Source organism: Pseudomonas sp. 10-1B, assembly GCF_000935045.1.
Classification (GTDB): domain Bacteria; phylum Pseudomonadota; class Gammaproteobacteria; order Pseudomonadales; family Pseudomonadaceae; genus Aquipseudomonas.
The window spans coordinates 170309-227979 of the sequence record NZ_JYKS01000011.1 but is presented as its reverse complement, the minus strand read 5'-3'; the positions used below and the strand labels follow the sequence as shown (position 1 = coordinate 227979).

Annotated in this window: 44 protein-coding genes and 4 pseudogenes (2 of these 48 running past the window's edge); 21 read left to right on the top strand and 27 right to left on the bottom strand. The window is 62.0% G+C overall.

Going from position 1 to position 57671, the window contains the following annotated elements; genetic code table 11:
• The 3 genes from TZ03_RS08845 to TZ03_RS08835 form a co-directional block, all read left to right on the top strand.
• Window positions 1-135: the 3' end of a sigma-70 family RNA polymerase sigma factor gene (locus TZ03_RS08845; RefSeq protein WP_051097120.1), read on the top strand. It extends 366 nt beyond the left edge of the window; the window shows 135 of its 501 coding nt (coding positions 367-501); its start codon lies off the left edge, out of view; it ends in the stop codon at window positions 133-135.
• A 4-nt stretch (window positions 136-139) separates the two neighbouring features.
• Window positions 140-1078 carry a FecR domain-containing protein gene (locus TZ03_RS08840; RefSeq protein WP_051097094.1) on the top strand — a complete coding sequence of 313 codons (939 nt, stop codon included), beginning with the start codon at window positions 140-142 and terminating at the stop codon, window positions 1076-1078.
• A gap of 102 nt (window positions 1079-1180) precedes the next feature.
• Window positions 1181-3616 carry a TonB-dependent siderophore receptor gene (locus TZ03_RS08835; RefSeq protein ID WP_051097093.1) on the top strand — a complete coding sequence of 812 codons (2436 nt, stop codon included), beginning with the start codon at window positions 1181-1183 and terminating at the stop codon, window positions 3614-3616.
• Here the strand turns inward: TZ03_RS08835 and TZ03_RS08830 are convergent.
• From TZ03_RS08830 to pyk, 4 genes are read right to left on the bottom strand one after another with little or no spacing between them, the layout of a single operon-like run.
• Window positions 3604-3792, bottom strand: coding sequence for a hypothetical protein (locus TZ03_RS08830; protein ID WP_051097092.1), 189 nt, complete (start codon window positions 3790-3792; stop codon window positions 3604-3606). The two genes, TZ03_RS08835 and TZ03_RS08830, sit on opposite strands and share 13 nt — an antisense overlap.
• A 10-nt stretch (window positions 3793-3802) precedes the next feature.
• The gene (locus TZ03_RS08825) at window positions 3803-5428 is read right to left on the bottom strand and encodes an NADP-dependent glyceraldehyde-3-phosphate dehydrogenase (RefSeq protein ID WP_051097091.1); all 1626 of its coding nucleotides are present in this window, start codon (window positions 5426-5428) and stop codon (window positions 3803-3805) included.
• A gap of 35 nt (window positions 5429-5463) precedes the next feature.
• Complete coding sequence (gene tpiA / locus TZ03_RS08820) at window positions 5464-6219, bottom strand: triose-phosphate isomerase (protein ID WP_051097090.1); 756 nt, start codon at window positions 6217-6219, stop codon at window positions 5464-5466.
• An 18-nt stretch (window positions 6220-6237) separates the two neighbouring features.
• Entirely contained in the window at window positions 6238-7686 is a 1449-nt protein-coding gene (gene pyk / locus TZ03_RS08815; protein ID WP_051097089.1) for a pyruvate kinase, read from the bottom strand.
• A 215-nt stretch (window positions 7687-7901) separates the two neighbouring features.
• Here pyk and TZ03_RS08810 point away from each other — a divergent pair, with 215 nt between their 5' ends.
• On the top strand, window positions 7902-9200 hold the full coding sequence (locus tag TZ03_RS08810; RefSeq protein ID WP_051097088.1) for an OprD family porin: 1299 nt from the start codon (window positions 7902-7904) through the stop codon (window positions 9198-9200).
• A 192-nt stretch (window positions 9201-9392) separates the two neighbouring features.
• A complete protein-coding gene (locus TZ03_RS08805; RefSeq protein WP_051097087.1) occupies window positions 9393-10298 on the top strand; it encodes a GntR family transcriptional regulator in 906 nt (301 codons plus the stop codon).
• A gap of 400 nt (window positions 10299-10698) precedes the next feature.
• Here TZ03_RS08805 and TZ03_RS08800 read toward each other — a convergent pair whose 3' ends face one another.
• The 4 genes from TZ03_RS08800 to TZ03_RS08785 form a co-directional block, all read right to left on the bottom strand.
• Window positions 10699-11745 (bottom strand): AbrB family transcriptional regulator, encoded by a 1047-nt coding sequence (locus TZ03_RS08800; protein WP_051097086.1) that lies wholly within the window; start codon window positions 11743-11745, stop codon window positions 10699-10701.
• A 30-nt stretch (window positions 11746-11775) separates the two neighbouring features.
• Complete coding sequence (gene otnC, locus TZ03_RS08795) at window positions 11776-12408, bottom strand: 3-oxo-tetronate 4-phosphate decarboxylase (RefSeq protein WP_051097085.1); 633 nt, start codon at window positions 12406-12408, stop codon at window positions 11776-11778.
• The gene (gene otnK / locus TZ03_RS08790; RefSeq protein WP_051097084.1) at window positions 12405-13676 is read right to left on the bottom strand and encodes a 3-oxo-tetronate kinase; all 1272 of its coding nucleotides are present in this window, start codon (window positions 13674-13676) and stop codon (window positions 12405-12407) included. The genes otnC and otnK overlap by 4 nt, the downstream gene beginning before the upstream one ends.
• 62 nt (window positions 13677-13738) lie before the next feature.
• Window positions 13739-14809 (bottom strand): isocitrate/isopropylmalate dehydrogenase family protein, encoded by a 1071-nt coding sequence (locus TZ03_RS08785; protein ID WP_051097083.1) that lies wholly within the window; start codon window positions 14807-14809, stop codon window positions 13739-13741.
• 237 nt (window positions 14810-15046) lie between these two features.
• Between TZ03_RS08785 and rraA the strand changes: the two genes are divergently transcribed.
• Window positions 15047-15523: a ribonuclease E activity regulator RraA gene (gene rraA, locus TZ03_RS08780; RefSeq protein WP_082056585.1), complete on the top strand. Its 477-nt coding sequence runs from the start codon at window positions 15047-15049 to the stop codon at window positions 15521-15523.
• On the opposite strand, the gene TZ03_RS08775 is transcribed toward rraA, so the two are convergent.
• Entirely contained in the window at window positions 15520-16458 is a 939-nt protein-coding gene (locus tag TZ03_RS08775; protein ID WP_051097081.1) for a GntR family transcriptional regulator, read from the bottom strand. The two genes, rraA and TZ03_RS08775, sit on opposite strands and share 4 nt — an antisense overlap.
• A 67-nt stretch (window positions 16459-16525) precedes the next feature.
• On the opposite strand from TZ03_RS08775, the gene TZ03_RS08770 reads away from it, so the two are divergent.
• From TZ03_RS08770 to TZ03_RS08730, 9 genes are all read left to right on the top strand, one after another.
• Window positions 16526-17185: an aspartate/glutamate racemase family protein gene (locus TZ03_RS08770; protein ID WP_051097079.1), complete on the top strand. Its 660-nt coding sequence runs from the start codon at window positions 16526-16528 to the stop codon at window positions 17183-17185.
• Window positions 17186-17361: 176 nt separating this feature from the next.
• Window positions 17362-18105, top strand: coding sequence for an acetoacetyl-CoA reductase (gene phbB / locus TZ03_RS08765; protein WP_051097077.1), 744 nt, complete (start codon window positions 17362-17364; stop codon window positions 18103-18105).
• A gap of 84 nt (window positions 18106-18189) precedes the next feature.
• Complete coding sequence (locus TZ03_RS08760) at window positions 18190-19521, top strand: CitMHS family transporter (RefSeq protein WP_051097076.1); 1332 nt, start codon at window positions 18190-18192, stop codon at window positions 19519-19521.
• Window positions 19522-19579: 58 nt separating this feature from the next.
• Entirely contained in the window at window positions 19580-20467 is an 888-nt protein-coding gene (locus TZ03_RS08755; RefSeq protein ID WP_051097074.1) for a LysR substrate-binding domain-containing protein, read from the top strand.
• Between the two features lie 150 nt (window positions 20468-20617).
• Complete coding sequence (gene acnA / locus TZ03_RS08750) at window positions 20618-23290, top strand: aconitate hydratase AcnA (protein WP_051097072.1); 2673 nt, start codon at window positions 20618-20620, stop codon at window positions 23288-23290.
• 43 nt (window positions 23291-23333) lie between these two features.
• Window positions 23334-24386 carry a lactonase family protein gene (locus TZ03_RS08745; protein ID WP_051097070.1) on the top strand — a complete coding sequence of 351 codons (1053 nt, stop codon included), beginning with the start codon at window positions 23334-23336 and terminating at the stop codon, window positions 24384-24386.
• Between the two features lie 63 nt (window positions 24387-24449).
• On the top strand, window positions 24450-25766 hold the full coding sequence (locus TZ03_RS08740) for an MFS transporter (protein WP_051097068.1): 1317 nt from the start codon (window positions 24450-24452) through the stop codon (window positions 25764-25766).
• An 83-nt stretch (window positions 25767-25849) separates the two neighbouring features.
• On the top strand, window positions 25850-27103 hold the full coding sequence (locus TZ03_RS08735) for an OprD family porin (protein WP_051097066.1): 1254 nt from the start codon (window positions 25850-25852) through the stop codon (window positions 27101-27103).
• Window positions 27104-27145: 42 nt separating this feature from the next.
• Window positions 27146-27898, top strand: a complete 753-nt coding sequence (locus tag TZ03_RS08730; protein WP_051097064.1) for a transporter substrate-binding domain-containing protein — start codon at window positions 27146-27148, stop codon at window positions 27896-27898.
• A gap of 11 nt (window positions 27899-27909) precedes the next feature.
• Here the strand turns inward: TZ03_RS08730 and TZ03_RS29970 are convergent.
• The 5 genes and pseudogenes from TZ03_RS29970 to TZ03_RS08705 form a co-directional block, all read right to left on the bottom strand.
• Window positions 27910-28050 (bottom strand): annotated as a pseudogene (locus TZ03_RS29970) (toxin YhaV); the annotation flags it as partial.
• Window positions 28051-28433: 383 nt separating this feature from the next.
• Window positions 28434-29957, bottom strand: coding sequence for a histidine ammonia-lyase (gene hutH / locus TZ03_RS08720; protein ID WP_051097061.1), 1524 nt, complete (start codon window positions 29955-29957; stop codon window positions 28434-28436).
• A 12-nt stretch (window positions 29958-29969) separates the two neighbouring features.
• Window positions 29970-30803, bottom strand: a complete 834-nt coding sequence (locus tag TZ03_RS08715; RefSeq protein ID WP_053388419.1) for a quaternary amine ABC transporter ATP-binding protein — start codon at window positions 30801-30803, stop codon at window positions 29970-29972.
• Complete coding sequence (locus tag TZ03_RS08710; protein WP_051097060.1) at window positions 30800-31651, bottom strand: ABC transporter permease; 852 nt, start codon at window positions 31649-31651, stop codon at window positions 30800-30802. Before TZ03_RS08710 ends, TZ03_RS08715 begins: the two co-directional genes overlap by 4 nt.
• A gap of 74 nt (window positions 31652-31725) precedes the next feature.
• Window positions 31726-32694, bottom strand: coding sequence for an ABC transporter substrate-binding protein (locus TZ03_RS08705; RefSeq protein WP_051097058.1), 969 nt, complete (start codon window positions 32692-32694; stop codon window positions 31726-31728).
• Window positions 32695-32796: 102 nt separating this feature from the next.
• Between TZ03_RS08705 and TZ03_RS08700 the strand changes: the two genes are divergently transcribed.
• Window positions 32797-33711, top strand: a complete 915-nt coding sequence (locus TZ03_RS08700; protein ID WP_051097056.1) for a LysR family transcriptional regulator — start codon at window positions 32797-32799, stop codon at window positions 33709-33711.
• Between the two features lie 543 nt (window positions 33712-34254).
• Here TZ03_RS08700 and TZ03_RS29960 read toward each other — a convergent pair.
• The 8 genes from TZ03_RS29960 to TZ03_RS08665 form a co-directional block, all read right to left on the bottom strand.
• On the bottom strand, window positions 34255-34530 hold the full coding sequence (locus tag TZ03_RS29960) for a DUF6966 domain-containing protein (RefSeq protein ID WP_152645402.1): 276 nt from the start codon (window positions 34528-34530) through the stop codon (window positions 34255-34257).
• A gap of 123 nt (window positions 34531-34653) precedes the next feature.
• Window positions 34654-35436 carry a peptidylprolyl isomerase gene (locus TZ03_RS08695; protein WP_051097054.1) on the bottom strand — a complete coding sequence of 261 codons (783 nt, stop codon included), beginning with the start codon at window positions 35434-35436 and terminating at the stop codon, window positions 34654-34656.
• An 11-nt stretch (window positions 35437-35447) separates the two neighbouring features.
• On the bottom strand, window positions 35448-36131 hold the full coding sequence (narI, locus tag TZ03_RS08690; RefSeq protein ID WP_051097052.1) for a respiratory nitrate reductase subunit gamma: 684 nt from the start codon (window positions 36129-36131) through the stop codon (window positions 35448-35450).
• 13 nt (window positions 36132-36144) lie between these two features.
• The gene (narJ, locus tag TZ03_RS08685; RefSeq protein WP_051097050.1) at window positions 36145-36885 is read right to left on the bottom strand and encodes a nitrate reductase molybdenum cofactor assembly chaperone; all 741 of its coding nucleotides are present in this window, start codon (window positions 36883-36885) and stop codon (window positions 36145-36147) included.
• Window positions 36878-38434, bottom strand: coding sequence for a nitrate reductase subunit beta (gene narH, locus TZ03_RS08680; RefSeq protein ID WP_051097049.1), 1557 nt, complete (start codon window positions 38432-38434; stop codon window positions 36878-36880). The genes narJ and narH overlap by 8 nt, the downstream gene beginning before the upstream one ends.
• Entirely contained in the window at window positions 38431-42195 is a 3765-nt protein-coding gene (locus tag TZ03_RS08675) for a nitrate reductase subunit alpha (protein ID WP_051097047.1), read from the bottom strand. Before TZ03_RS08675 ends, narH begins: the two co-directional genes overlap by 4 nt.
• Before the next feature lie 30 nt (window positions 42196-42225).
• The gene (locus TZ03_RS08670) at window positions 42226-44862 is read right to left on the bottom strand and encodes a nitrate/nitrite transporter (protein ID WP_051097045.1); all 2637 of its coding nucleotides are present in this window, start codon (window positions 44860-44862) and stop codon (window positions 42226-42228) included.
• A 244-nt stretch (window positions 44863-45106) separates the two neighbouring features.
• Window positions 45107-45763: an SOS response-associated peptidase family protein gene (locus TZ03_RS08665; protein WP_051097044.1), complete on the bottom strand. Its 657-nt coding sequence runs from the start codon at window positions 45761-45763 to the stop codon at window positions 45107-45109.
• A 139-nt stretch (window positions 45764-45902) separates the two neighbouring features.
• Here TZ03_RS08665 and TZ03_RS29950 point away from each other — a divergent pair.
• From TZ03_RS29950 to TZ03_RS08650, 3 pseudogenes are all read left to right on the top strand, one after another.
• A pseudogene (locus TZ03_RS29950) lies at window positions 45903-46103 on the top strand (polymorphic toxin type 15 domain-containing protein); the annotation flags it as partial.
• Between the two features lie 47 nt (window positions 46104-46150).
• A pseudogene (locus tag TZ03_RS08655) lies at window positions 46151-46672 on the top strand (GAD-like domain-containing protein); the annotation flags it as partial.
• Window positions 46673-46999: 327 nt separating this feature from the next.
• Window positions 47000-47173, top strand: a pseudogene (locus tag TZ03_RS08650) (ATP-binding protein); the annotation flags it as partial.
• 61 nt (window positions 47174-47234) lie between these two features.
• Here the strand turns inward: TZ03_RS08650 and TZ03_RS08645 are convergent.
• The 5 genes from TZ03_RS08645 to TZ03_RS08625 form a co-directional block, all read right to left on the bottom strand.
• Window positions 47235-49619, bottom strand: coding sequence for an efflux RND transporter permease subunit (locus TZ03_RS08645; protein ID WP_051097042.1), 2385 nt, complete (start codon window positions 49617-49619; stop codon window positions 47235-47237).
• Window positions 49616-50716 (bottom strand): WD40/YVTN/BNR-like repeat-containing protein, encoded by a 1101-nt coding sequence (locus TZ03_RS08640; protein ID WP_051097040.1) that lies wholly within the window; start codon window positions 50714-50716, stop codon window positions 49616-49618. Before TZ03_RS08640 ends, TZ03_RS08645 begins: the two co-directional genes overlap by 4 nt.
• A 63-nt stretch (window positions 50717-50779) precedes the next feature.
• Window positions 50780-52129, bottom strand: a complete 1350-nt coding sequence (locus tag TZ03_RS08635) for a DUF1329 domain-containing protein (protein ID WP_051097038.1) — start codon at window positions 52127-52129, stop codon at window positions 50780-50782.
• Between the two features lie 14 nt (window positions 52130-52143).
• Window positions 52144-54009, bottom strand: coding sequence for a DUF1302 domain-containing protein (locus TZ03_RS08630; RefSeq protein WP_051097037.1), 1866 nt, complete (start codon window positions 54007-54009; stop codon window positions 52144-52146).
• 121 nt (window positions 54010-54130) lie between these two features.
• The gene (locus TZ03_RS08625; protein ID WP_053388417.1) at window positions 54131-55471 is read right to left on the bottom strand and encodes a serine hydrolase domain-containing protein; all 1341 of its coding nucleotides are present in this window, start codon (window positions 55469-55471) and stop codon (window positions 54131-54133) included.
• A 151-nt stretch (window positions 55472-55622) separates the two neighbouring features.
• Between TZ03_RS08625 and TZ03_RS08620 the strand changes: the two genes are divergently transcribed.
• Window positions 55623-56534, top strand: coding sequence for a LysR family transcriptional regulator (locus TZ03_RS08620; protein ID WP_051097036.1), 912 nt, complete (start codon window positions 55623-55625; stop codon window positions 56532-56534).
• Between the two features lie 109 nt (window positions 56535-56643).
• Window positions 56644-57671, top strand: the 5' portion of a protein-coding gene (locus TZ03_RS08615; RefSeq protein WP_051097035.1) for an AMP-binding protein. Its footprint extends 520 nt past the window's final position; only the first 1028 of its 1548 coding nucleotides appear in the window; the start codon lies at window positions 56644-56646; the stop codon falls past the right edge of the window.

Below are 57671 nucleotides of genomic sequence, written 5' to 3'. Positions count from 1 at the left end.
ATGATCTTCCTTGCCGTGCAATTGGAAGGCCTGAGTTACGTAGCGGCGGGTGAGCGCTTTGGCGTGTCGGTGACCACCGTGAAAAAACACATGATTCGTGCCATCACCAACTGCCTGTTGTTGGCTCAAGGTTGATGCTGTGCTAGATCGAGACGTTCTTGAAGCAGCGGCCACCTGGTATGTGCAACTCAGCGCAGCGCCTGGTGACCAGCACGAACGGGTGGCCTGGCAGGCTTGGTTGGCGAAGGATGCCCGGCATGCCGAGGCATGGCGACAAGTGGAAAAGCTGCAGCGCCAGTTCGCGGTACTTTCACCAGAGGTGGCCTTGCCTGCATTGGCGGGTGTTCGCGCCCGGCGCCGGGCGGTTTCGAAGGTGCTCGCCGTACTTCTTGCCGCAGGGGGGGCGGGTGTCGGTTTTTATGCGGTGGAGCCCTTGCATTCGCGTATGGCACAGCATCGCACCGGCAAGGGCGAGCGCCGCGATGTACAGTTGAGTGACGGCACCCGCATGTTGGTCAACACCGACAGTGCAATAGATGTGCACTTCAACCACAGCCTGAGGGAAATCTGCCTCTATCGGGGTGAAGTGTTGTTAGAGACCGCCAAAGACTCTTCGCGACGCCCGTTGGTAGTCCACACCCCTGAAGGCAGCGTGCGCGCCCTCGGTACTCGCTTCAGTGTATACAGCCACGGTGGTCGCAGTGACGTGCGGGTGTTCGAGCATGCAGTGGAGTTGCGCCCGGCGCAGGCGCTTAGCGCCATGCTGCGCCTGGAGGCCGGGCAGCAATCGGGCTTCGATCAATCTCGTTTCGACCCAGTCAGCACGCTGCCCCCGGCCAGCGATTCCTGGACCCAAGGCATGCTTATGGCGCTGGACTGGCGTTTGGGGGAAGTGGTGCGTGAAATCAGTCGCTACCGCCCTGGTTATCTGACCTGTAGCGATGCGGTCTCCGGTTTGCGGGTGACGGGATCGTTCCGCCTGGATGACATCGATACCGTGCTGGAAAACCTCGCAGACGCCTTGCCAATCCGCGTGCGTTATCTGACCCGTTACTGGGTGCGTATCGACGGCGTGTGAAAAATTTCGTTCCAGGGGTTACCGATTTCCATTCTCATACGGCCAAGCAGTGAAGCGGCGATCACTGCCGCGCTTTTGCCACGCCAATCGAAGGAAATCCGTATGTCCCGTCTTATGCTGCAAGCGGCGAGCCCCCTGGCTCGCGCAATCCACTTGGCTTTGTTGGGGTTCGCCGCCATCCCTTGTGTGGTACTGCCAGGAATTGCCACTGCCCAGCAACAGGCCGCGCGCTTCGACATTGCACCGGGACCACTGGGCTTCGTGCTGGGGCAATTCGCCAATCGCGCCGGTATCACGCTGTCGTTCGCCAGCGAACAGACCGAGGGCCTGACCTCACCAGGTCTGCGCGGTGAATACACCCTGGAGGGAGGCCTGTCACGCTTGCTGGAAGGTAGCGACTTGCAGGTGCGCCGCGAAAGCAACGGTGGTTACCTGCTGATGCCCAAGGCCGCAGTAGGCGACACCGCGGTGGAACTGACCGCGCTGAGCATTTCCGGTAAGGCGCCTGGCTCCACAACCGAGGGTTCGGGGTCCTACACCACCGAGTCATCCAGTAGCTCGACTCGCCTGAACCTGTCGCTGAAGGAAACCCCCCAGTCGATCACCGTGTTGACGCGTCAGCGGCTAGAAGACCAGAAGCTCGATAACCTCACCGATGCCCTCGATGCCACCCCGGGTGTGACGGTGATTCGTGAGAGCCTGGGTGCCGACAGCACGACCTACATGTCCCGTGGTTTCGCCATCCGCAACTTCGAGATCGACGGAGTACCGACCTCGGCAAACATGGACAACTATACCCAGAACACTGCTATGTATGACCGGGTGGAAGTGGTGCGCGGCGCCACAGGCCTGATCAGCGGGCTGGGCAACCCGTCGGCGACCATCAACCTTATCCGCAAGCGGCCGACCACTGACCAGCAGGTGCTGCTGTCGGCCGAGGCAGGCAATTGGGATCGCTATGGCTTGAGCGTGGACGTGGGCGGTGCGTTGAACGACGCTGGCAATATTCGCGGGCGCTTCGTCGCAGACCACAAGGACCAGCATGCCTGGATCGACCGATTCAGCCAGGAACTGTCCACACTCTACGGTATTACCGAACTGGACCTGAGTGATTCGACCTTGCTCACCATGGGCTTCAGCCACCAGGTTACCCACAGCAATGCTCCGATGCGCACGGGGTTTCCGCTGTTCACCACTACGGGCGAAAGGACTGACTTCAAGCGCTCGTTCAACACCTCCCCGGACTGGAGCTACTATGATCGCGAACAGAGCACCTTGTTCGCCTCTATCGAGCAACACTTTGCCAATGGCTGGAGCGGCAAGGTCGAGTACAGCCATTCGCGCAACGACTATGACTCAGTGGTCGCTTACGTGGATGGCGCGATCGACCCCGTGACAGGAAGCGGCGCTACCATCATGCCGACACGTTGGCAGGCCGCGCCGACCCAAGACAACCTCGATGCTTACGCCACCGGCTCGTTCTCGTTGCTGGGTAGGGAGCATGAGTTGATCACCGGCGCCACTCTGTCCCGCATCGAAGAGCGCGGTACGCCGAACTACGGTGGCTGGCAGGGTTCGTGGACCGGGTACGACGATGCCATCGACAATATCTTCACGTGGAATGGTCATTCGCCCAAACCGGTGTTCAACAAGATCGGCGCTAGCGACATGACCGAAACTCAGTACGCCGCTTATCTCACATCGCGCTGGCACCTGACCGATGCAGCCAGCCTGATCCTGGGGACGCGGGTGGTGGATTGGAACCGTGAGAACAAAAGCTGGCTGTACAGCACTGGCGCGACCACGAAGGCAGAGCGCACCGAGAGCGGTATTGTCATTCCCTACGCCGGTTTCGTCTACGACCTGGATGACACCTGGACCGCTTACGCCAGTTATACCCAGATCTTCAACCCGCAAGGCGATCGAATCCGCGACGTCAACGGCTCGCCGCTCGACCCGTTGGAAGGTACTGGTTATGAGGTCGGTCTTAAAGCGGCCTTTCTCGACAGCCGCTTGAACGCCAGCCTGGCATTATTCCGGGTCGAACAGGACAACCTGGCCGTGGCCGACGGTAACCGCCTGCAGCCTAACGGTTATCAGGCCTACCGGGCCGAGAGCGGCACCACCAGTGAAGGCGTCGAGTTGGAGGTCAATGGCGAGCTTGCTGAAGGCTGGCAGGTCACCGGTGGATACTCCTATAACGTTAGTTTCAATGACGACGACCAGCGCATCGTCACTGAAATCCCACGTAACAGCGTCAAACTTTTCACCACCTACCGCCTGCCAGGCGAACTGGACAAGTGGACCGTGGGTGGCGGAGTGAACTGGCAGAGCGAGTCGGGTTATGCCCTGAGCTACGCCACCACCCAGAGCAGCTATGCAGTGACCAGCCTGATGGCGCGCTATCAGATTTCGCCAACGCTGTCGGCGACAGTGAACGTCAACAACCTGTTCGACAAGGAATACCTGACCACCACCGCCGGGGGACTGTACGGAGCGCCACGTAACTTCATGACAACCTTGCGTTACGCGTATTGAGCCATATCAGCGGCGGCGTGCAACCCGACGGCCAGCCCTGAGGTGGCGATCCTGCTGTTCGGATAGTTGGCCAGCAGGCTGTCCAGCGTTGGCGTACGGGCGGCGGCAAGGGCATTGGCGTCCTCGACCGCCCGCAGGCCGATGCCGTCGAGGATGATCAGTGCTCGTGTGGTCATCGGCGTGCCCTCAGAAGATGTAGTCAGTGGTGAGGAAGCTGGACTCCCTGCGCTGGATGATGTCGCTGAACAGCGCCTTGTTGTCGGCCTGGTACTTGGTGGCCACCAGCGTACGAATCGAGAACACCCGCAGCGCGTCATGCACCGACAACGTGCCTTCGGCGCTGTTCTTGCGACCGTTGAACGGGAAGGTGTCCGGGCCGCGCTGGCACTGGGCATTGACGTTGATGCGCCCGACCTGGTTGGCGAAGGCGTCGACCAGCCGGCCGACCTGGGCGCTGTCGTTGCCGAAGATGCTCGCCTGCTGGCCGAAGTCGGAATCGAGCACGTAGTCGATGACGGTCTGCAGGTCGCGGTAGGGCACCACCGGGATCACCGGGCCGAATTGTTCCTCGTGGTACACGCGCATGGCTGCGCTCACCGGGTACAGCACGGCTGGGTAGAAAAACGAACCGCGCACTTCACCGCCGCCGGCGTTGACCACCCGGGCGCCTTTGGCCTCGGCGTCTGCCACCAGGGTGGCCAGGTAATCGGTCTTGCCAGCTTCCGGCAGAGGCGTCAGCGCAACGCCTGCCTCCCAAGGCATGCCCGGCTTCAGCGCGGCGATCTTCTGGTTCAGCTTGTCGATGAACGCTTCGGCCAGGTTTTCGTGAACGAACAGAATCTTCAGCGCGGTGCAGCGCTGGCCGTTGAACGACAGCGCACCGGTGACCGCCTCGCTGACGGCATTGTCCAGGTCCACGACCGGCAGGATCACGCCCGGGTTTTTCGCGTCCAGCCCCAGTGCCGCGCGCAAGCGGTGCGGGCGCGGATGCAGCTTCTTCAGATCACTGGCGGCCTTGTGCGTGCCTATGAAGGCGAACACATCGACTTTCCCGCTGGCCATCAGGGCGCTGACGGTTTCCCGGCCACTGCCGTAGATCACGTTGATCACCCCGGCCGGGAAGCTGTCGCGGAAGGCTTCGAGCAGCGGGCGGACCAGCAGCACGCCGAACTTGGCGGGCTTGAACACCACGGTGTTGCCCATGATCAGCGCTGGGATCAGCGTGGTGAAGGTTTCATTGAGCGGGTAGTTGTAGGGGCCCATGCACAGGGTGACGCCCAGCGGTACGCGGCGGATCTGTCCCAGTGTGCCCTGTTCCAGCTCGAAGCGGCTGGAGCTGCGGTCCAGGTCCTTGAGCGCGTTGATGGTATCGACGATGTAGTCGCAGGTCCGGTCGAACTCTTTCTCCGAGTCCTTGAGGTTCTTGCCTATCTCCCACATCAGCAGCTTCACCACCGCCTCGCGCTGCTCACGCATGCGTCCGAGGAAGGCCTCGACATGGCCGATACGCTCGGCCACACGCAAGGTCGGCCAGGGGCCCTGGCCATTGTCGTAGGCACGCACGGCAGCGTCCAGCGCACCCAGCGCGGCTTCGGCGTCGAGCAAGGGGGCGCTGCCCAGGATGACGGGCCGGTCGCCGTCGGCACTGGCCAGTTGCACCGGGCTGCGTACGGTGGCGACCGGGCCGGCCCAATGCTGCAAACGGCCATCGACCAGGTATTCTCGTTGTTCGATCGATTCGCCCAAGCGGAAGGCCGGTGGAATCTGTTCTGGAGTAGGGAAAAGGTGGTACAGGCGCGATTCGGTGGTCATGCAGATTCCTTGTTGAAATTGTTGTCTGTAAAGGCTCAGATGCGGGCGGCCTGGCAGATGGTGCCGAAGGCGTCAGCGTCGAGCGACGCACCGCCGATCAGGCCACCATCGATGTCCTTTTGCGCGAACAGTTGGGCGGCGTTCTCGGCCTTGACGCTGCCGCCGTACAGCAGCGGCATCCGCGCTGCCAGCCTGGGGTTTTTCGCGGCCAGCGAATGGCGGATATGCTGGTGCACCGCCTGGGCCTGCTCGGGGCTGGCGGTTTCACCCGTGCCGATGGCCCACACCGGCTCATAGGCGATCACGCCCTTGGCCAGTTGCTCGATGCCGACCTGTTCCAGTACTGCCTTCAGTTGCGAGCCAATCACTGCGTTGGTGTTACCCGCGCGGCGCTGGTAGATGGTTTCGCCCAGGCACAGCACCGGTATCAAGCCGGCCCGCAGCGCGGCCTCGAACTTCATCGCCACCTGGGCATCGGTCTCGCCATACAGGCTGCGGCGCTCGGAGTGGCCGACCAGCGCGTAGCCGCAACCCAAGTCGGCCAGCATCTGGCCGCTGACTTCACCGGTGAACGCACCCTGCGCACGTTCGCTGATGTTCTGCGCCCCCAGCGCGATGGTCGTATCACCCAGCAAATCGGCCAGTTGCGCGAGGTAGGGCATGGGCGGACAGATGGCCACCTTGACCCCGTCCATCCCCTGCAGCGCGGGCAGCAGATCGTTGATCAGCTTGTGGTTGCTGACGCGGGTGCCGTGCATCTTCCAGTTGGCGATGACAATTTTTTCGTTCATATGCGTTCTCTCGTTCATTCAGCGGATGACTTCGCCAACACGCACGATTCGCAGGGTGTTGGTACCGCCCTGGTCATGGGCGTGATCCCCGCGGGTGATCAGCACGCAATCGCCGTGGCTGACCACCCCGCGTTGCAGCAACGCTTCGACGGCGCGCTGGTTTACTTCGTCCAGGGGCATTTCGTCGGTGCTGAAGGGCAAGGTCTGCACGCCACGGAACAGCGCCACCCGGCGCTGGGTGCGCAGGTTGCCGGAGCAGGCGTAGATCGGCAGGTGCGAGCGAATACGCGACATCAGGCGCGGCGTGTCACCCGTCTCCGTCAGGCTGATGATGGCCTTGACGCCATCGAGGTGGTTGGCGGCGTACATCGCCGACAGCGCGATGGTTTCGTCGATGCGCTGGAACACTTCGTCCATGCGGTGCTTGGAGCGTTGCGCCTGGGGATGACGCTCGGCGCCGACGATGATCCGCACCATGGCTTCGACGGTCTGAATAGGGTAGGCGCCCGCCGCCGTCTCGGCTGAAAGCATGACCGCGTCGGTACCGTCGAGCACGGCGTTGGCCACGTCGAATACCTCGGCACGGGTGGGCATCGACTGGGTGATCATGGTTTCCATCATCTGCGTCGCGGTGATCACCACGCGGTTGAGGGTGCGTGTGCGGTCGATGATCAGCTTCTGCACGGCGACCAGCTCGGCATCGCCAATCTCCACCCCCAGGTCGCCTCTGGCCACCATCACCCCTTCGCTGGCTTCGATGATGCCGTCGAGTACGGCGCGGTCTGCCACGGTCTCGGCCCGTTCGATCTTGGCGATCAGACCCGCTTCGCCACCGGCTTCGTGCAGCAGTTGGCGGGCCAGGTGCATGTCGGCCGCATCCCGCGGGAAGGAGACGGCGAGGTAGTCCACCTGCATGCGGGCGGCAGTGAGGATGTCTTCACGGTCCTTGGCGGTCAGCGCGCTGGCAGAGAGGCCGCCACCCTTGCGGTTGATCCCCTTGTTGTTCGAGAGCGGGCCGCCCACCAGCACTTCGCAGATCAGCCGGTTGCTCTGGACCTCGACCACCTGCATTTCAACGCGGCCGTCGTCCAGCAGCAGGATGTCACCCAGGCGGCTGTCGCTGATCAGCGCTTCATAGTCGATGCCAACGGCCTCGACGCCACCGCCCTGTTTATCGAGCAGAGCATCGAGCACGAAGCGCTGCCCCTTGTGCAGCAGCACCTTGCCTTCGGCGAAGCGTGCGATGCGGATTTTCGGGCCCTGCAGGTCGGCCAGGATCGCCACGAAGCGCCCGTGCCGTGCCGCCATCTGCCGCACCCGCTCGGCCCGTGCCATGTGTTCCTCGGCCGCGCCATGGGAGAAGTTCAGGCGTACCACGTCGACGCCCGCGCGCACCAGCCCCTCGATGGCCTCCAGTGATTCGGTGGCCGGGCCCAAGGTGGCAACTATTTTTGTTCTTCGCTGCATGAGGGAGTTCCTGATTGGATGTTTGAGCGTTCACGTACAGGGAATGCTCGATGCATGGCGGTATTGTTCGGATTGGCCAAATAAAGATTGGCATATTTACACGCAAAAATGCAATGTTATTTTGGCGGTGCAACGACGCCGTCGTTTAGAAATACAACAACAAAAGCCAGCACCCCCGGTGCGGCCAATAACCTCTAAACCAGGACTTCTTCACCATGCACGCAGCGACACTGGGTTTCACCGCGCTTGCCCTCAGCCTTCCCAGCCTGACTGCACAGGCCGCCGGACAGGACGAGGCCGAAGGCTTCATCGAAGGCAGCAGCCTTCGCCTGCTCACGCGCAACTTCTATTTCAATCGCGACTTTCGCGACGCCGATCCCGGTGACCAGAGCTATCGGGAGGAGTGGGCGCAAGGGCTGATGGCGTTCTACCGTTCAGGCTTCACCCAAGGGACGGTCGGTTTTGGCGTCGACGCCCACGGCCTGGTCGGCCTGAAGCTGGACAGCGGTCGTGGCCGGTCGGGCGCCGACCTGTTGCCGGTCGACAGCGATGACCGCCCCGAAGACAGCTACGGCAGCGCGGGCGCGGCCGTGAAAGTGCGGCTGTCGAGCACCGAGTTGCGTTACGGCAACCTGCGCACCGAGGCGCCGGTGTTCGCCACTGGCGATTCGCGGCTGCTGCCCGAGACCGCGACCGGCTGGCTGCTGAACAGCCAGGAAATCGAAGATCTGGCATTGGCTGCAGGGCACTTCACGGCCTACAAGCTGCGCGACGCCAGTAACCAGGATGAAGACCTTTACCTGAACTACGGCGAAGGGAAAATTGGCAAGGCGATCGACTTCCTCGGCGCGACCTACGCCCTGAGCAAACAGTTGACGGCCAGCCTCTATGCCGCCGACTTCGACGATACCTGGCGCCAGTACTACGGCAACCTGCAATACACCTTGCCCTTGAGCGATACCCAGGCGCTGGACGTCGACTTCAACCTGTACGACACCCAGGACACCGGCAAGGCGCTGCAGGGCGAGATCGACAACACCACCTACAGCCTTTCGCTCGGCTATGCCTTCGGCCAGCACAAGCTGACGGCGGCGTACCAGAAGGTGCGCGGCGACACGCCGTTCGACTATGTAGGCGGCGACTCGATCTTCCTGGCCAATGCGGTGAACTACTCGGATTTCAACGGCGCCAACGAACGCTCCTGGCAACTTCGCTACGACCTGGACTTCGCTGCCTACGGGGTTGCGGGCCTGAAGTTCAGCACCCGTTACGTCAAGGGTGAAGGTATCGATGGCACCCGGGCCGATCCGCTGGGTGGCTATGCCGGGCTGCAAGGCAAGGGCGGCGAGCATTGGGAGCGCAACGTCGACCTGCGCTATGTCGTGCAGTCGGGCGCCGCGAAGGACCTGTCGTTGCGCCTGCGCCACGCCACCCACCGCGCCAATGAAGCCCAGGGTGAAGGCAACATCGATGAAGTGCGGTTCATCGTCGAATACCCGATCAATATCTTCTGATACGTGCCCCGGCCGGCCACGTCGTCGTGGGAGGCGGCGCGGCCGGTCAGGCGCTTTCCCGATTGGCGCTGGAACTCAACGGCCAGGTGCGACATTTCCGTATCGGCGTTCATTAAGCGAATCGCGCGCCCCCTACGCTCGCGTATACTGTCGTGCAGATTGCAATTACTTTTTTTTCAATGGTTAAGGTCCATGGCATCCAGCACCCTAGTCCAGAGAATCGTTTCTGAAATCCGCCAGAAGATTCAGCTGGGCGAACTGAGCACGGGCGCGCACCTCAGCGCCCAGAAGGTCGCCGACCAGTTCCAGGTATCCCGCTCGCCGGCGCGAGAGGCGCTGACGGTGCTGGCCGACCAGAAGCTGCTGGAGCAGATCCCGAACCGGGGGTTCTTCGTGCTGGAAACTCCGGCAGACCTGCAGGTCGACGCCGACGAGATCACTTCGCTGGAAGAACCGCCCGAGTACTACCGCCTCTCGGAAGACTGGCTGAACGATGCCATTCCCGCCGAGGTCACGGAGAAGTACCTGCGCGAGCGTTACGATCTCACCAAGTTTCAGGTCATCGACATCCTCAATCGCGCTGCCAAGGTCGGTTGGGCCGAGCCCAAGCCAGGGTACGGTTGGCGCTTGCTGGACGTGGCGAAAACGCCGGAGGCGCTGGAGCAGATCTACCGTGTGCGCTCGCTGATCGAACCGGCGGCCTTGCTGGAAAGCAGTTTTATCTGCGACCTGGAGGTGCTGCGCAGCCTCAAGAAGGAACAGAGCGACCTGCTGGCGGGGGGGATCGACACCTTGCCGGCCGACATGCTGCTCAGGTCCGGTATCCGCTTCCATGAAGAGCTGATCAAGCTTTCAGGCAACCCGCTGTACCTGATGATGCTGCGGCAACTGAACAACATGCGCCGGCTGATCGAGTACCGCTCGATGATCGACCGCAAGCGCTTGTATACCCAATGCGCCGAGCACCTGCGGATGGTCGAGTTGGTGGAGGAGGGCAACAACCTGGAAGCCGCCCACCTGATGAAGCGCCACCTGAGCGGCTCGTTCGCGCGCAAGTCGCCGATCCTGGAGTTGCGCCGCACCGTCGCGGAAATCTAGGCCTCAAGGCTAATGCCAGTCAGTTAAGCCATTTGGGGCCGCTGCGCGGCCCATCGACGCGGTTCGTCGCCACGGCAAGCCAGCTCCCACAGGGACCGCGCAAAGCTTGAGGTCTGCACTGTTCCTGTGGGAGATCACCCAGCCCTATGGGCTGCGCTGTCGCGCAGAGAACTCAATTCGTAAGCGCGACGCGGCCTCTGTGGGAGCGGGCGTGCCCGCGAAGAATCCAACGCGGTGGGTGGCACCGGCTGCGCCGGTGTTCGCGGGCACGCCCGCTCCCACAAAGATCCTGTTAAATCAATCAGTTATGTGTTGTTCTATGAGAGCCCGGCTTGCCGGCGATGGGCTGCAAAGCAGCCCCAATGGCTGCCACTAAGGCTTAACTGACTGGCATTAGGCCTCAAGGCTCCTCTTCAAGCGCCGGGCTCCTGGCCAGCCAGCACTTGAGCAGGGGTTCGGCACAGAGCATCACCACCACCAGGCGCATGATCTGCATGGCCGTCACCATGCCGGCGCCGAGGTTGAGCGCCTCGGCGGTCAGGTACATTTCCGTGGTACTGCCGGGCATCATGCCCAGGACCAGCGTCAGCAGGGCCGAGCCGGACAGCGTGGCGAAGCCCCAGGCGAAGGCGAAGGTGGAGGCGATCATCGACAGGGTGAAGATCACGACCTTCAGCAGGTAGGCCGGCGAGCGGCGGAAGAAGCTCCGGTCGAAGAAGCTGCCCAGGGCGCAGCCGATCATCAGCTGGCCGTAATGGCTCAATTCCACCGGCAGTGCCATGTGCAGGTCGAAGGCGGCCGTGACGGCCCCGCACAGAGCCATTGGCCCGAACATCCAGGGGTTGGGCAGGCCCACGCGTTTCCACAGGGCCGCCACCAGCACACCGCCGGCGAGCATCGGCCCCAGCCAAAGCCAGTCTGCCGGTGGCCGTGCTGGCGCGGCGCCGGGGGCGATGTGCATCAGCAGGAACATGCCGGGCGGCACGCTCAGCACGATCAGTACCAGGCGGACGCTATGGGCGGCGGCGATCTGGCTGACATTGGCCTGGTAGCGCATGCCCAGCTGGATCATCTCGGCGAAGTTGGCCGGCATGAAGGCGAGGTAGGCGGTGGTCAGGTCCATGCCTTGGCGACGCATGAAGGCGATGCCGGCCAGGGCGAGCAGCAGGGTGAGCAAAGCGGCGCCGAGCATCAGAGGGAAATGTGCGGCGATTTCCTGCAGCACGGCCGGGGTGAAGTGCAGGCCGATGGAGGTTGCGATCAACCATTGGCCGGACTTGCGGCCGTTGGGGATCTCGGCGATGGTCCAGCCGCTGCAGCGCACCAGGATGACCGCGAGCATGGCGCCGATGATCCAGGGCAGCGGCCAGTTCGCGGCTCTGGCGAGCAGGACGCCGCCGATGCCCACCAGCGGAGTCGCCCACCAGGTGCGTAGGGTTTTCAGCATTGGACCTCCTTTGGCCTCATCGCCGATCCGTCAGACCGGATACCGCCGCCGCAAATCGGCAATCTGCTCCGGGGTCAGGGTGCGGAACTTGTGCTGGAAAATCAGCAGGAACAGCTGCGCCGTGGCCTCCAGCTCCTCAGTGGCATCCACCGCCGCATGCAGGTCATTGCCGGCCACCACCGGCCCGTGGTGCGCCAGCAGCATCGCATGGTGCTTGCCCGAGAACGTACGCACCGCCTCGGCCAGCGCCGGGTCACCCGGCGCGTAATACGGCACCAGCGGCAACTTGCCCACGCGCATGGCGTAGTAGGCGGTTATCGCCGGCAGCAGATCGTCCGGGTCCAGCCCCTCGAGCACCGACACCGCCACCGAATGCGTCGAGTGCAAATGCACCACCGCGCCACTGGTGGGCCGCTCCTGGTACATGGCCAGGTGCAGCATCAGTTCCTTGGACGGCTTGTCACCACTGATATGCCGGCCCTCCCAGTCCAGCTTGGTCAGCCGCGCCGGGTCCAGCCGGCCCAGTGACGAGCCGGTCGGCGTCAGCAGCCAACCGTCGTCCAGGCGCACGCTGATGTTGCCGGTGCCGCCATGGGTCAGCCCGCGGTCGTACATCGACTTGCCCAGCAACACGATCTCTTCCCGCTGCTTGTTCTCGTTCATGGGGCCAGCTCCAGGGCGCGGGTGAAGAAGTCGGGGCCACCGAAATTGCCGGACTTGAGCGCCAGGGCCACGCGGCCCGGCCCCTGGCCGAGTGTCCATGGGACACCCGGCGCGATCGAGGCGCCGATGCGCAACGCCTCGACGCCGAGCGCCTTGACCACCGCGCCGGAGGTTTCACCCCCGGCCACGACGAATGTGTTTACGCCGAGTTCGCGCAAACCCACGGCGATGTGCGACAGTGCCCGTTCGACCAGCGCGCCGGCCGCTTCCACACCCAGCCGAGCCTGCACTGCCTTGACCGAGTCCGGCGGTGCACTGGCATAGATCAGCACCGGGCCGTCGGCCAACAGCGGTTGGGCCCAGCGCAACGCTTCGCCGACCAGGTCGTCGCCGTCGGCCAGGCGCAGCGGGTCGAGGCTGAGCGCCGGGCGCCCGCTGTCGCGCCAGTGGGCGACTTGGCCATTGGTGGCCACCGAGCAACTGCCAGAGAGCACGGCGGTCAGCCCCTCGACAGGCTCCAGGTCCGCCGCGCAGTCGGCCTCCGGCAAAAGGCCGGCCCGCTTGAAGTTGTCCGGCAAGCCCAGAGCGACCCCGGAACCACCGGTGATCAGCAGATGCTCACTGGCCGCCTCACCGATCACCTGGAGGTCGGCATTGCTGATGGCATCAACGATCGCGTAGCGAGCGCCGTCTGCCTGAACTTGGGCAAAGGCCTGGCGAACCGCGTCGGCGCCGCAGCTGACGGCCGCATGCCGCACCAGGCTGACCGTGTGTGGGGTCTGCTGCTGCAGGACGCGGACCAGGTTGGCGTCGGTCATCGACGTGAGCGGGTGATGGCGCATGCCCGACTCGCTGAGCAGGGTATCGCCGACGAACAGGTGGCCGTTGAACAGGGTGCGCTGGTTCTCCGGGAAGGCCGGACACGCCAGAACGAACGGGGCGCCCAGCGCGTCGAGCAGGGCGTCGGCCACCGGGCCGATGTTGCCCTGCGCTGTGGAGTCGAAGGTGGAGCAGTATTTGAAGAAGTATTGCCGACAGCCCGCGGCCTTGAGCCAGGCCAGTGCGGCGAGGGATTCTTGCACCGCCTGCTCGGCGGGCAGGGTGCGGGTCTTGAGGGCAATGACCACGGCATCGACATCGGCATCGATCGGCCCAGTGGGTACGCCGATCACCTGCAACGTGCGCATGCCGCCACGCACCAGCATGCTGGCGAGGTCCGTGCCGCCGGTGAAGTCGTCTGCAATGCAGCCCAGTAACGGTTGGCTCACGGCCAGTTCCTCGTGAGTGAAGGGGAGCAAAGGCGGCACGCCGCAGCGCGCCGCCGGCCGGATCAGCCTGCGATGACCTGGGCCACGGCTTCGCCGAAGGCCTTGCAGCCCAGCTGGCCGCCGAGGTCGGCGGTGCGCTTGGCCGGATCTTCCAGCACCGCGTCCACGGCGCTTTCCATGGCCTTGCCCGCTTCGAACAGCGCCGGCTTGCCGTGGTGCTCACCCATCCACTGCAGCAGCATGGCCACCGACAGGATCATCGACACCGGGTTGGCCTTGTCCTGGCCGGCGATGTCGGGCGCCGAGCCGTGCTGGGCCTGGGCGCAGCAGTGGATGTCGCTGGCCATCATCGAGCCCGCCAGGCCTAGGCTGCCCGACAGCTCGCTGGCCAGGTCGCTGATGATGTCGCCGTAGAAGTTGGTGGCCACCAGCACGTCGAAGCGCTCGGGGCTACGCACCAGGTGGGCGGTGGATGCGTCGACCAGCAGATCGTCGAGCTGCACTTCCGGGAAGTCCTTGGCCACGTTGCGCACGCACTCCAGGAACAGGCCATCGGTCATGTGGAAGCTGTTGGCCTTGTGGATCGCGGTGACCTTGCGGTTGCGCTTCATCGCCAGCTCGAAGGCGCGGCGGGCGATACGCTCGCTGCAGTGGCGGGTGATCTTGCGGGTCGACAGGGCCATGTCCGGCGAGGGCATCACTTCACCCCAGCCGCGAGACATGTTGCGGTCCGGATAGAAGCCTTCGGTGGCCTCGCGCATGATCACCAGGTCCATGCTTTTGCCCGGCTTCATGTTCGACTCGAGGAAGGAGCGGGTGCGTGCCGGGCGCACGTTGGCATACAGGTCCAGGCCGATACGGAAGCCTGCCGAGACGTTGCGGCCGCCTTGTTCCGGGGCCGGGTAATCGGCGTGGGACTGGGTGCCGAGGATGATGCCGTCATAGGTCTTGGCTTTTTCCAGCACTTCGTCGCGCAGCGTGGTGCCGTGCTTTTCGAGGCTGACGAAGCCGACGTCGTCGTAATCGAACGACAGGCCCAGGTCGAACTTGTTGTTGGCGGCATGCAGGGCCGACATCGAGGACTCGACAATCTCAGGGCCGATACCATCGCAGGGAAGAACCAGAATTCGCATCACACTCTCCTAACCATTTTTATTCGGGACTGAAGCGCTCGAGCGGTGTCGCGTTAAAATGTATGTCATTGGTATGAAATACAATAATGAAACTTCGTTGGCCAATCGTCGATACCGTGCCGGCACCAGCGAGCGGCGGAACCCTCGTGATCGCGTTTGCACTTTATTGCATGCAAAACCAATCTATGCAACATTTGTTTTACATTTCGACTTTTGCTCGTCCCGAAGGAGACCGCAGTGATCAAGACTACCGATCTGTGCGATGAGAAGCCCCAGCAGGCCAGGGTACTGGCGCCGCTGTTCATGGACCTGGGCGGCAGGGCCGACTTCCAGGGGCCTGCGGTTACCGTCAAATGCTTCGAAGACAATTCACGCATCAAGGAACTGAGCGGGCAGGCGGGCGAGGGCAGGGTGCTGGTGATCGACGGCGGTGGCAGCGAGCGCTGCGCGCTGTTCGGCGACCATATCGCCGAGGACTTGGTATGCAATGGCTGGGCCGGTGTGCTGGTGTACGGCTACGTGCGCGACAAGGCGGTGCTCAGAGGGTTGCCGATGGCCATCAAGGCGCTGGGCGTCACGCCGGCCAAGTCGGTCAAGCGTAACGAAGGCCAGGTCGGCCTGGACGTGACGTTCGCCGGCCAGACCATCGCCAGCGGCGACCTGCTGTACGGCGACGACGATGGTGTCGTCGTGCTTGACGCCCCGCGCGCTTAACCCAGGTCGGCGACGGCTAGTGCATGTTTGAGATCTTTGGCGTCCTGGGCCTCGCGCGCCGCTTTCAGGCGGCTGACCACATCCAGGTGCTCGCGCAGAAAGACGGCAGCTTCTTCACGACGTCCTTCCTCGATCAGGTCGAGCAACTGGATGTGTTCCTTGCACTGGCTGATCAGCCGTGGGCGGTCGACGTTGGACTGGTAGGCCATGAAGCGGCGCAATTGGTTCTGACGGCGGATGGCCTCCAGGAAGAAGGCGTTGCCCGAGCAGCGCACGATCAGTTCGTGCAGGTGCGAGCCGATCTGGAACAGCTGCGAGCGCGACAGCGTGAAGATGTCGCCGTCGAGCAGTTCCTGCTGGATGCGCCGGGCCTTGGCGAACGCGACCGTGTCCACCTTGTAACCGGGTTCGAGCAGTGCCGCAGGCTCGATGGCCATGCGAAAGCGGTAACTCTGGATATGCGCCTCGGAGTCGTGCAGGAAGCTGTTGATGCTCCAGCCCTGGCCGGGGTTGCGTTCGATCATGCCTTCGTTGGCCAGGCGGTTGAGCACCTTGAGCAACTGGCCCCGCGGCACATCGTACTTGCGCAGCAACTCAGCTTCGAAGAACGAAGTGCTGATCTCGCCGGCCAGCACATCGTCGACCACACGCAGGTAGAAGTCTTCAGAAGTGTCGACATCCAGCGGCAGCTTGCGGGTGTCGATGCTGCGCGCGTCGGTGGTGAGGAAGTAGCCGCGGTTTGGTTCCTTGACCGCCAGGCCGAGCTCTTCGAGCAGGGCGAAGCCGCGCCGTACTGGGGAACGGGACACGCCCAGCTCCTTGGCGAAGGCTTCCTCGCGCAGCGGGTCGCCAGCACGCATCGAGCGTGCCCGGGCCATGTCGAGGATCTTGGGAGCGAGTTGGCCTGCGAGGTCGGGTCTTTTCTTGGTTGTCATCTTCTAACGCTTCGAGCATCGGGCGGCACGCCGCGAGAAGCCACAATGTTTGCATCACGGAGTACACATGACCAGCACCAAACGTATTTTTCTGATTCACGCCACGCCCGTGGCCATGGCCCCGATCGCCGAGGCCTTCGCCCGTCTCTGGCCCGAGGCGCAATTGTGCAATCTGCTGGAAGATTCGCTCTCGCGAGACCTGCGCAGCGCTGGTGGCCTTACCGACGACCTGAAGCGGCGCTTTCGCACCCTGGCGCGCTATGCCTGCGATGCCGGCGCCGATGCGGTGCTATTCACCTGCTCGGCGTTTGGCGAGGCGATCGAGCTGAGCCGCGGTGAGCTGGATATCCCGGTGCTCAAGCCGAACGAGGCGATGATCGAGCAGGCACTTGAGCAGGCGCGCAAGGTCGGGATCCTGGCGACCTTCGAGCCTTCCATCGCTTCAATGACGGCGGAATTCCAGCACGCCGCCCAGGCGCGCGGTGTCGAGCTGGAGATTGTGTCAGGGGCCTGCCCGCAAGCGCTCGAAGCCTTGCATGCCGGCGATGCGGCCGGGCATGACCGGTTGATCGCGGCGCTGGCGGAGCAGGTGCAGGGATGTGAGGTGCTGTGTTTCTCGCAGTTTTCCATGACTTCGGCCGCACCAGCGGTAGGCCAGGCCAGCGGGCGAACCGTGCTGACCACACCGGACAGCGCCGTGCAGAAGCTTCGCCGCCTGCTGTTGTAATCGGCTATATGATTTTAAAAGTGCAATGCTAGGGGTAAGTCGGAAATCTCGTTTTTTGTCGTGTAATTGTACTTTGTTGTCTTGCAAAACAATTTGCGATGGCGTTTAGTAGTCGGCAGCCGCCACGGCCAGTGGCCCGGCAATGCTCCCCACAAAAACATAATTGGAGTACACACATGAGCAAACGTATCGCCTATGTCACGGCAGGGATGGGCGCCCTGGGCACCGCCATTTGCCAGCGCCTGGCCCGCGACGGCTTCACGGTCGTGGTCGGCTGCGGCCCAGCCTCGCCGCACAAGGACGAATGGCTGGCTGAGCAAAAGCGCCGCGGCTTCGAATTCGTCGCCTCCGAAGGCAATGTGGCGGACTGGGCGTCCTGCCAGGAAGCTTTTGCCCGGATCAAACAGGACATTGGGCCGGTGGACGTGTTGGTGAACAATGCCGGCACGGCAATCAACGTGGTGTTCCGCGACATGCAGCCCAGCGACTGGAGCACCGTGATCGACACCAACCTCAATTCCCTGTTCAACGTCACCCGTCAGGTGGTCGATGACATGGTCTCGCGCGGCTGGGGCCGGGTGATCAACATCTCCTCGGTCAACGCCCAGATCGGCCAGGTCGGGCAGGTCAACTATTCCACCGCCAAGTCGGCGATCCGCGGCTTTACCCGCGCACTGGCCCGCGAGGTGGGCTCGCGCGGGGTAACGGTGAACACCGTGTCGCCAGGCTTCATCACTACCCCCAAGCTGCGTTCGGTGACCAGCAGCGCGGTGATGGACCGCATCATCCAGGACATCCCAGCGCGCCGCCTGGGCACCCCGGACGAGATCGCCGCCATCTGCGCGTGGCTGGCATCCGACGAATCGGGCTATGCAAACGGGGCCGATTTCTCGCTCAATGGCGGCCTGCACATGAGCTGACGGCTGCTCCGGCTGTAGCACTACCTTGATGCGCCCCGGCGCTGACTCATAAAAACAATTGTACTTTACGTCAAGGTGATACAAATGCTGTCAATTCTTGGATACGGCATGATCGTGACCTTCATGGCCCTGATCATGACCAAACGCCTGTCGCCGCTGGTGGCGATGACCACCGTACCGATCGTCTTCGCCTTGCTCGCCGGTTTCGGCCCGGACATGGGCGGCATGATGATCGAGGGGCTGCGCAAGGTGGCGCCGACCGCGATCATGGTGATGTTCGCCATTCTCTACTTTGGGGTGATGTTCGATACCGGGCTGTTCGACCCGATCATCAAGAAGTTCATCAAGCTGATCGGCGGCGACCCGATGAAGGCGGTGGTATTCGCCGCGCTGCTGGCCGGCCTGGTGTCGCTCGATGGCGACGGCTCGACCACCTACATGATCACTGTCACGGCCATGTTGCCGCTGTTCAAGCGCATGCGTCTGGACCCGCTGGCGCTGACCTGCGTGGTGATCCTCGCCGCCAGCGTGACCAACCTGCTGCCGTGGGGCGGCCCGCTGGCCCGTGCCGCCGCTTCGTTGCAGGTGGAAACCTCGGAGCTGTTCCTGCCGCTGATTCCCACCCTGATCATCAGTTTCCTGGGTGTATTGCTGCTGGCCTGGTTCATCGGTGTACGTGAACGCCAGCGCCTGGGCACCTTGCCTCAGTCGCTGGGCGCCGCGGCCACCGTGTTCGACGACGCCGACAACGAAGCCACCCCCTCGCTCTCGGAAGAGAACGCCGAACTGCGCCGACCGAAGCTGTTCTGGCTTAACGCCGGCCTGACCATCGCGCTGATGACCGGGCTGGTGCTGGAAGTACTGCCGCTGGCGATTCTGTTCATGGTCGCGTTTTCCATCGCCCTGGTGATCAACTACCCGCACATGCAGGACCAGCGCCGGCGCATCTCGGCCCACGCGCCGACGGCGCTGAACCAGATCGCGATCTTCCTCGCCGCCGGCATCCTGGCCGGGATCCTTTCCGGTACCGGCATGGTCGACGCGATGTCCAGGAGCTTCCTCGACATGCTCCCGGAAACCTGGGGGCCGTACATGGCGCCGATCACCGCGTTGGCGAGCATCCCCGGCACCTTCTTCATGTCCAACGATGCCTTTTACTACGGCGTGCTGCCGGTGCTGGCCAAGGCCGCCGAGGTGTATGGCATCACCCACGCTGAAATCGGCCGCGCTTCGCTGGTCGGCCAGCCCATCCACTTGCTAAGCCCACTGGTGGCGTCCACCTACTTGTTGTGCGGCCTGGCTGGGGTAGAGTTCAGTGACCACCAGAAGTACACGTTGAAATGGGCCTTCGCCCTGTGCATGGTGATCATGTTCGTGGCCATGGGCTTCGGTCTGTTCCCATGGAGTGCTGGCTGATCATTGACACCGGGGCGTTCGCCGAACGCCCCGGCTCCAGCCTTTCAGGACTTTCTCAGTGCGCTACGACCTAATCAGCCTGGACCTTTTCATCACCGTTGCGCAGGAGCGCAACCTCACCCGCGCCAGCCGGATCAAGCACGTGGCCGTGTCGGCGATCAGCAAGCGCATCACCGAGCTCGAAGCCCAGATCGGTTCACCCCTGTTGCTGCGCAATGCCCGCGGGGTCGAGCTGACCCCGGCTGGGCAATCGTTGCTGTTTTATGCCCGGCAGCTCAAACAGACCATGGCCCAGCTCGACACTGAGCTGAGCGGTTATGCGAGCGGGGTGAAGGGTCATATACGGATTCACGCGATCACCTCCGCGCTGTCCCAGTTCCTGCCGCAGGACCTTGCCGATTTTGCTCGCTCCTATCCGCAGATCAAGTTCGACATCGAGGAGCGGGTGGGGTCGGCGGTGGTGCGTGCGGTGGCCGATGGCCGTGCGGATCTGGGCATCATCGCCGTACAGACGCCGGCACAGGGGCTGGAAACCTACCCGTACCGGCACGACGAGCTGACTCTGGTGGTGCCCGGTGGCCATGAGCTGGCTGCGTGCAAGAGTGTCAACTTCAAGGAGGTGCTGGCGCACGAGATGGTTGGCCCGCACCTGGAAAGCTCGATGCACACCTTGCTCACCCGCGAGGCGGCGAAGCTCGACATGAGCCTCAAGCTGCGCATCCGCATCAGCAGCTTCGACTGCATGTGCAGGATGGTGTCCAACGGACTGGGTATCGCCGTGCTGCCGCGCAGCGTGATCGACCAGTACCTGCGCAGCCACAAGCTCAAGGCAGTGACCCTCGCCGAACCGTGGGCCCAGCGCACGCTGCTGCTGGCGTTGCGTAAATACGACGGTGCCTCGCCGACCCTGAAAACTTTCATCGACCACCTGAAATTACCGGAGTAGAGCCTCGGGCAAGCGTTCTCGTTCGGAGAACGCTGCTGTGGTAATTGACCAATTTTCATCCTTTCAGGTTGCTCTTACTATCGGCACATCTACAGCGCTGATTGCCTTTTTTCAGGCTGTGAACACTATAAAAAGCCGAGCGATACGAGCATGACCGAGACTGTCCGTGACCTGATGAGCACCCTGGAGATCGACCAGGTAAGTTTTGCCTACGTCGACCTGAAGAAGCTGCTGAACCCGAGTCAGCTGCAGCGCTTGCCTTATTCGATCCGTATCCTGCTGGAGAACGTGGCGCGTTGTACCCCCGAAGCCCTCGAGCCGGTGTTGGCCCGCGCCATCGGCCAGGGCCCTGACTGCGAAGTGCCGTTTCAGCCCAACCGCCTGATGTTTCACGACACCACCTGCCTGCCGGCACTGGCTGATTTTGCCGGCATGCGCGACGTGGTCGCCGAGCTGGGGGGCGACCCTGCGGCGATGAACCCGCAGATTCCGGCGGTGCTGACCATCGATCATTCGGTGATCGTCGAGCGCTACGCCGAGCCTGAGGCGGTCGAGCAGAACCTGGACATCGACTTTCGGCGTAACAGCGAACGCTATCGCTTCATCAAATGGGCGCAGAAGAGCCTGAACAACTTCGGCGTGATCCCGCCGGGCACCGGCATCATCCATCAGATGAACATGGAAGCATTGGCCAAGGTGGTGTGGGAAAGCCGTACCGAGGACGGCCGGCGCCTGCTGCACCCGGACGATATGGTTGCCACCGACAGCCATACGCCGATGATCAATGCCATTGGCGTGCTCGGCTGGGGCGTCGGCGGCCTGGAAGGGCAGGCGGCGATGGTCGGCGAGCCGGTGCCGATCAATTTCCCGCAGGTGATCGGTTTTCGTGTCACCAACGCGCTGCGTCCCGGCGTTACCGCCACCGACCTTTCGTTGCACGTCGCCGAGATCCTGCGCAAGCGCTCGGTGGTGGGCAAGTTCGTCGAATTCACCGGGCCTGGCCTGACCACCTTGAGTTGGGCAGCCCGCGGCACTGTGTCGAACATGGCGCCTGAGTACGGCGCGACCGTAGTGTTCTTCCCGTTCGATGACCAGACGCTGGATTATCTGAAACTCACCGGCCGCTCCCCGGAACTGTGCCGGCAGGCCGCAAGCTACATGTGCACCCAAGGCCTGCATCGTTGGGACGACTTGCCGGAGCCAGTGTTCGACGAGCTGATCGAATTGGACCTGGCGAGCATCGAGCCGAGCGTCGCCGGCCCTTACCAGCCGCACCAGCGCCGGCCGCTGTCGCAGTCGGGCCCCTCGTTCCGCGACGAGGTGCTGGGCGGTGGCAACCTAATCACCGGGCCGAAGGCCGAGGAGTACTTCGAGCCGTCGTTCGGTGAGCCGATACGCCATGGCGCGGTGGTCATCTCGGCAATCACCAGCTGCACCAACACCGCCAACCCGGCGCAGATGATCCAGGCCGGCCTGCTGGCGCGTAACGCCAGGCGCCTGGGCCTGCAGCGCAAGCCTTGGGTGAAGACCTCGCTGTCGCCTGGCTCCCAGGTGGTGGCCGATTACCTGGCCGCAGCCGACCTGCTGCAAGACTTTTCTGCACTGGGCTTCGAGCTGGCCGGGTTTGGCTGCATGACCTGTATCGGCAACTCCGGCAAGCTCGAAGAGCACGTCGAGGCCTTTGCCGACCAAGGCCTCAAAGGCGTGGTCGTGCTCTCGGGCAATCGCAATTTCGAAGGCCGGGTGAACCCGAAGGTTCCGGCCGGCTACCTGGCGTCGCCCGCCTTGTGCGTGGCCTTCGCCATTGCCGGTACGATCGAAGTCGACCTTGTACGTGAGGCGCTTGGCGAGGATCGCGCGGGCAACCCGGTGTTCCTCCACGACCTGATGCCCAGCGACGAAGAGGTGGCAGCCATGGCGGCGCGGGTGGTCAAACCCGAGTTCTTCCAGCAGCGGATGGCCACGGTATGGGACGGTACCCACCACTGGCAGGCCCTGTCGGCCGAAGGCAGCGTGCAGTTCCCCTGGGACCCGCGCTCGACCTACCTGCGTCGCCCACAATACCTGGCCGATATCCAGGCCGAGCCCAAAGCCAGCCTGGCGATTCAGGGCGCACGGCCGCTGATGGTGCTGGGCGATAACGTCACCACCGACCACATTTCGCCCGCTGGCGCCATTCCGGCTGCCAGCCAGGCGGGGGAGTGGCTGCTGGCGCGCGGCGAAGACCCACAGGACCTGAACCAGTACTCCACGCGCCGCAGCAACCACGAAGTGATGCTGCGCGGCGCCTTTACCAACAAGTCGGTCAGGAATCGCTTGCTCGGCGAGCAGCAACCCGGCCCGGGCGCGTGGGCTTGGAGCGCCGATCACAGCCAGTGCCAACCGCTCTACGACGCGGCTGCCAGTTACGCCGGCACGCCGATGGTGATCTTCGCCGGCATCAACTACGGGGCCGGTTCCAGCCGCGACTGGGCTGCCAAGGCCCAAGCCCTGCTAGGCGTGCGTGCCGTGGTGGCGCGCAGCATCGAGCGCATTCACCGCAGCAACCTGATCGGCATGGGCGTGCTGCCGCTGCTGTTCGTTGAAGGGCAGGGTGTGGATGACCTGAACCTGGACGGCAGCGAGCAGTTCGACTTCGTTGGCTTGGACGAGTTGACCGTGGGCGACAACGCCATCGGCTTGGTGATCCGCCGCGAAGACGGCCTTCGCGATGAGGTGCAGCTGGTTGCCCGGATCGACTCGTTGCAGGAGATTCGCTACCTCACCAACGGCGGTGTGCTGCCGTACGTAATCCGCAAAGTGGTCAAGCGCACCCGCGGCTGACCCCCGCTTTCAATCGAACCTGAGAACGGGAGAGCTCCACATTATGTATGCCTATGTCGGATCACGTACGACCCGCGAGCGGAACGCCCGGGGCGACGGCATCACAGTTTATGAGGTGGATCAGGAGGCCGGCACCCTGGAGCGTATCCAAGTGGTCGGCGACCTGGTCAACCCATCGTTCCTGGCCATGAACCGCGCCGGTGACCGCTTGTACACCGTGCACGGCGACTTGGGTGAAGTCAGCGCTTTTTGCGTGAACCGCGAAGACGGCACCCTCAGCCTGCTCAATACCCGCAGCTGCGAAGGGCGCAACCCGGTGCACCTGGCGTTGGACCCGAGCGAACGGCACCTGGTGGTGTCCAATCACATCACCGGCACCCTGGCGGTGATGGACGTGGAAATTGACGGTCGCCTGGGCGATGTCTCGCAATTGGTGTCGCTGGAAGGACCGGTGGGCCCGCACCGGGTTGAACAGCCCTTCGCCAAGCCGCATTTCAACCCGTTCGACGTCAGCGGGCAGTTCGTGCTGGTGCCCGACAAGGGCCTGGACCGGGTGTTCAGCTTCCGTTTCGCCGACGGCAGGCTGCACCCGTGTGCGCAACCGTTCGTGGCCAGCCGCGAAGGCGCCGGGCCGCGGCATATCGCGCTGCACCCTGCTGCGCCCTACGCGTTCGTGATCAACGAGCTGGATTCCAGCGTGACCAGCTATCGCCTCGATACCGGGACCGGGGCACTCCAGCCGTTGCAGGTGGTGTCGTCGCTGCCCTCGACCTACACCGGCAACAGCCGCGCCTCGGAAATCGAAGTTAGCCGCGACGGGCGCTTCGTCTATGCCTCCAACCGGGGTTACGACAGCATCGCGGTGTTCGCTATCGACCTGCACAGCGGCCTGCTGTCACTGGTCGACGTGGCGCCGAGCGGTGGCTGCACACCGCGCTTCTTCGCGCTGACTCCCAATCAACGCTTCGTCTTCGCTCTGAATGAAGACAGCGACAGCATCGTGGCCCTGGCTGTCGATGCGCAGCACGGACGCTTGAGCAAGACGGGCTTCTCGGTGTCGACCGGCAGTCCGGTCTGCATGGTTTTTTCTGCCTGAAACCAGTTGTACCGATAACAATGAAAAGGGGCGGGCCAAGGTCCGCTTCACAGTGAGGTCGCCATGAACAACAACAAGACTGTCGATGAACAGGCTACGGTCCGCAAGGTCACCCTGCGCATCATCCCCTTCATGTTCCTGCTCTACATCGTGTCTTACCTGGACCGCGCCAACATCGGCTACGCGGCGCTGGAGATGAACAAGGAGCTGGCCCTGACCAGCGAGGCGTTCGGCTTTATCTCCGGAATCTTCTTCATCGGCTACTTCCTGTTCGAAGTGCCGAGCAACGTCATGCTCAACAAGTACGGCGCCCGAGTGTGGATTGCCCGGATCCTGGTGACCTGGGGCCTGATCGCGGCGGCTACCGCCTTTGCCCAGACTGCCAACCAGCTGTATGTGTTGCGCTTCTTCCTTGGGGTGGCCGAGGCCGGCTTCTTCCCGGGCGTGATCGTCTACCTGACTTACTGGTTCCGTTCCAAAGAGCTGGCGACCACTGTCGCGCTGTTCACCGCCGCAATTCCGGTCAGCTACATCATCGGTGCGCCGCTTTCCACCTGGATCATGGACAACATCAAATGGCTGGACTGGAGCGGATGGCGCTGGATGCTGTTCCTCGAAGGGGTGCCGGCCGTGTTCCTCGGAGTGGCCTGCTTCTTCTTCCTGACCGACAAGCCCGAGCAGGCCAAATGGCTCACCCACGCCGAGAAAGAATGGCTGCTGGCCGAACTCGAACGCGACCGCCAGAGCCGCAAGAACGTAAAGCGCCTGGGCGTGTTCAAGACCATGATCAACCCCAAGGTTCTGTACCTGGCATTCATCTATTTCGTCTACCAGTGCGGCAGCCTCGGCGTCGGCTACTGGATGCCGCAAATCATCAAGGGCTTCTCCAGCGATCTGACCCACACCCAGATCGGCCTGATCGCCATGCTGCCGTACATTGTGGCCACCGTGGCCATGGTGATCTGGTCGCGTAGCTCCGACCGGCGCAATGAACGCAAGCTGCACTCGGCGATTCCACTGGCGGTGGCCGCCATCGGCCTGGTCGGTGCCGGCATGCTGCCGGGGGCGATGGCGTCAATGGCGATGATCTGTGTCGCGCTGTCCGGGTTGTACAGCTTCAAGTCGCCGTTCTGGGCGCTGCCGACACTGTTCCTGGACCGCGCCACTGCAGCCGTGTCGATCGCCGTGATCAACTCCATCGGCAACCTGGGCGGCTTCGTCGGCCCGTCGATGATTGGCGTGGTCAAAGGCGAGAGTGGCAGCGCCGCTACCGGGTTGATGTTCCTTAGCGCGCTGTTGCTGGTGGCTTTCCTGATGACACTGTTCATGCGCGTGCACAACAAGGAACCGGGCCAACCGTTGGCCGCCTCCGCTCACTGATTTCCCCGCTTCAATCACGCCCGCTCTGGCCTGGCATCTCGCCCAGGCCCGGCGAACCCTTGCCCGAAAAACGGAACCGCCAGATGCATAACAACAAGAATATCCTGCGTACCCTGATCGCCCTGTCGCTTTTCCTGGCCGCCGGCACTGCCAGTGCCGAAGGGTTTTTCGAGGACAGCAAAGGCAGCCTGCAACTACAGAACTATTATTTCAACCGCGACTTTCGCGATGGCGCCGGCCAGTCGAAACGTGAGGAGTGGGCCCAGGGCTTTCTCTTCGATTTCCGCTCCGGCTACACCCCTGGCACGGTCGGTTTTGGTGTCGACGTGCTGGGCCTGCTCGGCCTCAAGCTGGACTCCAGCCCCGACCGAGCCGGCTCTGGGCTGCTGCCTGTCCACGACGATGGTCGTGCCGCCGATGAATTCAGCCGCTTGGGCCTGACCGCCAAGGTCAAAGTCTCCAACAGCGAGCTGAAATACGGCACGCTGATTCCCAAGCTGCCGACTGTGCAAGCCAATACCGGGCGCATCCTGCCGCAGACCTTCGATGGCGGCTTGCTGACGGTCAAGGAGGTCGATGGCCTGACCCTCACCGGCGCACGCTTCAACCGCATGACCGACCGCGACTCCACCGATGCTGCGAAGATCACCCTGAACAACAAGAACCGCCGTTTCGCCGGAGTGGTTGAAGGCGACGACTATTGGGTTGGCGGCGCAGACTATGCGTTCGGCAAGCAGCTGACCCTGAGCTACCAGTATGCCCAGCTGCAGGACGTGTACCGACAGAGCTTCTTCGGCCTCAACCATGTCTGGAGCGTCGGGCCCGGCAAGCTCAAAAGCGACCTGCGCTACATGCTCAGCGATGACAACGGCGCGGCTCGTGGCGGCGCCATCGATAGCGGCGCGCTGAGCGGGATGTTCACCTACAGCCTGGGCGGCCACTCGCTGGGTCTGGGCCTGCAGAAGATGAACGGCGACACCTCGATGCCGTTCCTCAACGGCACCGATCCATATCTGGCCAACTACATCCAGATCAACGACTTCGCCGAGCCAGGCGAACGTTCATGGCAACTGCGTTATGACTACGACTTCGCCGCGCTGGGCCTCCCTGGCCTGAGCTTCATGAGCCGCTACGTCAAGGGCGACCATGCTGACGCCGCCACCTTGGCAGGCGAAGGCCGTGAATGGGAACGCAACACCGATATCGCCTATGTGATCCAGGCCGGGCCCTTGAAAAACGTCGGCATCCGCTGGCGTAATGCGGCGTACCGTTCCAACTTCGCTCGCGGTGCCGACGAGAACCGCCTGATCATTTCCTACACCTTGCCTATCTGGTAAGGCCCATTCGCGGACAAGCCCGCCCAGACAATGGAAAAACTCATGTCAAATGCAATCTCGCAGCAAGTGCTGGCCGAACTCGCTCCCAATGGCATCCTGCAGGTCGCCATCAACCTTGGCAACCCGGTCCTTGCCCAGCGTGGCCCCGACGGCGAACCTCTGGGCGTTTCGGTCGCTCTGGCCAAGGCTCTAGCCGAAGAACTGGGCGTCAGCATTGAAATGCGCACCTTCGACGCCGCCGGCAAGGTGTTCGCCGCCTTGGAGGAGGGCGCCTGGAACCTGGCCTTCCTGGCCATTGAGCCGGTTCGTGAAGCGCAGATCGCCTTCAGCGAACCCTATGTGCTGATCGAAGGTACCTACCTGGTCAACCACGACGCCCCGTACCAGCGCGTTGAGGAACTGGATCAGGCCTGCCTGCGCCTGGCCGTCGGCAAAGGCGCCGCCTATGACCTGTACCTGAGCCGTACCCTCGAGAATGCTGAACTGGTGCGGGCCGACACCTCCGCCGGTGCCGTCGACCTGTTCATCGAGCAACGCCTGGACGCTGCTGCTGGCGTTCGTCAGCCGCTGCAGAAAGTGGCAGACAGCGATGCGCGCTACCGCGTCCTGGATGGCGCATTCACCGCGATCCGCCAGGCCATGGCAGTGCCCCGTGGCCGCCGGCATGCGGCTGCCTATGTGCGCGATTACGTCGAGCGCCAGCTGCATAGTGGGTTTGTTCGTGGCGCCTTGCTGGCCACCGGCCAAACCGACGTCAGCGCACCGCGCTTGCCTGGTGGACTACAGCGAGAATGACCGGGTTCTTACTCCATGATCAGATGGCTCAATGCCCGAAACAGCTTCACGTTGGCGTTGCTTTCAAAACCTTGCGGGCCGTTCTGCTCGGCCCGGGCGGCGGCTTCTTGCAATTTGCGTAGCTGTAAAGTCACACCTTCATGGAACAACAGTGTCCAGCCATCTCCATAGAAAAAGCTTTAACTTATTGATTTTACTATGGTTGTGTGGGGCGGGCTTGTCCCGCGAACACCGGCAAAGCCGGTGCCATAAATTGCGTCGCCTGCTTCGCGGGACAAGCCCGCTCCCACAATGCCCCCTGTTCTCTGCGCGACAGCGCAGCCCTGCAGGGCTGGGTGATCTCCTACAGGGATCGCGCAATTTCTGAACTCTGCGCGGTACCTGTGGGAGCTTGCCAGCGATGGGCCGCAAATTGCTTAACTGACTGGCATTGGGCGCGGTGGCCGGGTTTCAAAGAGGGATTGTGTTCAGCCTGCAACTTGTCTGTGGCTATTCCAATGGATCATGGCCGGCGTTTGAATGAGTTGTGCAATTGTCATAGCAGCTCGGGGAAGGCAGCGCCAAGCAGGCCGGGATCCTTCAGGATCGATGCACTGCTGGCGATATCCGGGGCCAGCCAACGGTCTTGGGCATAGGCCGGGACTCGTTCGCGCAACAATCGCCAGGCAACGTTGGTACCTGCGCCAAAGCGCTGCTCCTTGAGGAACTCGAAGGCCTGGGCCGCCAACAGGTATTCGATGGCGAGGATCTGCGTACAGTTTTCCAGGGCGCGGTGCAGCTTCAACCCGGCATTGGTGCCCATGCTCAGATGATCCTCCTGCAGACCGGAGGTGACGTAGTTGTCGATGACTGCCGGTTGTGCCAGCTGACGGTTTTCTGCACACAGTGAAGCGGCCACGTATTGGACGATCATCATGCCCGAATTCACACCCGGTTGACTGACCAGGAAGGCCGGCAAACCGCTGACCAACGGGTTGATCAGGCGATCGATACGACGCTCGGCAATCGCCCCGATCTCGGCCACGGCGATTGCCAGCAAGTCGGCCGCCATGGCCACGGACTGGCCGTGCGGATTCGCCTGGGAAACCACCCGATACGACTCGGGTGTGCCCAGCAACATCGGGTTGTCGGTCGTGGAGTTGAGTTCGGTTTCGATCTGCCGCGCAGCATGCTCCAACTGATCGCGCGCGGCGCCATGAACCTGCGGAATCGAGCGAATGCTCAAGGCGTCCTGGGTGCGAATGCCATGGCTGCTGGCAATGATTTCGCTGCCGTCGAGCAGGCGCCGCAAGTTGCTGCCCACGCGCTGCATGCCAGGGTGCGGTTTCATCGCGATGACTTCAGGGTCGAAGGCATCGAGTTGGCCGCGCAGGGCCTCGAAGCTCATGGCGCCGATAACGTCCGCCCATTGGCTCAACCGAGTGGCGTCGTCCAAAGACAGGCAGCTCAGACCGGTCATGCAAGGGGTACCGTTGACCAGGCACAGACCATCCTTGGCACCCAGTTTGACCGGCGCCAGGCCGATCTCGGCCAAGGCTTGCTGTGCCGGCACGATCTGGCCGCGATAGCTGACCTGGCCGACTCCCAGCAAGCTGATGCTGATATGGGCCATGTGGGTCAGATACCCTACCGACCCCTGTTTCGGGACCTGCGGGGTGATGTGCTGGTTGAGCAAGGTCAGCAGCGCTTCGACCACCTTGCGCTGAAGGCCGGAACGTCCCTGGCAGAAATTGATGATCGCCGCGCATATTATCGCTCGGGTCTGTTCGTCTGATAGCACTGTACCCACGCCACAGGCATGGCTAAGCAAGGTGTTGTGCGACAGTCGGCTGAGTTGTTCGTCCTGCAACGAGACATTGCACAAGGCGCCAAGCCCGGTGTTGACGCCATAGGCGCGTTCACCGCTGGAAACGATGCGCTGGACAATCGCCTGGGCGTTCTCGATTCGCGCCCAGGCCGATGGAGCCAGCTCAAGCTCCGCCCCATGCCGGGCCACGGCCACCACGTCCTGCCAACGAACTGGCGCCTCGGCGATGATGATTTTTTTGGCAAACGACATACACCCGGCTCCTTAAAGCGAAGCTACGCGGCGCTGCACGAAGCGATCTACGTATTCGTCCGCAGGCTGGTAGAGGATTTCTTTCGGCGTGCCGACCTGGATCAGGCGACCGTCCTTGAGAATGGCAATTCGGTTGCCGATACGCACTGCTTCGTCCAGGTCGTGAGTGATGAAGACGATGGTCTTGTGCAGGGTTTTTTGCAGTTCCAGCAACTGGTCCTGCATTTCGGTACGAATCAGCGGGTCGAGCGCACTGAAGGCCTCGTCCATGAGGATGATGTCGGTGTCGGCAGCCAAAGCACGGGCCAGGCCGACGCGCTGACGCATGCCGCCCGACAACTGGTGCGGGTACGATTTTTCGTAACCCTTGAGGCCCACGGTGTTGATCCAGTGCAGGGCACGTTCGGCGCACATGGCCTTGCTCTCGCCACGGACTTTCAGGCCGTAAGCGACGTTGTCCAGCACGGTGCGGTGTGGCAACAGGCCGAAGCTCTGGAACACCATGCTGATCTTGTGCCGGCGGAATTCGCGCAGGGCTTCCATGTCGTATTGCAGAATGTCCTCGCCATCGACCAGTATCTCGCCGCTGCTCGGGTCGATCAGGCGGTTGAAGTGACGCACCAGGGTCGACTTGCCAGAACCCGACAGCCCCATGATCACGAAGATCTCACCGCTGCCGATGGACAACGACAGATTGTTGACCCCGACCACGCAGCCGGTTTCGGCCCGGACCTGATCTTTGGTTTTTTTCTGGCGGATCAATTTCAGGGCATCTTCGGCGCGAGCACCGAATATCTTGAAGACATTTTTGACTTCGATCTTGTTCATCGTCTGCTTGGCGCTCATTTGCCCACCCCATGCCGTGGCCGGCCATAGGCCTGAGTAATGCGGTCGATCACAACCGCCAGAATCACAATGGCCAGGCCCGCTTCGAGGCCGCGGCCCACATTCAGGGTCTGGATACCGACCAGGACGTCTTCACCCAAGCCACGGGCACCAATCATCGACGCGATGACCACCATCGACAGGGACATCATGGTGGTCTGGTTGATACCGGCCATGATGCTCGGCAACGCCAGTGGCAGTTGCACGCCGAACAGTTGTTGCATGCGATTGGCACCGAATGCATTGATCGCCTCCATGACCTCACCATCCACTTGGCGAATGCCCAGGTCGGTAAGGCGAATCAGCGGCGGGGCGGCATAGATGACGGTGGCAAAGATCGCCGGCACCTTGCCCAGGCCGAACAGCATCAGTACCGGAATCAGGTACACGAAGCTGGGCATGGTTTGCATGATGTCGAGTAGCGGCATCAACACCGTCCGCAGGCGATCGCTGCGTGCCGACAGGATACCCAGCGGAATGCCGACCAGCACCGATATCAGCGTTGCTACCAGCATCAGTGCCAGGGTCTGCATCAGCTTGTCCCAGAGACCGACCGCACCGACCAGGAAGAGCAAGCCGACGATCACTGCAGTGGTCACGACTTTGCGGGTGGCGTGCCAGGCAATACCAGCGACGATGGCCAGCATCAGCCACCAGGGTATTGCTCGCAACAGGCCTTCGAGGTTGACGATGGCCCACAGCAGGGTGTCGGAGATATGTCGGAACACGTCACCGTAGTTGGTTACCAGCGCATCGACCCAGCCATTGACCCAGTCGGCAATGGAAAACGTGAAGTTTTTGGGAAACATGGAATTATCTCGAGCAAGTGTATGAAGCGGACTGTCGTGTGGCTTATCCGGCAGAAGCCGGACGAGTCCACGGCTCAGAGTGCCGCGTCTACCTTTTTGGCTGCGTCTTCGATGACCCAGCTGTGCCAGACTTCGGGGTGCTCCTTGAGGAACAACCTGGCCAGTTCCGGCGACTCGATACGCTCCTTGCTCATGCGCGCCAGGTTCTGGTTCAGCAGATCGATCGGCAGGCTGACCTTTTCCAGCACCGCCACCAGTTCCGGCGCCTGCTCATGGAAGGTCTTCGACACACCTACCTTGATGGTCACGGATTTATCCACGCCTGGCTTCTCGTCCAGCTTGACCAGGTCGGCCTGGCCCATCAGCGGGGTTGGCGACCAGTAGTAGAAAAGGATCGGCTCGCCACGCTTGTAGCTCGATAATACGGCGGCATCCAGTGCCGGGCCGGTGCCCGGGCGGAAGTTGGTATAGGTGCTCTCCAGGCCGTAGCTCTTGAGCATCTCGCTGTTGTCCAACTCGCAGGTCCAGCCGGCCGGGCAATTGTAGAAGCGCCCCTTGTCCGGCTCTTCCGGATCCTTGAACACCTGGGCGTACTGCCCCAGATCGGCGATGGTCTTGAGGTTCGGTGCCTTGGCTTCGAGTTTGCGCTTGGCATCGCCTTCGATCACATAACGCGGCACATACCAGCCTTCGACCGCGCCAACGACTGGCGAGCCGACGCCAACGACCTTGCCGGCAGCCGCCGCCTTGTTCCAGACCTTGCTGCGCCCCACCCACTCTTCGGCAAAAACCTGAATATCGTTGCTGCTCAGGGCGTTTTCCATGGAGATGGAGTTACCCGGCAGGCTATCGGTATCACAGCCATAGCCATGTTTCAGCACGAACTGCATCACGTCAGTGAGCAGCATCCCGCTTTCCCAGTTCAAACCTGCGAATTTCACCGGTTTGCCAGACTCGCACCAACCGGCCGCCTGGCTGGCCCCAGCGGACGCCAGGAGCCCGAAAGAAAGTGTCGTGGTCAGCAGAGCCTTTGTAATTTTCATTGTGACGCTCCCAAACAAGATGATCACTGCGCGGGAGAAATATTTCACAACCTCAAAAAAGGATAAAATAATAAGTCCTGATGCATCACCACGGAAAAACCTATGAAGTTCACACTGCGACAGCTTCGCTACGCGCTCGCAGCGGCCAAGCACGGAAACCTGACCACTGCCGCCATGGAGCTTCATGTTTCACAACCGTCCATCTCGGCGGCCATCACCGAACTGGAGGAGGTGCTGGGTCAATCAATCTTCATACGCCAGCGTGGCCTCGGTATATCGCTGACCCCATTCGGTCGTACCGTCATGGTCCAGGCCCGTCGCGTTCTGACAGAGGCTCGGACCTTTGCCGAGATCAATGCCAATGCAGGAGAGTGTGTTGGAGAATTGGTGGTCGGATGCTTTGAAGATCTGGCGCCCTATTGCCTGCCACAAATTGTGCGACGGATGCAGGAGTCCTGCCCAAGGGTCACTGTCGATATGCGCGAAGGCAGCTTCGATTATGTTGGCAAGCGGCTTGGCGAGGGGGCGATAGAGTTGGCAATCACTTACGATCTAGGTTTACCTCCGAACACTCAATGCACTCAGCTGTGTCAGCTGACCGCCCAGGTACTGCTGTCGGCCGATCACCCGTTGGCCAAGGAGTCGCGCGTCAGTCTCAAAGCGCTATCCGAATACACCCTGGTAGTCACCGACCAGGTCCACAGTTGGCAGCATGTGTTGGATCTGTTCAGCTTTTACGATCTTTCACCCGCCGTTGTGCACCGCGTGCGCACTTTCGAGTTGCAGCGTAGCCTCGTCGCCAATGGGTTTGGAGTGGCGCTGATTTATACCCGGCCATTTGGTGACCGTAGTTATGATGGTCAAGCGCTGGTATGTCGGCCGACTCTGGAGAAATTGCCAACGCATAGCATCGTACTGGCGCATGATCAGCGTTATCCGCTGACGCCTTCGGCTGAGGCGTTCAAGGAGTTGGCGGTGGCATGGTTCGCGGAACGACCGTCGTTTGCATCCGAATGAACAACGAGTGGGGCGGATGTCACATGACGACGGCTGGCTGGTCACGCCAGGCAAGAGCGCTCGACTGCCCCCGAGGATGTCCGCATCGGACCCATTGCAGCCGCTGAACGATAGCGGATTTTGCAAATGCGACACGCACTCTGTGGGAGCGGGTTTACCCGCGAAGCAGACGACGCGGTGGATGGCACCGGCTTTGCCGGTGTTCGCGGGTGAACCCGCTCCCACAAGGTCCGCTGACAGACGCAACCGCCGCTATGGGTCGATAGTTGTCACTCGCGAGTGACCGCAATCGACCCATTGCAGACACTGAAAAATAACTGGTTTCGTGAGCGCGATGCGCACTCTGTGGGAGCGGGCGTGCCCGCGAACACCGGCGCAGCCGGTGCCAGGCTCCGCGTTGGATTCTTCGCGGGCACGCCCGCTCCCACAAAGATTGCTGTTCGGCTCACCGGCAGCAACGGGTCGTTAGCGGTCAACCGCGATCGGCTGTTTTCGACCCATTGCAGGCGCTAATGGATGAGCCAGGCAATATTCGGAGTGCCTCTAAGCGACCATGCAGAGCTCGTACAATTTAGTACGCAGTTCGGCAAGCTCATTATTTTCACTGAGCAGTGGTTGACCGTTGCGGTAGAGAACGACATCAGTGAGCGATCCCATTCCACCGAAGAGCCTCAATATCTTTGAAAGGACGTGGCTACTATCGCTCGGTAGCTCCATTCGGCACTGATCAACACGTGCTGCCCATTCATCTTCGCTGCCAAGACGCAGCAGCTCCGAAAGCCGGGCCATGATCTGAGTGATTTGACTGATATTTTTCACTCCAGAGGACTCGATGCCATCACTTCAACTCCGCTAATTTTCCAGATATCTTGCAGTCGGAGCGGGGCTTTCTGCCCGACCAATTTTCCTTGGTTCTTAGTTTTTCTGGCCGAGACCACAGTTCTAATAGGTTGTAGAGCTGTCCAAGCTGAACCCCTCAACGCCGAACTCTGCTTCCAGGGCCAACAGATACTCCCGCAATGCCCGGCGCGTCGCCTCCTCCCGCAAGTACTGGCGCACCCGCCCGGTGACCTGCTCATAAGACAACTGCTCACGCTCCACCCGCTCGTCCACCTGCAGCACATGCCAACCATACCGCGATGCCAGCGGCCGGTCGTGCAATCCGACTGACAGGCGTTGCAGGGCCTGGTCGAGCTCGGGCACGGTCTGACCTGTGCTTACCCAGCCCAGTTCGCCGCCTTGGTCCTTCGAGGGGCACGCCGAATGGCGCTGGGCCAATTCGGTGAAGCGTTCGGGGCGTTCAACCAGTTGCGTCAGCAACCGCTCACCCAGGCGGTAGTGGGTGTCTCGCGCCCGGGCATCCTCCGGGGCGGCCGGTAGCAGGATATGCCGGACTTTCATCAACGCCGGCTTGCAGAAATGCTCACGATGGCTTTCGAAGTAGCGCTTGCTGTCGGCTTCGTTCGCCTCCGGCACGTTCAGCTCACGCTCCAGCAGCCGGGCTATCGTTTCATCACCCGGCGGCAACCCCAGCACCGCGGCCCGCTGGTTAAGCAGTTCACGTACCACCAATGCCCGTGCGGCGCTGCGCTGGGCCTCTTGCAACGATGCCGCCGGGTGAAACGGTGTTTCCTGAGCGATATCCGCCTCGCTGAGCAAGGTATCACCTACCCGGATGACCATTGCCGGCCCGGCCGGCAGGGATTGCATTGCAATCATCTCCATGCTGCCTCTCCTCAGCCACGTCGACGCACGATTTGATAATTGCGCCCGAAATACCCCAGCGGAATGCTCCACACGTGCACCAGGCGGGTGAAGGGGAACAGCAAAATGATGGTCAGCCCAAGGAAAATATGCAGCTTGAAGATGACCGGCGTGTCGTTCAGGTAGTTGGCCGCATCACCGTTGAACAGCACGATGGCCTGGGCCCAGTTGGCCAGGGTCAGCATCATCTCGCCGTCCAGGTGGCCGTAGGAGAAGAAGATGGTGATCAGCCCCAGGCACGCCTGCAACAGCAGCAGGATGAGAATGGCGTTGTCCATCAGGCTGGACGAGGCACGCACGCGCGGGTTGAACAGCCGGCGCCAGAGCAGCATCGCGCCGCCAATCACGCATAACACGCCGGCCGCACCGCCGATGATGATCGCCATCAACTGCTTATGACCGGCGGACAGGAACGGGCCGTAGACCCAATGAGGCGTCAGCAGGCCGAACAGGTGGCCGAAAAAGATGACCAGGATGCCGATGTGAAACAGGTTGCTCGCCAGGCGCATGTGCTTGCTCGATAGCATCTGGCTGGAGCCGGTCTTCCACGTGTATTGCCCGTGATCGTAGCGGAACAGGCTGCCGAGCAGAAACACCGTGCCAGCCAGGTAAGGGTAATAGCCGTAGATCAGGTGGAGCAGGTATTCCTTGAACATGATGCACCTCCGTTCATTGGCCGCTGCCAGGGCTGGGCGGCATGACCTGGATGACTTGGGGAATGGCGTCGTACTTGCGCTCGGCCAGGCGCCGCCCCTCAGCCGATTGCAGGCTGCAATCCTGGTCGGAGCTGGCCTCGAAACGCACCGCTTCTTCTTCCCATACGGCGTCCAGGGCCTGGGGCGTGTTGTCCGCAGGCTCAGCGCTGGCGGCCGGGCGCTGTGTGGCGATACTGTCGCTGGCACCGATCAGGGTCAGCAGAGCACGGGGAACCAGGGCGTAGCGGCTGTTGCGCTCTTCCAGACGGGCCCCGAGCAAGACCAGGATCGACTGGATCTCGCCCAGCCATTGGCCGATCTCGGCTTGGTCACGCGTGGACAGGTATTCGAGAAACAGCGGCAGATGGTCAGGCAGCTCGCGGGCATCCAGCAGGAAGCCGGCAGCCGCGTATTCGGCCAGCAGGTTGACCATCGCCTGGCCCCGGTCGCGCGACTCGCCATGTACATGCTCGAACAGCAATAGCGACACCGCGCGGCCACGGTCGAACAGCTCCACGTAGGCTTCCTCGAGGTCAAGCAGGTCGCTCGCCGCCAGGTCCCGGCACCACTGCGTCAGGGCCTTGCGCAGCGGCTGCGGCCAGCGGGTTTCGCTTTCGATGAGTTCGATAAGTTCGGGGCTGGCGGCCAGGAGTTCGGCGCTCGGATAATCGAGCAGGCGGGCCAGCACGCGCAGACTCAGCATGCATTCACTCATGACGGCTGTCCTCCAGCGGGTCGAATGTCTGCACCGGCCTGACCAGCGTGGTGGTCTGTTTGCGTCCGCCGAACAGGCTGATCTCGTTGCGCCCGCCATTGCACCCGTCGCCGAAGGTGAAGCCGCAGCCGCTGCGCTCGGCGAATACGTCCGGTATCTGCTCACGGTGGCCGGTGGGGATGACGAAGCGGTCTTCATAGTTGGCAATGGCAAGGTACCGGTACATGTCTTCGACCTGGCGCTGGCTCAGCCCGACTTGGTCGAGCACCGCCGTGTTCAGCGTACCGTCGACATGTTTGCCCCGCATGTACACGCGCATCGCCATCAGGCGCTTGAGGGCCAGTACCACCGGGGCCTCTTCGCCGGCGGTGAGCATGTTTGCCAGGTACCGCACCGGGATGCGCAGCGATTCTATTTTCGGCAGCACGCCGTCGAATTCGACGTGGCCGGCCTCGGCCGCGGACTGAATCGGCGACAGAGGTGGCACGTACCAGACCATGGGCAGGGTGCGGTACTCTGGATGCAGTGGTAAGGCCAACTGCCAGTCGATCGCCAGCTTGTAGACCGGCGAGGCCTGGGCCGCGCTGATGACGCTGTCGGGCACACCGTCCTTGCGCGCCTGCTCGATGATGGCTGGGTCGTGCGGATCAAGAAAGATTTCGCACTGGCGGTGGTAGAGGTCACGGTCGTCGGCCGAAGCCGCCACCTCCTCGATACGGTCGGCGTCGTACAGCAATACACCCAGGTAGCGAATGCGCCCGACGCAGGTCTCGGAGCAGACCGTTGGCTGGCCGGTTTCGATGCGTGGGTAGCAGAAGATGCATTTTTCCGATTTTCCGCTCTTCCAGTTGTAGTAGATCTTCTTGTAAGGGCAGCCGCTGATGCACATGCGCCAGCCCCGGCACTTATCCTGGTCGATCAGCACGATGCCGTCCTCCTCGCGCTTGTAGATCGCCCCGCTGGGGCAGGATGCGACGCAGGCAGGGTTGAGGCAGTGCTCGCACAGGCGCGGCAGGTACATCATGAAGGTGTTTTCGAACTGGCCGTAGATGTCGGCCTGGACCTGGTCGAAGTTGACATCGCGGCGGCGCTTGGCGAACTCGGTGCCGAGCAGTTCCTCCCAGTTCGGGCCCCACTCGATCTTGTTCATGCGCTGCCCGGAAATCAGCGAGCGCGGCCGGGCGACTGGCTGGTGGTCGCCGCTCTTGGCCGTGTGCAGGTGCTCATAGTCGAAAGTGAAGGGCTCGTAGTAATCGTCGATTTCCGGCAGGTCGGGGTTGGCGAAGATATTCGCCAGCACCCGCCACTTGCCGCCGATGCCTGGGTTGATCGAGCCGTCAGGGTTGCGCACCCAGCCCCCGCGCCACTTTTTCTGGTTCTCCCACTCCTTGGGATAGCCGATACCGGGCTTGGTCTCGACGTTGTTGAACCAGGCGTATTCGACGCCTTCGCGACTGGTCCAGACGTTCTTGCAGGTGACCGAGCAGGTGTGGCAGCCGATGCATTTGTCGAGGTTCAGGACCATGCCGACCTGGGAACGGATCTTCATTTCACGGTCTCCTGCTGGTAGTCGTTGCCCTCGCCGTCCAGCCAGTCGACCCGCTTCATCTTGCGCACGATGACGAACTCGTCGCGGTTCGAGCCTACGGTGCCGTAGTAGTTGAACCCATAGGACAGCTGCGCGTAGCCGCCGATCATGTGGGTTGGCTTGGGGCATACGCGAGTCACCGAGTTGTGGATGCCGCCACGGGTACCGGTGACCTCGGACCCGGGGATGTTCACGATGCGTTCCTGGGCGTGGTACATCATCGCCATGCCGGGGCGCACGCGCTGGCTCACTACCGCTCGGGCGGCAATGGCGCCGTTGGCGTTGTACACCTCGATCCAGTCGTTGTCGGCCACGTCGATGCGTTGGGCGTCGTCTTCGCTGATCCAGATGATCGGCCCACCACGCGACAAGGTCTGCATCAGCAGGTTGTCGCTGTAGGTGGAATGAATGCCCCATTTCTGGTGCGGGGTCAGCCAATTCAGGGCGATCTCCGGATTGCCGTTACTCTTCGGCGCGGCAACGCTGGCGGCCGCCTTGGTGTCGATCGGCGGGCGGTAGACCATCAGGCTCTCACCAAACGCGCGCATCCAGGGGTGGTCCTGGTAGAACTGCTGGCGACCGGTGAGGGTGCGCCAGGGGATCAGCTCATGGACATTGGTGTACGAGGCGTTGTAGCTCACGTGTTCATCCTCCAGGCCTGACCAGGTGGGGCTGGAGATGATCTTGCGCGGTTGCGCCACCAGGTCGCGGAAGCGGATCTTTTCTTCTTCCTTGCGTTTGGCCAGGTGGCTGTGGTCGCGGCCGGTGAATTTCGACAGCGCCTCCCAGGCTTTGACCGCCACATTGCCGTTGGTCTCGGGCGCCAGGGTCAGGATCATCTCGGCAGCGTCCAGCGCCGAAGCCAGGCGTGGGCGACCGGCGGCCGACCCTTCATGTTTCTGATAGTTGAGCTGGCCGAGCAGGTCGACTTCCGCCTCGGTGTTCCAGGCGATGCCCTTGCCGCCGTTGCCGAGGGTGTCGAGCAACGGCCCGACTGAACTGAATCGCTCGTAGGTTTCAGGGTAGTTGCGCTTGACCTCGATCAGCGAAGGCATGGTCTTGCCGGGGATCGCCTGGCACTCGCCTTTTTTCCAGTCGCGCACCTCGGGTTGGGCCAGTTCTGCGGGGCTGTCGTGTTGCAGGGGGAGCGTAACCAGGTCGGTTTCCTCGCCCAGATGACCAACGCAGACACGGGCGAAGGCCTGGGCGATACCGTCGTAGATCTGCCAGTCGCTGCGCGCTTCCCAGGCCGGGTCGGTGGCGGCGGTGAGCGGATGAATGAACGGATGCATGTCCGAGGTGTTGAGGTCGTCTTTCTCGTACCAGGTAGCGGTGGGCAATACCACGTCCGAATACAGGCAGGTGGTGGACATGCGAAAGTCCAGGGTCACCGCCAGGTCGAGCTTGCCTTCGATGGCGTCGTCCTTCCACACCACCTCTTCGGGCTTGTTCCCGCCGGCTTCGCCAAGGTCCTTGCCGAGCACGCCATGGCGGGTGCCTAAAAGGTACTTGAGCATGTATTCATGGCCCTTGCCGGATGAGCCGAGCAGGTTGGAGCGCCAGACGAACAGGTTGCGTGGGTGGTTCTGCGGATTGTCCGGGTCTTCGCTGGCAAATCGCAGCGTGCCGCGCTTGAGCTGATCCACGGTATAGTCCACCGTGCTCTGCCCGGCAGCCTGGGCAGCAGCGGCCAGGCGCAAGGGGTTGATGCCCAGCTGCGGCGCCGAGGGCAGCCAACCCATACGCTCGGCGCGCACGTTGTAGTCCACCAGGCTGCCGCTGAAATCCGTGCTGCGGGCCAGCGGTGACAGCAACTCCTTGACCTCGAGCTTCTCGTAGCGCCACTGGCTGGAGTGGTTGTAGAAGAATGATGTGCTGTTCATGTGACGGGGTGGACGGTGCCAGTCGAGGGCAAAGGCCAATGGCGTCCAGCCGGTCTGCGGGCGCAGTTTTTCCTGGCCGACGTAATGCGACCAACCGCCGCCGCTTTTGCCGACGCAACCGCAGAGGATCAGCATGTTGATCAGCCCGCGGTAGTTCATGTCCATGTGGTACCAGTGGTTCATCCCGGCACCGACGATGATCATGGAGCGGCCGTGGGTCTTGTCGGCATTGTTGGCGAACTCGCGAGCGATGCGGATCATCTGCTCGGCCTTGACCCCGGTGATCGCCTGCTGCCAGGCCGGGGTGTAGGGCTTGAGCTGGTCGTAGCCGCTGGCGCCATCGTCCTCGCCAGTGCCGCCGACCGTGGCGCTCAGACCGCGATCGATGCCGTAGTTGCCGGCGCTCAGGTCGAACACGGTGGTCGCCAGCACCTCGCGGCCGTCGGCCAGACGCAGGCGCTTGGCCGGGATATGGTGGTAGAGCACGTCGCGTACGGGCACATGGGTGAAATGCTCGCGGGCGATACCGCCGAAATAAGGGAAGGCGACCCGCGCCACTTCGTCATGGCGACCCAGCAATGACAGGCACAGTTGCACTTCGCCACCGCCGGCCTCGACGGTTTCCAGGTTCCAGTGGCCGCTTTCGCCCCAGCGGAAACCGATCGAGCCTCGCGGCACGACCAGGCGCTCGCCCTGCTCGTCCCAGGCGAGGGTCTTCCATTCGGGGTTGTTGGCCTGCTCCAGGTTGCCGGCAAAGTCACTGGCGCGCAGCTGCTTGCCAGGCACCAGCGTGCCGTCTTCGCGTGGTTCCAGCTCGACCAGCATCGGCATGTCGGTATAGCGGCGAATGTAGTCGGTGAAGTAGGCGCTGGGGTTGTCGAGGTGGAATTCCTTGAAGATCACATGGCCCATGGCGATGGCCAGGGCCGCGTCGGTGCCTTGCTTGGCGCTCATCCACTCATCGCAGAGCTTGGCGATTTCCGCGTAGTCGGGGGTGATGGCGATGGTCTTGGTGCCCTTGTAGCGCACCTCGGTGAAGAAGTGCGCATCGGGCGTGCGGGTCTGCGGCACGTTCGAGCCCCAGGCGATGATGTAGCCGGAGTTGTACCAGTCGGCCGACTCGGGCACGTCGGTCTGCTCGCCCCATACCTGCGGCGAGGCGGGCGGCAGGTCGCAGTACCAGTCATAGAACGACAGGCACACGCCGCCGATCAGCGACAGGTAGCGGGTGCCAGCGGCATAGCTGACCATCGACATGGCCGGGATCGGCGAAAAGCCTGCGACGCGGTCGGGGCCATACTGCTTGACCGTGTAGACGTTGGCGGCGGCGATCAGGGTCTGCAACTCGTCCCAATCGCTGCGTACGAAGCCGCCGCGACCACGTATCGTCTTGTACTGGCGGGCTTTGTCCGGGTCCTCGACGATGCTCGCCCAGGCCCGCACCGGGTCGGGCTCGACGGCCAGCGCTGCACGCCAGAGCTGGATCAGCGCCTTGCGCACCATCGGGTACTTGAGCCGGTTGGCGCTGTACAGGTACCACGAGTAACTGGCGCCTCGGGGGCAACCGCGTGGCTCGTGATTGGGCAGGTCGGGGCGGGTGCGTGGGTAGTCGGTTTGCTGGGTTTCCCAGGTCACCAGGCCGTTCTTCACGTAGACCTTCCAACTGCACGAGCCGGTGCAGTTCACCCCATGGGTGGAGCGGGCGATCTTGTCGTACTGCCAGCGCTGGCGGTAGCCGTCCTCCCAATCGCGGCTCTCGTCACGGGTTTCGCCGTGGCCGTTGGCGAATTCGGGCGGACGTTTGACCAGGTAGCGCAGGCGGTCGATAAAGAAACTCATGGCTTTCCTCCGTGAGGGATGCGCGGGCGATCAGCAGCGACTCTCGGCGCCAGGCCGGGTGTAGTAGAACCAGGTCAGTGCGATGCACAGCAGGTAAAACATGATGAACCCATACAGCGCCGGCTCCGGGCCGCCGCTGAGGTCGAACGCGCTGCCGAACGACTTGGGGATGAAGAAGCCACCGTAGGCGGCCACAGCCGAGATGAAGCCCACGGCGGCGGCGGATTCCTTCTCGCTGACCAGCGCCTGTGTTTCGGCAGGCAGGTTGGGGAACAGGTGTGGAGCCTGTTGGCGGAAGATCGCCGGGATCATCTGCGTGGTACTGGCGTTGCCCACGCCAGAGAAAAGGAACAGCAGCAGGAACATCGTCAGGAATGCCCAGAACGAATCCGCCGCTATCGACACCAGCACGCCGACCACGCAGGCGGCCATGGCCACATACACCCACAGGCTGATGCGGCCACCGCCGAAGCGGTCGGCCAGGCCGCCGGAAAAGGCCCGCGACAGGGCGCCGATCAAGGGACCAAGGAAGGCATACCTGAGGATGTCGACCTCCGGGAACAGGCGCCCGGCCAGCAACGGGAACCCGGCCGAGAAGCCGATGAAGCTGCCGAAGGTGCCGGTGTAGAGCACGCTCATCAGCCAGGTGTGCTTGCGTTTGAAGATCGCCAGCTGGTCGCTGAGCGACGATTTGGCGCTGGCGATGTCGTTCATACCGAACCATGCCGCTGCCGTTGCGGCGAGGATGAACGGTACCCAGATGAAACCGGCGTTCTGCAGCCACAGCGGTGTGCCTTCGGTGGTGCTCTGCGGTGCCCCACCGAGGCTGCCGAACACCCCGACGGTAATCACCAACGGCACCAGGAACTGCATGACGCTCACGCCCAGGTTACCCAGCCCGGCATTCAAACCCATGGCCGCGCCCTTGGCCTGCTTGGGGAAGAAGAACGAAATGTTGGCCATGCTCGAGGAGAAGTTGCCGCCACCCAAGCCGCACAGCAGCGCCAGGATCAGCATGACCAGGTAAGGTGTTTGCGGATTCTGCACGGCAAAGCCGATCCACAGCGCTGGCAGCAGCAGTGAGGCGGTGGACAGTGCGGTCCAGCGCCGCCCGCCGAAGATCGGCACCATGAAACTGTAGAAGATGCGCAGGGTGGCGCCTGACAGGCCTGGCAAGGCGGCCAGCCAGAACAGCTGGTTGGCGGTGTAGTCGAAGCCGGCCAGCGGCAGCTTGGCCACCACCACCGACCAGACCATCCAGATGGCGAACCCCAGCAACAAGTTGGGGATCGAGATCCACAGGTTGCGGGTGGCGATGCGCTTGCCGGTGGCGGCCCAGAACGTTGGGTCTTCCGGGTGCCAGTCGCGCAGTACGAAGCTGCTGGGGGTGGACAGCTCGGGCAGGTCGCGGGCCTCGCTGCGGGTCGCCCATTCGACGCGCTCGGCCATGCGGATCGCGTAGTGCATCCAGGCCAACGCCCCGGCCGCAACCAGGAACAGCAGCATGAAACAGCTTTGCCAGATGCCGATCACGTCGTTGAGCATGCCGAACGTCAGCGGCAGCAGAAACCCGCCCAGGCCACCGACCGTACCCACCAGGCCACCAACCACACCGACATGCTGTGGATAGTAGGTCGGGATGTGCTTGAACACCGCCGCCATGCCCAGTGACATGAAAAAGCCCAGGGTCATGATGGCCACGGCAAAGCCCACCAGGCCCAGATGCATGCTGAACGCGATTTCGCCGTGCACGCCGCTGATGATGTAGCGCGTTGGTGGGTAGCTGAGCACGAAGGTGCATAGCGTCGAGATGCCCAAGGACCAGTACATCACCCGCCGCGCGCCCTGGCGATCCGACAGCCAGCCGCCCAGGATGCGAAACAGCGAGGCCGGTACGGTGTAGAGCGCCGCGACCATCCCCGCGGTGGTCAGCCCCAGCCCGTAGACCTGCATCAGATAGTGCGGCAGCCACAGGGCCAGGGCGACAAAAGCCCCGAAGACGAAAAAGTAATACAGCGAGAAGCGCCACACGCGAAGTTCAGCCAGCGGGGACAGTTGTTCGCGCAAGGCCGGCTGATGACCTTGGCGTGTGCTGCTTTGCGGGTCGGTCTTGGCCAACAGGATGAACAGCACGCCCATGCCTGCCAGTACCGTCGCGTAGACCAGTGCTGCGCCACGCCAGCCCAAGGCCAGCAACAGCAGCGGTGCGGCGAAGTTGGTCAGGCCGGCGCCGACGTTACCGGCTCCGAAGATGCCCAGTGCCGTGCCCTGGCGCCCTGGCTCGAACCAAGTGGACGTGTAGGCGGTGCCGACACTGAACGAGCCCCCGGCCAAGCCCACTCCCAATGCGGCGAGCAGCAGCGTGAAGAAGCTGTTGGCGAAGCTCAGCAGGTAAACGCACAGCGCCGAGAGCAACATCAACAGGCCGAACACCCAGCGTCCGCCATAGCGGTCGGTCCACAGACCGAGGAAGAGTCGTGAGATCGCCCCGGTGAGCACCGGGGTGGCCATCAGCAAGCCAAGCTGAGTATCGGAAAGGGTGAATTCGTCCTTGATCTGCAGACCCAGGATGGACAATACCGTCCACACCGCGAAACACAGGGTGAACGCAAGGGTGGACAGGCCAAGCGCACGATACTGGTCCTTGGTTGCAACATTCGAGGCCATGCAAGCACTTCCCTATGGGCGCGGCAGCGACGTTTGTGAGTCAGCCAGATACCTACAGGGTCGAGTTTCCTCGCCGTGCGAGACGCAATTCGCCAGCCGAACCACGGTTTAGTGCAGCGTTTGGTTATTGTGCAAAGAGAGGGTAGAACCCAATCGTTTGGCTCGCCAATTGACAAGGCGCGTATGGCTCAGGTGAATGAGCGCGCAGTTGGCCATGTTTCGTTTGAACCCTGCTCTACGTGGTTCATAGCTTACGCAGGGATTCGACGTCGAACATTGACATCGAGCAAGGATCCAGCTCGAGTGCGATGGCTTCGAACGTTTCGACCGGCTCCCCCTGTTCCCGCACAATGTACTCGGCGCGATTCCGGTCGGTATCGCTATCGAGCCATTCCCGGGCAAGCGCTGGGGGCAGGACGACCGGCATATGGGCTCGTTCGACTGCCACCGCAGCTCTGTGCTCAGCCGCCAATAGAACGAAGCCATCACCAGGGAGCGCCCCACGGTCCTGGCGCGGGTACTGCCCCGCCGCCGCGATCAGGCACGGGTTGCGGTCACGGCGTCGCACGTAATACACCTGCGTGTCTTCGTTCTGCCATTCAAACCAGCCGTTAACCGGACACAAGGCCCGGTGTTGCCAAACGGGCTTCCAGTAAGGGCTGTGGCTAACCTTGTCGGCTGGGGCAAACGCTTGCAACGAGTGGGCGTTTGCCCAGCGGGGGCACCAGCCCCAACGGATTTGATCAAAAACCAACTCGTCATTTTCAGCATGCAGCAGCCCCGCGCTGGACTCGGGGGTGATAACGCTGCCTAAGGTTTGCCCTTGACCAACTTCAGGGCCAAGCGAGAGCGTAGCAGTCAACTCCACCACGGAGCCGAATTGAGCCAGTTGTTTGCACATGCTCAGCGTCCTCAAAGTCGTGCTGAATAGCATCGAGTATGATGAAAAATCACAATACCGAAAGCGTGCAGGCGCTGCGGGTACCCGACGGATGGCAATTTGGGTTCGGCCAGTGTCCTGCTGGGATATCGGGCTGCCGAAACTGCCAGCTTCCAAGCACGGAGAGTTTGAACGTCAGTTAAAAGGCCAAGAGAATGGGCTAAACAGTCTGACAGTTGAAGAGCATCTGGAAAATGTCGCCAACCCGGTCAAGCGTAACCCAGCGTTTGCAAAAGCGGCTCGCAGCGATTTGGAGTTGAGTTTAAAGTTAAGATTTCAAGATGAACTCTTCTTGACCATGGATATCAATTAAGCAGCATCGACGGCTAACCAGCAAAGTTGATGCTAATGGATAGAGTGTTTGCTAGATTCATAGAAAAACTTGGTGCTCCGTTTGACCGACAGGAGGTGCCATCGTCGAGTATCGAGCGTTACCGAGGAAAGCTGGCAGATCAGCTATTGGAATATTGGGCTGAGCATGGATGGTGCGGGTATTTTTTGGCTGGTGAACCCACAAGAATATGAGGGGATTGTGTCATCTTGGCTTGAAGGCACTGAATTTGAAGAACTTGATTGTTATCACCTTATTGCTAGAGGTGCCTTTGGAGATCTCTATTTTTGGGGGAGACGACAGGTGCCTCCCTTAAAACAACCAACATAGTTTCTCGATACATCACCCATGCCTCCGCCATTCCTGCGGATCAGATGGACAAAAGGCTTCAAAGCTTTTTGATCGGCATGGACGTGAAATATAATGATTATGACGACCTATTCAGACCGGCAAAGAAGAAGCTTGGCATTTTAAATTCCGATGAAATGTATGCTTTCACCCCAGCGTTGATGCAGGGTGGGGTGCCGACGATCTTGCACGGCAATGTGACAAGTGACCCGGTCGCGTATAGCCACATGCCGAGAGACACGATTAATGCAACGGACATGGTACTTATATCTCCTGGGGCTACCGTAGCTGTTTACCACGAGTGGCAGCTTTGGGTCGATAGCGGTCAGCCATGACCGGCAGCTATCGACCCGTTGCTGCCGGTGAGCCGGACAGCAATCTTTGTGGGAGCGGGCGTGCCCGCGAAGAATCCAACGCGGAGCCTGGCACCGGCTGCGCCGGTGTTCGCGGGCACGCCCGCTCCCACAGAGTGCGCATCGCGCTCATGAAACCAGTTATTTTTCAGCGTCTGCTTTGGGTCGTTGGTGACCAGCCAGATGCCGGTGGACAAATGGCATGCACTGATCGGCGATCTGACCTTGGGCGATGCAATCCTCGACCGGCTGGTGCACAACGCTTATCGAATCGAACTGAAGGGGGAATCGATGCGTAAGCGCACGACGAAATTGACGGTGGCAGGGCCTTCAGACTAACAATGCAACCCTGCGTCGCTGCGCTCCGACTGCCTGTCCGAATGAGCGTGGAATCCGCAGGTTAAGAACGTATGTGTGCATCGTGCGCGAATTCCAGCGGGCTCCACTTTTGGAGCAGTGAAACTAGCGCAGGCATTAGAACTAATGCACCGATCATGTTCCATACAAACAGCAGCACCAGCAGTACACCCATATCGGCCTGGAATTTCAACGATGAGAATACCCAAGTACTCACCCCCATTGCCAGGGTGATACCGGTGAAAGCAACGGATGTGCCGGTAGTTTTGAGTGCTTCAAAATAGGCCCGATGCAAGTCCATGCCTTGACGCAGGAAGTGCTCCATGCGGCTATAGAGGTAGATACCGTAATCGACACCAATGCCCACACCCAAGGCGATCACTGGCAAGGTGGCGACTTTCACCCCCAAGCCGATCTTGGCCATCACGGCCTCGCACAATACCGTCGACAGATACAGCGGTGCCATCAGGGCAAAGGTCACTTTTAACGATTTGAACTCCCATAGCACCACCAGGGAAATGATGATGAACACCAACACCAACATCACTTTTTCCGAGTGTTTGATGACGTTGTTGGTCGCCGCTTCGATACCGGCGTTACCCGCCGCCTGGAGTAGCGTGTAGTCGCTACCGGTATGCTGTAGGTTGAACTGCTCGACGGCATCGCTGACGCGGTTCAGCGTTTGCGCCTTGTGGTCACGGAGGTACAGGCCAATGGGCACGAGGCTGCAGTCACTGTCGAGCTGCTCGGCGGGAACACCTGAACGGGCGTTGTTCATCACGTACTGGTCGCGCGATAGTTCTGCCCATTTGGGGTTGCCTTCGTTGCGCGCGAGAATGTTGAAACGCATGGTGTCGTACAGTGACTGCACGGACTCCACGCCTTCGATATCACGCATGTAACGTTCGAACTGATTGGCAAGGTCGGCGGCGGCAAAGCGGGCGCAGTGTTCTGTCGGGGTTATGAACATTACCAGATAGACATCGGTACTGGTGGTGTAGTGTTCGAGCAGGTAGGCGTTGTCCTGGTTATAGCGCGCTTCGGGGCGAAACTCCGGAGCACCGCCGTCCAAATCACCAATCTGCAGGTCGTTGCGTGCTTGGTAGCCGACCATGAGCAGCACCAGGCTGGCGAGGACCAACGGTATTGCCAGGCGCGGCTCAACCACGACTGCCAAGCGGCGAAACACCGGCCAGGAGGCCTTGGCGCGGGCGTGTTGCCGAGCGATGGCCGTTGGGCTGACGCCGACATAGGACATCAATACGGGCAGCAAGAACATCTTGGTGAAGATAGCGACGAATACACCAATGCTGGCGGTGATTGCCAGTTGCTTGATTACACCGATATCGATCACCAACAGCGTGATGAAGCCTACTGCATCGGCCAGCAGCGCAGTGGTCCCGGGAATGAACAACGCGCGGAAGGTGCGCCGCGAGGCGTCTATGGGCGTATGACCTTGTGCCGCTTCACTGACCATCAAGTTGATGTTCTGCACGGCATGGCTGATGCCAATGGCGAAGATCAGGAACGGCACCAGGATCGAATAGGGGTCCAGGCCATAGCCGAGCAGGCTGAGGATACCCAGCTGGCAGATGACGGTAAGCAGGCAAGTCGCGACGGTGACGGCAGTGCTGCGCCAGCAGCGGCAATAGAGAAACAGCAGCGCGCCGATCAGCACCACGGTGAGGGCGAAGAACAGAGCGATGTTGCTCGCCGCAGCCAGCAAGTCCCCGATGATCTGCGCGAAGCCGATAACGCGAATGGTGACCCCTTTACTGGCGAAGTGTTCGCGCACCTGCTGTTCAAGCGCCTGGCAGAAAACCCCATAGTCCAAGGGTTGGCCGCTTTGCGGATCGTTATCGAGCAGTGGCACGCGAATGATGGTCGAGCGCAGGTCGTTGGCCACCAAGCTGCCGAGCAGGTTTGCGCGCAGCAGGTTTTGCCGCACCTGAGCCAGGGCTTGCTCGCTGCCATCATAGCCGTCGGGGATCACCCGTCCGCTGCGCACGCCCTCGGTCGTAACCTCAGACCATACGGCGTTTGGGGTCCACAACGACTTGAGTTTGCCGCGGTCGACGCCGGGTATGTAGAAGACCTTGTCAGTGACCTCGCGCAGCGTTTCCAGAAATGCCGGGGTGAAGATATCGCCTTCGGGGTTTTCGACGATGATCCGTAGCACATTGCTTTGCGGGCGAAGCACCTCTTCGAACCGCAAGTAGTTCTGGATGTAGGGGTGGCTGGTTGGGATCATCCGCGTGAAACTGGCATCGGCCCTGAGCGACAAGGCTTTGTAACCCAGCAGCAGCGTGGCCAGCAGAAACAGCAGGAGCACGGGGGCGCGATGGTGGAACAAGGCCCGTTCCAGGCCGTTCAGCAAGCGCGATTCACCATTGTTCAGTTGTGGGCCGTGTTTGGCCTGGACATTCATTGCAGGTACTCCTTGAGCTCGTCGCGCTCGAGCAGGCGCAATCCGCGGTTGCCGACAAGTGCCAGCGAGCCGTCAGGCAACACCGCGGTACTCAACCATACGGCCTTGTTGCGCGGTTGCAGGGCTCGCACGTGCTGCCGGTCGGTGCTGTGCAGCAGGCCTGTTTGGCCGGTGAACAGCACACTGTTGTCGGGCAGCTGTACCGCGCTATAGAGGCTGGTCGCAGTGGGTGATGTGATGGCGTGCCAGTGTTGACCCGCGTCCTGGCTGCTGAACAATGCGCCACCGAAGCCCATCGCCAGGACCTGGCCGTCGCGCAGCTGCACCAAGTTGTAAAGCGATGCCTGGGTCAGTGCCTGTGACTGCCACTGGCCAGCGGATCGGCGATACACCTTGCCGCCTTCTCCAGCGATCAGAAGGTCGCCGTTGGAGAGACCCAGCACGGCGTTAAGATGCAAGCGGTCCGGGTTGTCCAGGCCTGGAACGTAGCCCCATGTTTGGCCGCCATCGGTGGTATGCAGGACGGTTCCGTAGGCGCCGACCACCCAGCCTTCGCTTGCACTGCGGAACCAGACGTCGAGCAAGGGCCGCGAGGGGCCGGCGTCGGCGCCGGCGCTGATGTCGTCGAGGGCAAAGCGGGCGTTGTCCAGCGCAGTTTCATCAGCGCCTGGGGTCGCCTGCAGGCGGTCCACTTCGTCCTGGGCCCATTTGAGCAGCATTGTGTTGATGGTTCGGCCGTCCAATTGTTTGGCCCACGAAGCGCCGGCATCGTCACTGTGCAGCACCACGCCGTCATGACCCACCGCCCAACCATGCTGATCGTCGACGAAGTACAGGGCGGTCAGCAGCAGGTCCACAGGAACCTTGGCTTGGTCGACGTGGCCATTCGATTGGCGCACCAGGATATGACCGTCGGCGCCGACCATGACCACGCGCCCCGCCACGGACTGTGCATCCGTCAGTGGCCCATGCTGGGCCTTGGCTGTCAGGCGTGCAGGGCGTTCCAGCCGGTCCGGTAACACCGTCGCGAAGGTGGGCGACAGCAGGCAAGTGAGGCTCAAAGCAAGGCCGTAGCGAACAACGGTGGGCATCTTCATCGGACACATCTCAAGAGCGGAGAAGGATGGCGGCAAGGCCATCCTTATGGTGCAGTGGCGGCATCAGCGTCCCGAACGACGCAGGGCCGATGGGTTGAAGTCAGCCAGTTTGGCGGTCAGCCCAAAGCGGGCGCTGCGCTCTTCATTTTCCAGGCCGTAGGTCACGTAACGACGCGCTTGCAGGTCGTAGACCACTTCGCTGACATGGATTGCCGAGAGCACGTCGTAGCGTTGCAGGCTGTGCGCCTCTTGAACCCGCCACAGCTCGCCACGGCCGTCATACAAGTCGGCGCCAAGGATGCCCCAGCTGTCCTCATCGACGTAGAACACCCGCTTGGCATAAATATGCCGCTCGCCCGGCTTCAGCGTGGCTTCAACCACCCAGACCCGGTGCATCTCGTAGCGCAGCAGATCCTGGTTGAGGTGGTTGGCCTGGATGATGTCTTTGTATTTGAGGGTGCGGCTGGCCAGTTTGTAGGTGTTGTAAGGCACCAGCATTTCCTTCTTGCCTAGCAGCTTCCAGTCGTACTTGTCCGTTGCGCCGTTGTACAGGTCGATGGTGTCGTAGGTGCGCAAGCCGTCGGAGGTGCCCAGCGGTGAGTCATAGGCCGCTTCTGGCGCACGTAACACGCGGCGCTGGCCAGGGTTGTAGGTCCAAGCCAGGCGGGCTTCGCCGGTCTGATCGATGGGTTCGTGGATCAGGGTTTGGCTACCGGCGACGCTTTCCGGCGAGGTCACCTTGCCCAGGTAGTAGTAGAGACGGTTGGGCTCAGGGTTACCCATGGCCGAGGCCATGACGGCTCTTACTTCACGACGGATCGGGGTGAAACTGCCATTGCTCTGCACCACCATCTCGGTGGGGTAGTACTGATAGCCCCCGGTACGGTAGCGCACGAAGTGGTTGAACAGCGCTTCTACGCCGGATTTGGGAATGGGGAAGGGCACGCTGCTCTTCTCATAGCCTGTCAGGCCATTGCCGCCATTGACCAAGTTGACTGTGGCCGCTTCCTGGCGGATTTGCGCGTACTCGCTCTGTGGTAGCGCCGCAGTGCGATGGCTGGGGTACACCGGCATGCTGAAGTCCGGGTATTTCTGCAAGATCGCCTGGTAGCCCGGGGTGAGGTGTGCCGCGTACTGCTTAAGGTTGGCGGCGGTGACGGTGTACAGCGGTTTCTCGCTGGCAAACGGATCGACATAGCCCTGACCTGGTGTGAACCCGGCAGGCGCCTGGGTTAGGCCACCGCTCCAGGCCGGAATGCTGCCGTCGGCGCTGGCGGCCTTTTCGGCGCCGGTGGGGGTGAGGTCCTGCCCCAGGCGGGCGAGGTCGGTACTGCTCAGCTGGGCGAGGGCGGCGTTGCTGGCCAGGCTGAGGAAGCTGCCCAAGGCAGCAGCGCGAAGCAGAGTGGTATTCATGGTAGACCTCACGTTTAGAAGCCCATGCGCAGGCTGAGGGAGACAAAATCCCTGTCGGTGGTGGCGAACGGAGTATTGCCACTACCGGACCAGGAAAGTTCTGCAGAGTAATTCTGCAGGTAGTCGAACTTGGCGCCGACCGAACCTTGCAGACGGTCTTCGGAGAACACGCCGTCGTATGACCAGCCTTTGATGTCCTGGCCAAAAGCGATGAAGGGTGAGAAGTTGACTCCGGCAAATAGCCCTGGATAGTTCAACTGCGCGCGCAGCCGATAGCCCCAGGAGAATTTGCTGGCATAGCCATCGCTGGAGCAGCCCCGCTTGCGGTACTTGTCCTCGCTGACCCCCAGTGCGCAGCCCCGGACGTTGCCGCTGGCCAGATCCGAGCCGTAGGTATCGCCCTTGGCGTAACGTCGCTCGTCGAGCCCGGGCAGATCGTGCATGTATTTCATGCCCGCTTCGCCGATCAGGTTGAGGCTGTCGGCACCCAGTACTTGCGGGATAGATTTGATTGCCCCCAGCGACACTTGCGAAATCTTCCGACGGTCATAGCCGTTATAGGCCGACCCCGGTGCGGCGTTGATTGCGTCCTGGCCAAGGGTGATGTCTTCGCCGATCAACTGACCGAGCTGGCCGGCGTTGCCGGCAAAGGCTGGGATGAGGTCACCGGTAGCCAGTTGCACAGGTTGGTTGGGGCGAAAACTGTATTCGCCGAACACCGAAGTGCCCCACAGGTTGGTCGAGAAGCTCAGGCCGAAGATGCGGATATCTTCCGGAAAGTCGGCAAAGTAACGGCCATTGGTGGCCTGCTGACCGGGCAACCAGCCGGCGCCAGGACCCGGGCGCAGGTCGGTGATGATGCTGGCGTAGGGAGTGCGCGAGTGAATGTTCATCGCATAGGCGCCGAACTCGGTGCCGATGCTGTCGGCAAAGTAGCGCAGGGCCAGGCCGAACTGGCCGGCATTGGACGGTTCATTGTCATCAGCGCGGCGGATGATCTGGTCATTGGCGAAGCTGACCGGATCATTGGCGCCACCCCGTGGCACGCCAAAGCAGCCTTCGGGAATGTAGTCGTTGGTCGAGAAGTAAGTGCCGCAACCCTCGAGCACCGTACGGCGCCATTGCAATTGGTAGAACGCTTCCAGGGTGAGCTTGTCGGTAAGGCCGAAGTTCCCGTACAGCATGGGCACTGGCAGCAGCGCTTCCTTGACTTGCGAACCCGGCCGGCGCAAGGCGGCGACGTCAATCGGGTTGATGGCGTTGATGCCGTTCTGAAAGTAAAGACCTTCGCCCCAGTTGATCACCTGGTTGCCGGCGCGGGCGTTAATCGGGTGATCGGCGATATTGAAGTCACCGAACACGTAGGCATCGAGTAAGGCCAAGCCCTGGAATTTGGCCAGTTCGTCGAAGTGGCTGTCGTCCAGTTTGCTGTCAGCCTTGTAACCGTTGGAGGAGTGGCCGAAGTCCACTTCACGGTTACTCAAGGTGTAGTCGTACCAGGCCTTACCGCGAATGAAGGCGCCGTAGTTGCGCCAGTTCAGTTCCATTTCGCCGAGCAAGGTGACGGGGGACGACACCAGATTGCGCTTGCGAAAGTTCAGCCGGCCATCGTCGCCGGTACGTCCGCCGCTGGCATTGAATTCGCCAGGTTGGCCATAGCCGATGGCATTGGCGTTACCTTGGAAGATGTTGTCGGCGCTGGGCTTTTCTGCACTCCACAGGCCACCAATGCTCAGGCTGCCGTTGTAGCGACCGCTGACTTCACCCCAGTTGAACTCGCCAGCACTGGCATAGCTGCACAGGGCGCAAGCCAAGGGCGTCAGCAGGAATGTCGTCAACGGACGTTTGTGTGTTGTGTGATGGGCTCGTGGGGAGCTCATGATGGCTGCCTCTTGGTTATTGTTATTGGAATACCGGCAGCACGAAGCCCAGCAATGGCCAAGTGCTGTTGAATCAACCAGGGAGTGGCGACCGGTCGCTGGGACCGGCCGTGTTGACGCGCTACAGCACCGCGGGGAGCAGGGCGCTGACCATGCTGTTGAAGGCGGCCGTGGTGTCAGCCGCCTGGCGCGTTGATACCGGGGCCGCGCCAGCACTGGTGGCGCGTGGCGCCATGTCAGGTGCCGAAGACATCTTGACGATCACCAGTTCACGCTTGGGGTTGATGTAGATGCGCTGGCCAAAGCGTCCGGCTGCTTCAATCGAGCCATCACCATCGTTCTTCTGGTACCAGTAATCGCGGTAGGCATAACCGGCGCGGTCTTTGGCCTTGGGGCTCTGGGCGATCAACGCCTGGTTATCGTGGGGTTGCAAGGCCAGTTTCACCGCTTGTTCAAATGACGAACTGGCAGTGGGTTTGCTCCAGGCCTGGCGAATGGCTTCGGCAAAGCGCGCGGCATCGCGCAGGGTGCTGCTCATGCCGCCGCTGGCCATCTCGGTTCCCAGGGCATCGACCTGGCTGTAGGCGTCATCCTCGGCAAACTGCGACCAGATACGCTCCGACACCAGCGCCGACCAGCTCTGGCCGGTAACCCGGCGGATGGCCCAGGCCACTGCTTCGGGCGAACCGTTCTGGTAGTACCAGATCGGTGTGGCGCTGGGCTGCTCGGGCAACGTTGCCGCCTGCAGGAAGCTGTAGATGTTGTCGGGCATGCCCGCCTGGCGCGGGACGATCCCGGCAGCGGCGAACAGGCCAATGTCCGGTGGTACCTTGGCCGGGTACACCGCTTCGACCTGCATATCCAGGTTCTGCTGCAGCGTTGCCTCGCCGAACGGTGTACCGGCCAGTTCTGGCACATAGCTGGACAGCTTGGCATCAGCCGAGAGCTTGCCTTCGGCGATCAGGCTGGCGGCGAGCAGGCCGGTCACCGACTTGGTCATCGAGGCCCAGATGTGCGCTTGCTCAGGTGCGAACGAATCGAGGTAGCGCTCGTACACCAGCTTGCCACGGTGCAGGACTATGAAGCCGTCGGTGAAGGTCGCACTCAGGTACTCGGGCAGCGACAGCGATTGTTCGCCGATGGTGAACCGCAACTGGTCGAGGGCGACAGGTTCACCCCTTGGCAGCGCCAACGGGCTGGGCGCGCGACGGATGCCGGTAGTGGGCGCCATGGCCCGGGCGTTGCGCAGGGCCCAGCGCAGGTTAGGCAGTTCGAAGGCGTTCTGCTTGGTCACGCGCTTGTCGGCGGCCGGGGGAAAGCCCTGCATCACCCCCAGGCGGACCGGGTCACTGGTGTCGCTGGCGGCCAGGCTCTGGGTGCTGACAAGCCCCAGCAACAGCGCCGGCAGCAGCCGTTTGCAAAGGGTAAATGCGGGTGCGGTTTCAGCGGTGATGCCACTCATTGTTGTTATCTCCAGGCGTTACAGCGTGAGGGGAGCGCCTATCCCCAGCATTGCAGCCCAAGGGTGAGCCGACATTGAACTCAGTCTGAGAGCGCGATATATCTGTGCGCAATGCATCAACAGCTATAGAGCCATAGCCAAGAGGAATGTCATGGACGTGCGCGACCTGGAATACATCATCGCGGTTCAGCAGTGTGGAACGGTGGGCAAGGCGGCGGAACAACTGGGCATTACCCAGCCTTCGCTGACCAAGGCGGTGCGACGGGTCGAGACCCTGCTGGGGGTGATGCTGTTCGAACGCACCTCCACCGGCATGCGCCTGACCCAGGCTGGTGAGCTGTTCCTGGTCCGTGCCCGGCGCCTGAGCCGTGACTTCGACGATGCCCTGGCCGAGATGCGCAGTATCCGCAGCGGTGAACAGGGTGGCGTGCGCCTGGGGTATTCGCCGTCGCTGCCCGACGCCCTGGTGGTTGCCAGTTGCCGCCGGCTGTTGCGTGAGCGCCCAGCGGCGCGTTTGCGCATGCGCCGGCGCCTGGCCAGTGAACTGCTGGAACTGCTGCGCAATGGAGAGATCGATGTCGCGGTGATGCCGATTTCGGCAGGCACCGAAGAATTCGACACCCAGGTGCTGTATGAGGATTGCCTGGCAGTAGTCGCCGATGCTCGGCACCCGCTGGCGGCCAGCAAGCGCCTGCAGCTCAGTGATATTCAAGATCAGCAGTGGCTGTTACCCGAAGGCCACATTCGCATTCGCCAGGCCCTGGATAACGCGTTCATCAAGCAGGGCCTGCCACCTCCGACCCTGCGAATCGAAGCCGACTTCAGCAGCGAGGCGCTGTTCGCGCTGATTGTCGGGACGCCCACGCTGACCTTGTCGCGCTGCGGGCGCATGACCCAGGCCGCTGGCCTGGTTCCGCTGAATCTGGACCTTGGCGGTCTCGATCTGCGCCGGCGTATCGGCCTGATCACCCGTTCCGGCGGTTATCTGTCGCCGGTGTGCAAGCGCCTGATCGAACTGTTCCAGGACGAAGCCTGCGAGCGCAACATCCAGGAGTGGCTGTAGCGGCGGGCCATCCCATTTTGTTATGGGGGACCGCCCAAGAGTTGTATTGGCGGGCTTTTTTTCTCCACTTGTAAGATCGGCGCACCCCGTTCTACTTCGGAGAATAAAAGTGAACCTCGGAAAGATACTGAGCCGAAGTGCGCGTTACTGGCCGCATAACGAGGCGGTTGTCGACAGCCGCCAGCGCCTGACCTACGCACAACTCGAAGCTCGCAGCAACCGCCTGGCTTCGGGGTTGTTGAAGCTTGGCCTGGCGCCCGGCGCCCATGTGGCGATCCTGGCCATGAACCGCGTCGAGCTGGTCGAAGCGGAGGTGGCGTTTTACAAGGCGGCGATGGTCAAGGTTCCGATCAATGCGCGCCTGTCGCCAGAAGAGATCGTGCGCGTGCTCAACGACTCGCGCAGTGTCGCGGTGATCACTGGCAGTGCGCCAGCCCAGGCCCTGGCGGCTAACCGCAAGGCATTACCGTACCTGAAATGGATCATCGTGCTGGCCGATGAAGGCGGTGACATCCCGTATCGCGAAGTGCTCGACATGGGCGATGAGCGCACCCTCAACAGCGACCCCCACGACGATGACCTGGCGGTGCTGCACTACACCTCGGGCAGTTCCGGAGTGCTCAAGGCGGCGATGCTGACCTTCGGCAACCGCAAGGCCCTGGTGCGCAAGAGCCTGGCCAGCCCGGTGCGCGGCGCCGGTCCGGACGATGTCATGGCCCACGTCGGCCCCATTACCCATGCCAGTGGCATGCAGATCATGCCGCTGCTGGCGGTGGGTGCTTGCAACCTGCTGATCGAACGCTACGACGATGAATTGCTGCTGCGTGCCATCGAGCAGGAGCGGGTAACGCGTTTGTTCTTGGTACCAGCGATGGTCAATCGCCTGGTCAATGTCGAAGGCGTGGAATGCTTCGACCTGAGCAGCCTGCGCCTGGTCATGTACGGCGCCGCACCCATGGCGCCCGCCCTGGTGGAACGCGCGATCGAGCTCTTCGGGCCGATTCTGGCGCAGGGATATGGTGCCGGCGAGACCTGCTCGCTGGTCACGGTGCTGACCGAACAGGATCACCTGGTCAAAGACGGCGATACCCGTTTGTTGTCCTCCTGTGGGCGTTGCTATTTCGAGACCGACCTGCG

Excerpts from the sequence above, each read along its gene's own strand:
- TZ03_RS08835 (WP_051097093.1), top strand. The coding sequence starts at position 1,181 with ATGTCCCGTCTTATGCTGCAAGCGGCGAGCCCCCTGGCTCGCGCAATC.
- TZ03_RS08830 (WP_051097092.1), bottom strand. The coding sequence starts at position 3,792 with ATGACCACACGAGCACTGATCATCCTCGACGGCATCGGCCTGCGGGCG.
- TZ03_RS08825 (WP_051097091.1), bottom strand. The coding sequence starts at position 5,428 with ATGACCACCGAATCGCGCCTGTACCACCTTTTCCCTACTCCAGAACAG.
- tpiA (WP_051097090.1), bottom strand. The coding sequence starts at position 6,219 with ATGAACGAAAAAATTGTCATCGCCAACTGGAAGATGCACGGCACCCGC.
- pyk (WP_051097089.1), bottom strand. The coding sequence starts at position 7,686 with ATGCAGCGAAGAACAAAAATAGTTGCCACCTTGGGCCCGGCCACCGAA.
- TZ03_RS08810 (WP_051097088.1), top strand. The coding sequence starts at position 7,902 with ATGCACGCAGCGACACTGGGTTTCACCGCGCTTGCCCTCAGCCTTCCC.
- TZ03_RS08805 (WP_051097087.1), top strand. The coding sequence starts at position 9,393 with ATGGCATCCAGCACCCTAGTCCAGAGAATCGTTTCTGAAATCCGCCAG.
- TZ03_RS08800 (WP_051097086.1), bottom strand. The coding sequence starts at position 11,745 with ATGCTGAAAACCCTACGCACCTGGTGGGCGACTCCGCTGGTGGGCATC.
- otnC (WP_051097085.1), bottom strand. The coding sequence starts at position 12,408 with ATGAACGAGAACAAGCAGCGGGAAGAGATCGTGTTGCTGGGCAAGTCG.
- TZ03_RS08785 (WP_051097083.1), bottom strand. The coding sequence starts at position 14,809 with ATGCGAATTCTGGTTCTTCCCTGCGATGGTATCGGCCCTGAGATTGTC.
- TZ03_RS08775 (WP_051097081.1), bottom strand. The coding sequence starts at position 16,458 with ATGACAACCAAGAAAAGACCCGACCTCGCAGGCCAACTCGCTCCCAAG.
- TZ03_RS08770 (WP_051097079.1), top strand. The coding sequence starts at position 16,526 with ATGACCAGCACCAAACGTATTTTTCTGATTCACGCCACGCCCGTGGCC.
- phbB (WP_051097077.1), top strand. The coding sequence starts at position 17,362 with ATGAGCAAACGTATCGCCTATGTCACGGCAGGGATGGGCGCCCTGGGC.
- TZ03_RS08760 (WP_051097076.1), top strand. The coding sequence starts at position 18,190 with ATGCTGTCAATTCTTGGATACGGCATGATCGTGACCTTCATGGCCCTG.
- acnA (WP_051097072.1), top strand. The coding sequence starts at position 20,618 with ATGACCGAGACTGTCCGTGACCTGATGAGCACCCTGGAGATCGACCAG.
- TZ03_RS08745 (WP_051097070.1), top strand. The coding sequence starts at position 23,334 with ATGTATGCCTATGTCGGATCACGTACGACCCGCGAGCGGAACGCCCGG.
- TZ03_RS08740 (WP_051097068.1), top strand. The coding sequence starts at position 24,450 with ATGAACAACAACAAGACTGTCGATGAACAGGCTACGGTCCGCAAGGTC.
- TZ03_RS08735 (WP_051097066.1), top strand. The coding sequence starts at position 25,850 with ATGCATAACAACAAGAATATCCTGCGTACCCTGATCGCCCTGTCGCTT.
- TZ03_RS08730 (WP_051097064.1), top strand. The coding sequence starts at position 27,146 with ATGTCAAATGCAATCTCGCAGCAAGTGCTGGCCGAACTCGCTCCCAAT.
- hutH (WP_051097061.1), bottom strand. The coding sequence starts at position 29,957 with ATGTCGTTTGCCAAAAAAATCATCATCGCCGAGGCGCCAGTTCGTTGG.
- TZ03_RS08715 (WP_053388419.1), bottom strand. The coding sequence starts at position 30,803 with ATGAGCGCCAAGCAGACGATGAACAAGATCGAAGTCAAAAATGTCTTC.
- TZ03_RS08710 (WP_051097060.1), bottom strand. The coding sequence starts at position 31,651 with ATGTTTCCCAAAAACTTCACGTTTTCCATTGCCGACTGGGTCAATGGC.
- TZ03_RS08705 (WP_051097058.1), bottom strand. The coding sequence starts at position 32,694 with ATGAAAATTACAAAGGCTCTGCTGACCACGACACTTTCTTTCGGGCTC.
- TZ03_RS08700 (WP_051097056.1), top strand. The coding sequence starts at position 32,797 with ATGAAGTTCACACTGCGACAGCTTCGCTACGCGCTCGCAGCGGCCAAG.
- TZ03_RS08695 (WP_051097054.1), bottom strand. The coding sequence starts at position 35,436 with ATGGAGATGATTGCAATGCAATCCCTGCCGGCCGGGCCGGCAATGGTC.
- narI (WP_051097052.1), bottom strand. The coding sequence starts at position 36,131 with ATGTTCAAGGAATACCTGCTCCACCTGATCTACGGCTATTACCCTTAC.
- narJ (WP_051097050.1), bottom strand. The coding sequence starts at position 36,885 with ATGAGTGAATGCATGCTGAGTCTGCGCGTGCTGGCCCGCCTGCTCGAT.
- narH (WP_051097049.1), bottom strand. The coding sequence starts at position 38,434 with ATGAAGATCCGTTCCCAGGTCGGCATGGTCCTGAACCTCGACAAATGC.
- TZ03_RS08675 (WP_051097047.1), bottom strand. The coding sequence starts at position 42,195 with ATGAGTTTCTTTATCGACCGCCTGCGCTACCTGGTCAAACGTCCGCCC.
- TZ03_RS08670 (WP_051097045.1), bottom strand. The coding sequence starts at position 44,862 with ATGGCCTCGAATGTTGCAACCAAGGACCAGTATCGTGCGCTTGGCCTG.
- TZ03_RS08665 (WP_051097044.1), bottom strand. The coding sequence starts at position 45,763 with ATGTGCAAACAACTGGCTCAATTCGGCTCCGTGGTGGAGTTGACTGCT.
- TZ03_RS08645 (WP_051097042.1), bottom strand. The coding sequence starts at position 49,619 with ATGAATGTCCAGGCCAAACACGGCCCACAACTGAACAATGGTGAATCG.
- TZ03_RS08640 (WP_051097040.1), bottom strand. The coding sequence starts at position 50,716 with ATGAAGATGCCCACCGTTGTTCGCTACGGCCTTGCTTTGAGCCTCACT.
- TZ03_RS08635 (WP_051097038.1), bottom strand. The coding sequence starts at position 52,129 with ATGAATACCACTCTGCTTCGCGCTGCTGCCTTGGGCAGCTTCCTCAGC.
- TZ03_RS08630 (WP_051097037.1), bottom strand. The coding sequence starts at position 54,009 with ATGAGCTCCCCACGAGCCCATCACACAACACACAAACGTCCGTTGACG.
- TZ03_RS08625 (WP_053388417.1), bottom strand. The coding sequence starts at position 55,471 with ATGAGTGGCATCACCGCTGAAACCGCACCCGCATTTACCCTTTGCAAA.
- TZ03_RS08620 (WP_051097036.1), top strand. The coding sequence starts at position 55,623 with ATGGACGTGCGCGACCTGGAATACATCATCGCGGTTCAGCAGTGTGGA.